Origin of the sequence: Thermococcus sp. P6 (assembly GCF_002214525.1) — an archaeon.
In the GTDB taxonomy this organism is placed as follows: domain Archaea; phylum Methanobacteriota_B; class Thermococci; order Thermococcales; family Thermococcaceae; genus Thermococcus.
Genome location: NZ_CP015104.1, coordinates 558,250 through 613,654, shown reverse-complemented (window position 1 = coordinate 613,654; position 55,405 = coordinate 558,250). Strand labels below are relative to the sequence as shown.

The window sequence follows — 55,405 nt, the reverse complement described above, 5'->3', positions numbered from 1 at the left end:
CTACGAGAGCAGGGAGAGGATGCTCTACATCGAGCCCGAATACGTCCTCGTAAGGGACGGAATAATAACGAAGGAGGAGGAGTGAAATGGGGCAGAAGTGGAAGCTCTACGAGGTTAAGGGTGGCAAGGTCAAGAGGAAGAACAGGTTCTGCCCGCGCTGTGGTCCCGGAGTGTTCATGGCGGACCACGGGGACCGCTGGAGCTGCGGAAGGTGCGGTTACACGGAGTGGAAAAGGTAACTCCCTTTGACTTTTCTAAACCCTTGACAAGAGGACCGTTAAATGCCCCTCTACTACGGCATAAAGCTGAAACTCCACCCGCAGGTTTACGAACCGGCGGAGGACACCTTTCTCCTTGCCGAGAACCTCGCGATGAAGAAAGGTGATCTTGCCCTCGACATGGGCACCGGAACGGGCCTCATAGCCCTTCTAATGGCCCGCGGTTTTCGCTTCGTCCTCGGCGTTGACGTGAATCCGCTCGCGGTGAAGCTCGCCGAAGAGAACGCGAGGTTAAACGGGATTAAAAACGTGGAGTTCGTCCTCAGCGACCTCTTTGAGAGGGTCTCCGGAAGGTTCGACGTTGTAACCTTCAACGCCCCCTATCTGCCCGGCAGGGTCGAGGAGCCCATAGACCTTGCACTGATCGGTGGTGAGACCGGGAGGGAGGTATTGGATAGGTTCATCAGGGAGGTTCCCGGATACTTAAAACCCGGCGGTGTGGTACAGATAGTCCAGAGTTCCATAACCGGCGTGGAGGAAACCCTGAAGGGCCTGAGAAGGGCCGGACTGGACGGAAAGGTCGTGGCGAGGAAGCACCTCTTCTTCGAGGACATAGTGCTGATAAACGGTTACGCCAGATGATTGCGCCTGACCTCGAAGAGGAATCTGACCTTAGGCCTGCCCTCGAACTCCTCAACTGGGTCGATTTCCATCCCATCAACGTTCAGGGATATGGGTTTTACCTTCTCGAACATAACGTGGGAAGGGCCTTCAGGCTTTTAAACCTTTCGCAGATTGCCGAAGTGTTCTTCGTAAAACATCGGAATGACCATCACCTTTTTAAAACGTCCCCCCGAAGTTAGCCCAGAGAGATTTTTAGGTGAGACTAATGAAGCTGACCTTTAAGTCCAATCCCAACATGCCGGAGGAGATAGCGGAGCTGTTCAGGAAGCAGCACTACGCCCTCGTGGGCAGGCACAGTTCGGTCAAGCTATGCCACTGGCTGAAGGAGAGCATAAAACATAACAGGTTCTGCTACAAGCAGAAGTTCTACGGCATACACTCCCATAGATGCCTTCAGATGACGCCCGTAACGGCGTGGTGCACCCACAACTGCATATTCTGCTGGCGCCCAATGGAGAGCTTCCTTGGAACGGAACTACCCGAACCGTGGGACGACCCGGCTTTCATAGTCGAGGAGAGCATAAAAGCCCAGAGAAAGCTCCTCGTCGGATACAAAGGCATGCCCGGTATAGACATGAAGAAGTTCGAGGAGGCGTGGAACCCGAAGCACGCGGCGATAAGCCTTTCCGGTGAGCCGATGCTCTACCCCTATATGGGTAACCTCGTGGAGGAGTTCCACAGGAGGGGCTTTACGACGTTCATAGTCACCAACGGCACGGTTCCCGAGAGGCTGGAGGAGATGATGAGGGAGGACAAACTGCCAACCCAGCTCTACCTCTCCCTGACCGCCCCGGACCTTCAGACTTACAACTCGGTCAACGTTCCCATGGTGCCCGATGGATGGGAGAGGATAAAGGAGACCCTGAGGCTCATGAAGGACGTGGAGGCGAGGACGGTAATCAGACTCACGCTCGTGAAGGGCGAGAACATGAGGAATCCAGAGGGCTACGCCCGGCTCATAAAAATCGCCAGCCCGATGTTCGTTGAGGCCAAAGCGTACATGTTCGTCGGTTACTCGAGGAGCAGGCTGACGATAAACAACATGCCGAGTCACGAGGAGATACGGACCTTTGCAGAGGAGCTCGTCAGGCACCTTCCGGGATACCACATTGAAGACGAATACGAGGCGAGCAGGGTAGTTCTGATAATGCGTGACGACGTCCACTCCGGGTCCGGTGAGGGGGGCAGGTTCATAAGGCACTGAGCCCGGTTTCCCCTGCTTTTTCTTTTTAATGAAAAAGTTTATTTATTTCCTTCTCTTATGTGGACGCAGGGGTGCGGGTAATGAAGAGACTTTTAGCTCTGGCAATTATGGTCCTTATGGTAATCCCTGTAGTGAGTGCCGGTACCGTGGACGGCTCGGTAAGGTTCCTTAAAGGTATGGCCGGTTCAACCCAGCAGACGAGGGAAATAAGCCTGATGATAATGGCCCTCTCAACTGCCGAAAATGAGAACCTGGACCTGAGCTCGGAGGTAGACGATCTCGTCAACAGGCTCATTGGTTATCAGAACCCGGATGGTGGATGGGGTTTCTACCCGGGTGAGGTAAGCAGCGTGGTCGACACCTCCTACGCAATCATAGCCCTCAGAAGGGCCTATCCCCACCTTCCCGCCCCGGAGGTTGGTGCGGTCCGATCGGCCATCGAGGAGGGTATATCCTACCTTCTCTCGGCCGAAAATGAAGCCGGCTGGGGCTACGTTCCGGGGACTCCTTCCTACTGCTATCCCACGCTGATGGCCGTATGGGCCCTCGGGGAGAATCGGTACAGCTACAACAGCCGGCCGGTCAGGGTGGCACTCAGGTATCTTGAAAACACTACCTGCGAGATACCGGATCACGAGGCGCTCGCCCTCAGGCTAATAGCCTACCACAGCGTGGGCTACGGGGTATCGAACGAAACACTGGAGAGGGTCAGAGAACTGCTCTTCAACGGCGAATTGAGCATGAAGGAAAGGGCCATGCTAACCTATGGGCTCCTTCTGAACGATCCGATGGATTTTGAAACCGCAAAGGCCGTTATGATGCTCGAATCCTACGCTCAGAGATCCGGCAATCTCGTTTACTGGACGAGCGAGCCGGTCTTCTTCTCCTCAACGGAGCCGATAGCAACGACGGCTTACGCCCTCATGGCGATTTCGACCAACGTTGAGATTCGACCGGTGGAAGAGGTGAAGAACCCCTACGAACTGCCCTGTGATGAACTCAAAAACCTGCAGAACCCGGACGGGGGATGGGGCCTCAAGCCCAACGATCCCTCCAGCGAGAAGGCCACCTACTACGCACTACTGAGCCTTGAGGCCTGCTATCCGGAGAAGGGTTCGGTGGAGAAGGCCCTCTCATGGGCGAGGGAGGCCTTCGAAAGGGATGCGGAGTGGATGAGGGAAAATCACAGGATGTCCGTGGGTTACTACTACGCCCTCAAAACGCTCCTTAAGTACGACAACCTTACTCCGGAGGAGATGAAGGAAGCGGAGGACCTTATACGGGAGGTCCAGCTCTACCACGGGCTCTGGGGTAGCAGGATTTTCGGACCCCAGCCTTACGACACCGCCCTTGCCGTAGATGCCCTTCTCGACCTCGGGGTTTCCCCGGAGGATCCGCTCGTCCAGAGGGCGAGGGACTGGCTCCTCGGCGTAAGCGACGGTGGATGGGGGACCATGATCACGAACCACTACTACTCCTACATGCTCGAACCGGACGTGCTGACGACCCTGACCGTCCTCGAGGTCCTCGGAAGGATCGCCACTGCTGAAGAGCTTAAACCCCACATCGAGTGGCTCGTTGGCCAGAGAGTCGACGGCGGCTGGCCCTACATGAAGACCATGGGTGAACCGAGGGTCGAGCTTACGGTCAGGGCGACCGATTTGTTGCTCAACTACGGCTACGACTACACCAACGAAACCCTGAAGTTCGTCATGGACGCCAGGGACGGTGGGAGTATAAAGGGAAAAACGATAGAGCTCGCCAGCGCGATAGAGTACCTCTCCCGGTACCGGTTCGTTCCTCCGGTGACCCTCTACGACGTGAGGACTCTGCTCGATGTCAAAATGTTCAGGGTAATTGGCCCGGGGATGGACAACGAGAGCCTCGAGGAAGTCGTGGAGGCCCTTAACAACCTCTTCAGCGGCGGTTTCGTGCGGGTAAACATCACTTCAATCGGCGAGGACAGCTACATAGTCATGGCGAACTTCGGGGAGTACGACGTCGGGGCCTACAATCCTTACGTAGGGTTCCACCTCGAGAATGGCACCGTCACAGTGGGCAACGTCACCGTGCCGACGAATGAATCCGTAATCCTCGTTCCGGGCAAAACCGCGGGAGGGGTTGTCCTCTTCGTGCTCTACGAACCCGAGAACGTTGAAATCGCCAGGGAAATCTTTACCTCAAGTTTCATCCGTTACATCAGGGGGAACGCGATGGTGTTCCGCATCGAAAGGGGAAGGGTGAAGGTAACAACGGTGGGGTGAGCAACAGGTGAGGGCCCTTATAGTGGGAATCGGCCAGTGCGGAACCAAGATAGCGGACCTGTTCGCGCTGGTGGACTTTGAGGCCATAGCCGTGAACACATCAAAGGGGGACCTCGAGTACCTCAAGCACGTTCCCTCCGAGAGGAGGGTACTTATAGGCGAGGGTCTCACCAACGGCAAAGGCGTCAACGCCAACCCGATACTGGGAAGGGAGGCCATGAAACGTGACCTTCCGGTTGTCATGCGTAAGATAGGGTCGATAATAGGCTACGAGGACGTTGACGTCTTCTTCCTCACCTTCGGATTCGGAGGTGGAACGGGGGCGGGTGGAACGCCCGTACTCGCTCAGGCCCTCAAGGAGGAGTACCCGGAGGCCCTCGTGGTGGCCATAGGAGCCCTTCCCCTCAGGGAGGAGGGCATAAGGCCAACCATAAACGCCGCCATAACCATAGACAAGCTATCCCGGGTGGCGGACTCGATAATAGCCATAGACAACAACAAGCTCAAGGAGGGAAACGACGACATAACGCGGGCCTACGAGAGGATAAACTACACCGTCGTGGAGAGGATAGCATCCCTTCTGGCGCTCGTTGACGTTCCCGGGGAACAGACCCTCGACGCGAGCGATCTGAAGTTCGTTCTGAAGGCCTTCGGAAGCTTCGCAACGGTTGGCTACGCAAAGGCCGAGGCGGGTAAGGTGAAGAACCTCTCCCGTCTGATCATGAGATCTTTCGAGAGCGAGGGGCTGTACCTCGACGCGAACATCGAGTCGGCCCTTTACGGACTCGTGGCCATCCACGGCCCGCCGGAAGTCCTCAAAGCTTCCGAGATCTTTGAGGCCCTCGACTACCTGACCGGAAAGATAAGGGGCAAGCAGATATTCAGGGGGTTCTACCCGGACCCGCGCGAGAGGGAGGTTGAGGTGGTTACGCTCCTGAGCGGGATATACGAGAGCAGCAGCATCGAGGAGATAATCATCACCGCAAAACAGTACGCTCGCTCGTTCATGGAGGTAAAGGAGGAGGCCGAAACGAGGAAAAAGGAGCTCCTAAGCGGTCTGCCCGACTTCGATGACGTTTACCCGGCGGGGATGGAGGAGAACTATCCGGGGAGCATAGAGGGAATCATCAAAAGGCTCAGGAGGCGGGAGGATGAGTGAACCCGTCAGGGACTCCGTCGAGGTTGCCCTCGAGCTGGACGAGAGCGAGCTTTACTCCCACGTGGCCCACGAGAGCGCCGAGGACATAACGAGGATCATCTCCTCTCTCGATGCTGAGCGGGCGAAACTCCACGGCGAGGTCATCTACTACCGGGACGACTGGGAGGACCTCATCAGGGAGAGGATATCGAAGGGAAAGCGCCACACGGCCTTTGACTTCTACAACCCCGCCCTTCTGGACCTGTGGGAGCGGAAGGTCAAGGAGATCAAGAAGACGAAGAGAAACGCAACCCTGCTCTACACCCTGATAGGCTTCCTCGCAGGGGCCACGGCCCTCGCCACAGCGATCTCCGGGGAACTTTACCTGATAATCGGACTTGCGATGCTCCCGGCTGCCCTCTTCGTCAGGGACTTCACGGGGGAAAAGCTCGACCTGATTTACTACGAACTGACCCAGTTCTTCATCGACGAACTTAAGGAGATCATCGAAAGGCACTCGCTGAAGAGCGACCGCTACAGGTTCAAGATATTCAGCGGGGATTACTTCGGTGTGAAGACCGTAAGAATAGGGAAAGGAATATTTGCCGTCGTAAAATCCGGGGGCAACGATTAAATAGAAGATGGACGAACCCACATGGGGGAGAGGTATGGAACTTAGAAAGCGCGGGCAGGTTTCACTCGAGTTCATGCTGGTCTTCGGTCTAATGCTCATCCTCCTGCTCTATTCCGTGAACAACGTGACCTTTAAAGAGGGCTCCGCCTCAACCGAGAACCTGAGGATCCAGATAAGCCTCGAAGAGAAGAACCTCGCCAACGTGATATCGAACACGGTGTCTCAGGTCTACTCTCAGGGGCCCGGCTCAAAGTCCACCGCCTACGTCAGGCTAACCTACCTCCGGGACAGGGATATGCTCCTCAAAGGTCTCGGAGTTGAGGACCCGAAGGTCTTCGTAACCTACGGGAACTACACCGATAGCGGTAACGGAACCTACGTCACGGTTACCGGGAAGGACTCCACCCCCGTCCTGAGCGGCGGGGACAAGAACGTCTTCTGGAGCAGGGCCCTTTATGGGGCCGTTCTCTACAACCGCTCCGACGTGTGGTCTCCAAGGGGCAGCTTAACCATCGGTGGAGTGCGGATCTACGGCCTTGAGCTGGATCCGGCCGACGTTCCGGCGATCCTCAGGGTGGTCGTGGAGTGGAACCCCGATAAGCCCGACCTCTGGACCTTCGATCAGGAAAGGGGCGAGCTCAGGATAAACATAAATCCCGGTGGGTGAGATGAAAAGGGGACAGATAAGCCTCGATTTCCTCTTCGCGGTTACGCTCATAGGCATCACGGCGCTTAACATAGTTTACATTGCGAGCAGCGAGAGGGTTCATTCGGAGACCTTCGACACGGTCTCAAAGCTGAAGGCCTTCTCAATAGACGTGAGGGATTCGGTCGTCAAGGTTTACTCCTCCGGAAATGGCTTCACCCTGAGGAAGGAGCTCCCGATGGAGCTGGGGACGGGTGATAGCGTGACCGTGAGCCTCGCACCCCCGGATAAGCTGCTCGTCAACGCCACCATAGGGGGAAGAAGGTACAGCGTCATCCAGAAGGTTCCCCTTTCACTGCACCGGAAGAGCTCCGTAGTCCTGACGTGGGAAAACAGGGCGTTCCTTATAAGGGCCCAACACAACGAAACGGGGGGGTGGATCGATGTTACACTCTCGCCGTAGGGCCCAGACCTCCCTTGAGGTGCTCTTCATCACGGCTCTGATCCTCACGGGAGTTCTGATCATCGTACCCCCCTACCTCCACGAGAACGTGGTCACCTCGGCGGTAACCTACGTAAGGAACTCCGCCTCAGATGCCTGCGCCTACCTGAACACGGGTGTTGTGGTTAACGAAAGCCTATATGAACCCCTGAACGAAATAATAGAGGCCGTTAATTACACCTACAGGGCTTTTCAGATCTCGGGGATTGAGACGGAGGAAACGGAAGGCAGGATTCGGGTGAAGGTCGGGATATCCTACACCGGGAGCGGAATGGATGAAGGAGCGATCGAGAGCGGGATAAGGGAGTACATCGAGGGGGACCTCACTTCGAGGACCAACGTCGTTGAAAAGAAGGGGAAGCTTTACCTCAACGGATACGAGATTGAGATAGAGGTTGACGTGGTGAGAACATGAGGAGGGGTCAGCTGTTTTCACTCGATGCGATGCTCGCCCTGATCGTTGTGATAATGATACTCGGCACTTTCACGTCCGCCTCCGAGGACATAAAGGCGGAGGTGACCTCCCTCCTCGGCTGGTACGAGAGGGCCAACATCGGGGATGGTATGATGGACCTGCTCGTTAAGAGCCCCGGCGATCCCGGGGACTGGGAGGATAACCCCTCAGATGTGAAGGTGGTTGGGCTGAGGGACGATAACTATTACTTCGCCCTTGATTACGGAAAGCTGCTTGCTTTGAACAGCTCAAAAGACCAGCTTAAGGACGCTTTGTACAGCATGGCGAGCGGGAAGGACTTCCTTCTGGAGGTCTACCTTTCGAGGTTTAAAGTCAATGTTGATGGTAGCTTCCCAAGGTACTACCTCTACAACCTCATCCTCCCGGGAAATGATCTGGGGAACGTTAAGATCTCTCTGGCGGGAAACGGCAATAAAGAGTTTCCAGTTTCCTACATCAGCCTAACCCGGGGAGGAACCACTTACGTGGGTAAGGAGGTATGCAGTTTAGCTCAGGGTGGGGGGAATAATGTATTCCTTGAACGAAACGATTATCTTGTGTTCGTGGCCACCCAAGAGATAGATGTTACCGTCCAAGGAAAGCAAAAATTTGAGGAGACCCTACCGCAGAACGTAAGGGTCGAGTTCAGGGTCCTTGATTCCACGAGCAGCTATCACATGAAAGTAGACGGATGCCCCCATAATGTGACCTCAATACACATAGGCGGCCAGGGTCAGGTTCAGATCCAGATCTCGGCCTATGATAACGCTTCCCCTCAGATCGTTTCAAACTTCACGAGTGCCCAGAACTTCGTCGAAATGGGCGAACCGGCCTACGGTTTCGCCCTGATCAACGGCTCGGTGGTGGAAGATGCGACGACGATAAACGAATCGATGGCACGCTCGCCGTGGATAGAGCCCGTGGACAGGTACATCATGGTCTCGACGTTCTTCTACAACCTTTCGGCAGGCCCATCGAAGGAAGAGCCCATCCTATACGGCGTGATGAGGTACAACCCTCCCCTCGAAACTTCCCTCAGGATAAGCGTTGGTTCCTCCTCTCAGGGCAACCTGACGCTCGTTTCCCTTCTTGGAACCGAAGTCAGAGGTCTTTTCGTTTACGGAAACCAAGGGGAGCTTAACGCAACGCTCGTCTACTACGAGAACGGTGAGGCACATACGAAGCACTACCGCGGTGTGAACGGCGTGATAACGGTGCCCTTCAAAGATCTTTTCGGGTCAGTGGATGCCACGGATAAGCCCATCGGTCTGTGGCTCTACTCTCTGGAAGGATGGCGCAGGGATGATGTGGGCCTTGAGATAACCCCGGGTATAAGGTTCCTTATGGGGCCGAGGTTCGATGGGGCCGTGATAAAACTCTTAGTGTGGGATGACTCATGAAAAGGCGAGGCTTTGTGTTCACGCTGGATGCCATACTCGGCCTCCTGCTCATAACCCTGTTCGTTGTTAGCATGGCCCAGATCAACCCGGACACTCAGGTTTATTCAACCTACATGCGCTCCCAGTCGAAGTACGTGGCGGAGGATACCCTCACCACCTTCAGGACGGTCCCGCTGAAGGATCTCGTTCCCCCGGAGAAGATCGAGGAATGGATGGATGACGGGACACTGAACACGACGCTCGTAAGCCCGGACATGTCTCCCCTCGATATAGTTGCAACGTACTGGGCCGCGGAGCCCGTGTATCCCTCCGCAGACCTCAGGCACAAGGCCGAGGTAATAATGGGATACCTGCTCAACAGCACGCTTAAGGATTACAACTACGAGCTTTTGATAAACAACTACACGAGCCCATACCTGAGGAAGGTCGGGGCGAACTATTCTTCGGCTGAAGATGTGAGCCCGGCAACCCTCATACTGAGCGGTTACGCCTACAACCAGACGCCGAGGGGCTACATGGCGAGGGCCTATCTGACGAAGGCGACCACTACACGGGAAGACCTTTTCGGGTGGTTCAGGGTTCTCGCCGGCGCCTACTACGGAGACAACACCCTGACGATCAGCAGGACCATAACCCTGCCCTCTGATGCGAAAGTGGTGGAAGCTGATGGTAAGTTCGTGGCTAGGTATGACGAGCGTATAGATCTATACATTAACAGTGAACCAGTCGATTTGGGATATGAGCAGATTAACAAGGACAACCTAACGAATTACCTTCATGGTGGCGACAACGCCGTCACGTTGGTTTTTAGTGAGCCAACAGGGAATGAAATAGGCTCCGCAAGCGGAACCACGATGTACGTTAAGTACAGGACGAACTCCACCTCGGTCGAAGATCCCGGGATTGTTAAGGTCTACGACGTTACATCCGAGTATACGGGGATAATGTACCTCCTCGAAACCTTCGTTCCCGGCAACATAACCTCGATCGACATGAGGTTCAAGGTGCATAACGTGGGAGAGGTGAGGCTTTACTACGGATTGGGTGGAAACTTGGCACTCCTCTTAACCAAAACGGCGAATTCAAACGGTGATGCCGTGGTTGAGTTCACCGACGACGAGATCAGATCCGCCCTGAGAGATATGGGGGTCACCTACGAGAACCTGAGCAAAATGGTCTTCGACTTCGTCCTTGGATTTGACGCTCTTTACTGGCAGGGAGACTGGTATTATGAGGGGCAGGATTACGGTCTTGAGAGAGAGCGTAGGATATACGGCTATCCGGAATCATACGTGAGGATTGGCTACATTCCAAAAACCGTGGTAACCCCGTACAGCATACCCCTTTCGATATTCAAGGACTACGATGATATCCAGTACAGGGATTGCCACTATGACGGGGATTACTGGGTGTGTTCCAGAATGAGTGTCTCGTATCCCCTTCCGCCCGGGAGCACGCCATGGTATGCGGATTATTGGGTTGGGTATGTATTTGATTATTCAACAGTTCAGGAGCTCTGGGAGAATGGCAGAATGTTCTACAGCGGTCCCCTTGGAATGTACGCCATTAGAGTTGCCTACACGCGCCTTTACGACTGGATGATGGTTCCCGGACAGGAGAACGAGTTTGAGATCGGAATGGAGAATGGAAATTCCTACGTCAGGAATGGTGAGACAAGAGGAATAATAAGATACTTCATAGAGGGTTACGCTGGGTATGGAGATGTTTTCCCCTACCTCCTTCAGGGCTATCCTGCCTACAAAGGCTACAACCTGACCTACTACTCGAGTATTAGTGGAGAGAAAACCATCCTCGTGGGGGACGAGCCTTACAGACGGATCCAGGTTGAGGAGCTGGATCCCGGCAGGTATGCTGTTGACGACGCCATCCTGAGGCTTTTGGATAAGCTCAACTTCAGAGATGACCAAAACCCCGAAGAATGGAAGGAAACTCCCTACGACGGCTCCCGGCAAAACCCGATAGACGTGGGACTTCCGGCCAGCGTTAGGATGGACTTCGCCTCAATGGGCAACGTGCCCGGCCTGTTCCAGCCAATAACGATAACCCTCAGGGTGTGGAGGGAGAGCTGATGAAAAGAAGGGCCTTCCTGATTAACTCAACCGTCGTGCTCCTGCTCATACCCCTCATGCTCCTGCTGGCAACCTACGAGGACGTTTCGTCCCAGATAGTGGGGGCTCAGAGCGAGAGAACTCAGGTTGAGAGAACCTACCGGGTAGTATCGTACGTTGAGATGGACTTTCAAAAGGCGCTGGAGATATCCGGAAAGAGGGCGGTGGTGGCGGCTATCGATTACGTCTCAACCACGGGTAATTTTCTGACTTACAGGCCGGCAAACGAAACGATAAAGGATCTGACTTTACGTGCTACATCTCCCCAGCTCTCCAGCTACGAGAACCTTCAGAGGATAATGCAGAACCAGAGCATAGAGAGATGGCTGGATCTCATCGGAGAAAAGCTCCGGGAACAGGGCTACAGGCTTTCCCCGGGTGCGGATGAGATAGCCAATAACATGAACATCACGGTGGCACCCCTCGATTCCTTCAGGATCGTCATAAAGGCGAGGATAACGAACATCACGATCTCCGACACCTCCGGGAGGGTGGTCTACACCGGCCCCATACCGAGGAGTGGATACGCTTACTCGATAGTTGACATAAGGGATCTTGAGGATCCAATCTTCTCGGCGATGACCGGGGGTAGGTATCAGAGGTCTATAAGAGCCTGCACTTATCCCTTCCCGGAGCTCATAGATAAGCCGGTAAAGGTCCTTTACGGAACTGGAAAGAGCAACGAGGGTCACGTGGTCGGGACCTACTCGAGCCAGCTCGATCCGAATGGAATTTTCATCGGGGAGACGTATCCCGATGATGAAGAAGCTAAAGCTTACGCCTATGTTCTCGAAGAGGGGAGCATAGATTCGGCCGACCGTATAATAGTCAACACGACTATGGAAGGCACTCCGGTAAATCCGGCTGAAATTTTCAAGGATGGAGATAGGGGGGTGCTCGTTTTTTCCGGTGCTTCGTCCGGGGGGGGCGAATGGTGTTCCTCCCTTGGACACAGGCTCAACATTACAGTTAGGAATAACCTAAATGTTGATCTGACTGATTATCAGATCCCCATACTCCTGAGCACGGCCAAAGGATTCACCCAAGACCAGCTGAATGAGATATTCGGCAATACCGCCACAGCCGGCAGTGATCCCTATGAAACGAACGCCTCCATAGCTATATACAACTCAAGCTGCAATCCAGTTCCATTCTGGATCGAGTACTGGGATTCAAACAACAAAGAGGCATTGATCTGGATAAGGGCCTCGATACCCGCGAACGGCAACCTCAGGATAGGGCTATATTTTGGAGACGAGCTCCCGCCGACGAAGGGAGATGGCAGTGAGGTCTTTGAGTACTTCAACGATTTCAAGGGAGAGTTCACCCTTAATGGGGGAGATGAGGTTGAGCATCCACTTGCTCAGGATTTGGACGTTTCCAAGGGCTTTGCCGTAAGGTTCAGGATGATGAGCAACCGGCAGAACCCTCGAGATTGGGATGGAGGAATAGGAATCGAGGATGATGATGGTAGGATGTTGCTGTTTACGGACGACAGCACAAGAGGTGGAGATGGGCTTGCGATCCACTACGCATGGTGGAACAATGAGTCGAACGTTGACGGAAGAAGTCCTGCCAACACTTACCACGTCTACGAGGCCCTCATGAAGCCTTACTCATCATCAAGCAAGGATTCAAGGTTCAAGGATATAACCGATGGCGGGGTAAACGATGACAGTTACTTCCGCTTTTGGAGTGAACCCCTGAGGAAGCTCTACCTCGTAACGGACAGTGAGAAAAATAAGAGAGAGACGATCTACGACTGGATAGCCATCAGGAAATATCCCGACGATAGTGACCGCCTTGAGGATCCCAACTTTAACGGTATCTCCTATCCGAATGTGAACCAGAATGATCCAGAAACAAAGCCCACTCCTTCCTCCTCAGCCGGCCCTTCGAGGGCCTACGACCTCCAGCCCTTCGTTGACTGCCTTATGGACCAGCGTTACTTCGGCACCTACGACGGCTGGTCCCTCTTCGAGAGGCTTGAGGGGAGCAGCAAAAATCATGACGAATACTTCGAACTGGCCAAGAGAATGCAGGATGAGCTGGGAGTTAAGTACGGGGACAGATATTATCCGATAGGCCTCGTCAGCTTCATGATACCCCACGCCAGCTACGACGAGAAGCTCTTCAACCTCTTCAACTCCCTCGGAATAGCCGTGGAGGAAGGACAGAGCAGTGTGGATTACTACTTCCTCAGCTATTACTTCAGAAGGGGGAGCAAGGTGGAAGGTTACCGCGTCTGGGGGATATCCTACGGTATTACTTCAACGGGAGATTTGAGCTCGATTCCTTTCTTCCTCGATGAAGAGACGGCAGAGGCCATATTTGGCGAAGTGGAAGCGGAAGATTTGCTCAAGAGGTGAAATCATGGACGTTGAGGAGTTCCTTTACAGGGTGGGCGAGCTTGTAGAATCGGGCATCGATCGGCTCCGGGATTTTTTCATGCCATCGCCATCGGAGCGTCCCCCCGACTTCAGGTACCTCCGCCGGCTCTTCAAAAAGCCCCTTACGGTTCACGAATACCTTAGTCTGAGGCTCCAGATGGCCTTCACAGGCTATCTAATCCTCAACTTCATCCTGCTCCTCATCAGGGCCGACCCGCTCTGGCTCGTGGGACTGGCGGTGGTTTACTTCCCCTTCCTGAGGTACACCCTTATCAAAAACCGGAACTTCTTCGTCGAGTATGAACCCTACAGGTTCTTCTACTACGGCATATCCGCCATTCTCCTGGGGGTTTTCCTCGGATACGCCCTGATACGCGGGAAGGCCCCGGAGGCCTACTACTATTACGCGTACCTGCTCTTTGTCCTCGTGGTCGTCCTCGTCTTCAGGTGGTACTTCAAGTCGAAGTACGGGAGGGATTACACCTACGGGATAGTCGAAGAGATCAAGGGCGATCTCGTCAGGATCTTCGTCCACGACGACATGGCGGCAAACGTCAAACCCGGCCACTACTGGGTGGACGCTGTTGGAGACCTCGAGGTGGGGAGGGTCGTGAAGCTCCTCGTGGAGGACAGGACGTTCAGGGGAGCCGTGCCCGTGAGGATAATCGAGGTCTACCTCACGGATCAGTCCTCCCAGAGCTCTACGGAGCCGAAGAAGGAGACCGAGTGAAGGATGAGGAGGTAAACCGAGTGACAGGGCTCGATGAGGTTCGTCTTGACCGAACCCTCTCCCTTCCACGGGATCTCGAGGGGTTCGACGAGCGGGCACTCCGGGAAGACGATTACAGACCCTGAACCTTCGCTGAAGCGGTAGCCGATACCCTCACAGACCCTCCTGAGGAATTTCCTGAACCCGGATCTCCTCTCTATTCTAGTACGGTAATAAAGAGTGTGCCCCAAACTATCACCAGATTAGGTAGTGGTTAAACTTTAAAAAATTTTCTAATTTGCAATTTTTAAACGTAAAAGAACGATGCTGGCAGCGGGAAAATCAAAGCTCCCCGCAGAGCCTTGCGAAGTTGCGGTAGATTTCACTCCCCTTCTCCGTGTGGGTGACCTCGGGATGGAACTGCACCCCGTAGATCGGAAGCCTCTCATGTCTCATGGCCTCCACCGGGCAGGTCTCGCTCCTCGCCAGAAGCCTGAAGCCCGCTGGAAGTTCCTTGACCTCATCCATGTGGCTCTCCCATACCCTGAGCCTCTCCGGAAGGCCCTCGAAGATTTCGTCCTTCTCGATTATCTCGATCTCCACAAGGCTGTATTCCGCTCTCTCGCCCCTCCCGACCTTCCCGCCGAAGTGCTTCGCTATGAGCTGGTGGCCGAGGCAGATGCCCAGTATGGGGACGTTGAACTCATCGTAACGCTCAAGGATTTTCCGGCAGTTGCCCGTTCTCTCGATGTCCGGGCCCCCGGAGAAGATTATGCCCTTCGGCCTCAGCGCCTTTATCTCCTCCAGAGGAGTTGTGTTGCGTATTACCTTTGAATCGACGCCCAGATAGCGCAGGGTTCTCCATATCCTGTGAACGTATTGACCGTGGTTGTCCATTATGACTATCATCCCCCTCACCTACTCAAACTCTATTGTTGCAGGAGGCTTGTTGGTTACGTCGTAGAGAACCCTTCCCACCTGAGGAACCTCGCTTGTTATCCTGAAGGCTATCCTCTGCAGCACTTCGAAGGGAACCTCCATGGCATTTGCGGTCATCCCGTCAAGGCTCTCAACAACCCTAACGGCTACTGTCTCCTTGTAGGCCCTTATATCTCCCTGAACTCCGACGGTTTTAACTCCCAAAAGGACTGCAAAGGCCTGCCACGGCTTTAGTTTGGCCCTCTCGATCTCCTCCTCCACTATGGCGTTGGCCTCCCTGACGATGGCTACTCTCTCTGGGGTGACCTCTCCGAGGACGCGGACGGCCAGACCCGGCCCCGGGAAGGGCATTCTATTGTAAATCTTCTCTGGAAGACCGAGCTCCCTCGCGAGCTCCCTGACCTCGTCCTTGTAGAGGTCCCTCAATGGTTCGATGAGCCTGAGGTTCAAACGCTCGGGTAAGCCACCGACGTTGTGGTGGCTCTTTATCTTCCCCTTGCTCTCTATCCAGTCCGGGGCTATCGTCCCCTGAATCAAAAAGCCGGCATCGATCTCGCGGGCGACCTCCTCAAAGACGTCTATGAAGGTTTTTCCTATTACCTTCCTCTTCTCCTCCGGATCCGTGACGCCCTTAAGGGCCTCAAAGAAGCGCTCCTGAGCGTCGACGTAGATAAGGTTCAGGCCAAGGTCGTCCTGGAAGGTTTTCACAACGAACTCCGGCTCGTTCTTCCTCATGAAACCGGTGTTGACGAAAACCGCGTGTAGCCTGTCGCCGATTGCCCTGTGGGCCAGAACAGCGGCCGTCGAGCTGTCCACCCCTCCGCTCAGGGCTATAATTGCCTTTCCATCGCCGACCGTCTTCCTTATCTCCTCGACCTTCTCACCTATGAACTCCTCCCACATGACCTTCACCTTCAACATAAAATTGTTAAATGTAATTTAAAAAACTTGTTATTTAAGCATAAAAATGTAAAGTCATCCCCCCGTCGGGTAGTTTGGTGCCTCGTTCGTGATGGAGATGTCGTGCGGGTGGCTCTCCCTGAGTCCGGCGTTCGTTATAACCACGAACTCGCCCTTCTCTTTGAGCTCCTGAATGTTCCTTGCTCCAACGTATCCCATTCCCGCCTTCAGGCCGCCAACGAGCTGGTAGATAACTTCTTTGACGGTGCCTTTGTATGGAACGACGCCCTCAACGCCCTCCGGAACGAACTTCCCCGTCTTCATGTGTCCTTTCTGGTGGTACCTCTCCGCTCCTCCTTTCATCATCGCACCGAGGCTCCCCATCCCTCTGTACTGCTTGTACCTCCTTCCGTTTATCGTGACCTCCCTTCCGGGGGCTTCTCTGGTTCCGGCAAGGAGGTTCCCGAGCATTACGGCATCGGCACCCGCTGCTATGGCCTTGACTATGTCCCCGGAGTACTTGATGCCTCCGTCTGCGATAACCTTGATTCCGTATTCCTCCGCTCTGTCTGCAACCGTCGATATGGCCGTTATCTGGGGCACGCCAACTCCGGCAACGATCCTCGTCGTGCATATGCTCCCAGGCCCGATGCCAACTTTCACCGCATCTGCAAAGGTCAGGTCATCGACGGCCTCCGGATTTGCTATGTTGCCCACTATCATCTCCGCGTCTATTCTGCTCCGAATCTCCTTCATCGCTTTTATGGCCTTCATGTTGTGAGCGTGGGCAGTGTCAACAACTATAACATCCACACCCGCCCTTTCCAGAGCAAGGGCCCGCCTGAGATCGTGGGGAGAAACCGCGGCCGCAACCATCAAACGGCCTTCCTCATCCCTCACCGCGTTTCGATGTTTTTTCCTCGTCAGAAGATCGCCCATGGTAACTATTCCCACCAGTCTTCCCCCATCGTTGACTATCGGGACCCTGTCTATCCCGTTCTCGACCATCAACCGCATTATCTCCTCAACGGTGGCGTTTTCGGGGGCGGTTATGGGATCCCGGGTCATAACTTCTCCAACGGTCCTTCCTTCCCTCGTGGTTATGTCGGTCTTCGTGATTATGCCAACGAGCTCCCCGTCTTCCACAACCGGAAGGCCGTCTATGGCCTCTTTCTCCATCAAGAAAAGCGCGTAATCTATGCTTTCCCCGGGGGAGACCGTGATGACCTCATCCACCGTTTCCTCCCGCTTCACCTTTCGCACCATCTCGACCTGCTCTTCTATGCTCATGTTTCTGTGGATTACTCCAAGTCCGCCCTCTCTGGCCATGGCAATGGCCATCTCCCATTCTGTCACCGTGTCCATAGCCGCACTGAGGATCGGGATGTTGAGCCTTATCCTTGGAGTAATCCGCGTGGAAACGTCCACATCCTTTGGCTCCACTTCGGTTTTCTGCGGGATCAAAAGCACGTCATCGAAGGTGTACCCTTTCATGGCATTAACAAGTTTTTGTGTAAATTTTCCCATTATTCCTTTCCTCCCTCTCCTTTTTAACATAAGAATGTACCGACTTTTTAAACTTTTTTCATTGCAAAACTCCACATATCGGGACCCATTTTGGCCAGGATTTTGTAAAAACATGTGGTGAAGGTTTTTCTTTACTCGTTGTGGAGGACTTTTATCGGGTTTGGGGTTCTGAAGGGGGTTCTTTTTCGATTCCGGAGTTTTTCAGGGGTCTGGAAGCCTTTAGTAACGAAAAGTTATCATCAAACGGAAAGTTATAAAATTTTAAGTTTTTGTAACGAAATTTTTTCGAAGTTCTGGGAGGAGGGCTTTCAGGGGAGCTTTTATGCATTCTCCCAGTGGAAATCGTATCTTTTTGATTTTCGAGGTTTTTAAGGGTTTTATTTTTGTTTTAGTTCTCCCGGAAAGCTTGGGAAGTCTCGTGGACGCTTTTGTTCATGGTGAAGTTCGGGTTTTTTGAAGGGTTCAAGGGTTCTGAAAAATTACAGAACGGCCCGAATTTGGGGCTTTTTAGGGAGTTTTTATTGACCCTTCACCGAAAGGCTTTTATAATTCGAGAGTTAACAGGGTATTGCTGGATAAACAGGACAAAATCCCCGCCTGTTCCAATAAGACTCCAGGAGAATTGAAAGTATGATAGGGTCCATTATCTTCAGCCAACTAACGCAACGTTCCAATAAGACTCCAGGAGAATTGAAAGGGATGATTGGGGGCTGAAGTTTTCGGAGAAGAATATGGTTCCAATAAGACTCCAGGAGAATTGAAAGCTGTTCGCCGTAGTCATTCCCCTGCTGGCCATGGTGGGTTCCAATAAGACTCCAGGAGAATTGAAAGAAAATATACATCGAGAAGGGCGGCCTGTCCGGGTATAAGTTCCAATAAGACTCCAGGAGAATTGAAAGTGTGGGGGGCGTGGCCCTGCTCACGTTCTATCTCAGGTTCCAATAAGACTCCAGGAGAATTGAAAGTTGGCTTGTTCTCCTCCGCTTTCTGCACTGAAACGTGGTTCCAATAAGACTCCAGGAGAATTGAAAGGAAGCCCGTGCGGGGGTGAGTAGTCCTGGACGAAAGCCCGTTCCAATAAGACTCCAGGAGAATTGAAAGCTCGTACCCTTTCGGTTGGGGAAACGGAGGATTAACAGTTCCAATAAGACTCCAGGAGAATTGAAAGTCCGGGGGAGAGGGTACACGGGGGATTAATGCCCCCGTTCCAATAAGACTCCAGGAGAATTGAAAGCTTCCTCTTCACAACCTCATCACCTCCATTAGCTCGGGTTCCAATAAGACTCCAGGAGAATTGAAAGGCAAAAGGAGTTAGGATATGCCCCAACAAAGAGGGCTAAGGTTCCAATAAGACTCCAGGAGAATTGAAAGAACCGTGGATGGATATTTCTAATCTTCTCTAAGTCTAGTTCCAATAAGACTCCAGGAGAATTGAAAGCTTCAATACATACCTGAGACATTCAGGAGTGGTTAAGTTCCAATAAGACTCCAGGAGAATTGAAAGCGGGGAGGCGCCGTCTTTAAGGAGTTTTGCCATCACGTTCCAATAAGACTCCAGGAGAATTGAAAGTGGGAATTTTTGCCTCGACCCGACCCGGTTGATAAAAGTTCCAATAAGACTCCAGGAGAATTGAAAGATATCTAAGTTTTGCTTATATTAGCCTCCCCCGAAAGTGTTCCAATAAGACTCCAGGAGAATTGAAAGCGAGCTTTCCAGGTGACGTTAATCTTCATCGTCCCCACCGTTCCAATAAGACTCCAGGAGAATTGAAAGTAAAGTGTGTGCTGATTATCACATATAGCGTGCTGAAAGTTCCAATAAGACTCCAGGAGAATTGAAAGCTGACGGCCGTGCTCATAATGATGGTCGCGTGGCTCATGTTCCAATAAGACTCCAGGAGAATTGAAAGGACAAAAGAAAATTAAAGAGTTACAAAAGCATAATAGGTTCCAATAAGACTCCAGGAGAATTGAAAGACGGACCGCCATCGCCGTGATTACATTAGTAGCCACGGTTCCAATAAGACTCCAGGAGAATTGAAAGATGAACATAGAGGACCCGGCCGGTCTTATCAAGGAAGTTCCAATAAGACTCCAGGAGAATTGAAAGCTTTCAAAAGAGAGGGGGGAGAGAAATAGTAGTGGGGTTCCAATAAGACTCCAGGAGAATTGAAAGCTTTCTTCAACACAACCTCAACCCTTTTCTCCATCTTGTTCCAATAAGACTCCAGGAGAATTGAAAGTCGAGGACAGATGGACAAGTTACGGCGGCGTCAGTATGTGTTCCAATAAGACTCCAAGAGAATTGAAAGTAAAGGTTCCGTCCCCGAATAACGCCATTTCCTCCATGTTCCAATAAGACTCCAAGAGAATTGAAAGGCCCTTAAAGCCTACAAAGAAATAAGAAGCTCAATGAGTTCCAATAAGACTCCAAGAGAATTGAAAGAGTGCGTCGGCTATGCTCTTTATGATGCTACCGAATACGTTCCAATAATCCTCAAGATAACATGAGAACCTTAAGGGGGGAAGTTAACCGGCATCCCCCCCAAGGAGACTCCAGGAGAATTAAAAGAGGATCTCGTTTAACCTGTCTTCCTCTATGGCCTCCCTTATCTCCCGGGCTATCCTCCTCCCCGTGCTCATGGGTTCGTCATACCTCAACCACGTGTATGGGGAACCGTGGATGAACGGATTCGTCCCCGCCACTATTCTGGCGGAGATTTCGAAGACTACGAACTCCATCTCCTCGGTTATGACCCCCTCAAGACAGAAGGGTCCCCAGAGTCCGCCCATCAACCTGCCGGCGGTTTCTACGATTCTCTCGCCGGCCTCTATGACCTCCATGAGGAGGCTCTCCCTTAGAACTAGGGGAATGTTTCCCACGACGGTGTAGCTGGGCTCTATTCCGATTTTTAGCTGCTGCCCGGCATCTATCCGCCCTATCGCATCCGCGTTGCTTTCGTACCTTTTATCAACGCTCATGAGCTCGAGTTCTTCGTTGAGCTTCGAGTAGAAGAAGTGGGGATAAACCGGAACCCCTACGACGTACTCCTGTATCTGAACTTTCCCAAGGTCCTCCTTGGCATTAATTCCAAGGCCCTTTGCCTTCTCCCAGAACTCCTCCGGGGTTCTTGCGATGAAGTAACCTCTGCCTCCTCCGGCTCCGTGGGGCTTGACTATAACCGGTACGTCTATGTCATCCGGGTCCTCGATGACCCCGGGGGTTTTTATCTTCGCCTCCTCGAGCCACTTTCTCTCGAGCGATCTGTCGCTTTCCCATCTTAGAACTTTTTTGTTTCCGTAATACAAGGCTTTCATGCTCTCAACCCGCTCAACGCCGAGGTGAGCCACGAACGAGCCGGTGGGGATGACTATTGCGTTTTTCTCGATCAGCTCCTCCTCGGGGTATTCGCCGGGAACGAACTCGTCCGCAAGGGGAAAGTACTTGGTGTAGAGCGGTTTCACCCGCTCCCTTCCAAAGACAAGTGTTTTAAACCCCTCGAGTTTCGCCCCGTGGAGGATCTGAAGCGCTGAATGGGAAGCATAGGTTGCTATTCTAAACTCCATTCTATCACCATAAAAGTGTAAAAATTAGTAATTTTTAAGGTTTATTTTTACAGAAAAATGTAAAAAATGGGGCGGGGGTTCAGGAGGGGTATAAAGAACAAAAATTGGATCCTTCCCTCTTCCCGGCTCACTCCCCGAGAAGCTCTGGAAATGACTCGTAGAGCTCCCCGGCCTTTTTTAGGTCTATGGAAACCTCCTCGAAGTTTCTGAAAACGAGCCTTTTGCCTCCGACCCTTCCAATGACGGCAAACTCCCCAAAGAGTTCCCCGATCTCCTTGAGGTTTTCCTCCTCAAAGGTTATCAGGAACCGCCCATGGCTCTCTGAAAAGAGTACCTCCAGCGGGTCCATCTTCCCCTCCGTCGGGATTCTGGCTATCTCGACCTCGAACCCGAGGTTCCCGCTTACCGCCATCTCCGTCAGTGCCACTGCAATTCCACCCCTGCTAACGTCGTGAACGGCCTTCACCAGCCCGAGCTCTATGGCCTTTAAAATGCCCCCGGCTTTTTCCCTTTCCCTCTCCGGGTCAACCCTCGGAGCTATGCCCCTTTCAACCCCCAGAACCCTGTAAAGCTCGCTCCCTCCAAGTTCCCTTCTCGTTAGTCCGACGATGCCTATCAGATCTCCCTCTTCCTTGAAGTCCATGGTCATGATGCGCTCGAGCCTCACCTTTCCAAGGCCCGCAACGACGGGAGTGGGTTTTATGGGTCTGCCGTTGATCTCGTTGTAGAAACTCACGTTTCCGCTCACGTAAGCCAGTCCAAAAACCCTCGCGGCATCCCTAAGACCTTTAACCGTCTCCGTAAAGCTCCAGTAAACATGGGGCCTTTCTGGAGACGCGAAGTTGAGGTTGTCCACCAGCGCCAGAGGTCTCGCCCCAACGCTGACGAGGTTTCTAACGACTTCAGCAACCGTCCCCATCGCTCCATGGTAGGGGTTAAGGTGGCTGTAGGAGGGATTGCTGTCGCTCACAACCGCCAGTCCGTATTCGTCGTTTATTTTAAGCACCGCCGCGTCGAGGCCGGGCTTTAACACCGTTCTCCCCTGAACCTCGTGGTCGTACTGCTCCCAGATCCAGCGCTTGCTAATTACGTTCGGACTTGAGAGCACCTTAAGGAGGGCTTCCTCGATGCTTACGTCCGGAGTTTTTACGTCCCTTTCGAGGGTGTAAGGCTCGGCCTCCCATTCTATCGTGGGAACCTCCACCAGAAGTTCTACCGGCAGGTCCGCAACCCTCTCGTCGCCCCAGTAAACGACGAAGCGTGGCTCCTCTGTTATTTCACCCACCACGGCCCATTCGAGCCCGTACTTCTCAAAGATCTTCGCTATCTCTTCCAGATCCTCCTCCCTGACTGCAAAGAGCATCCTCTCCTGACTCTCCGAGATCATGACCTCCACGGCGTTCATGCTGGGCTCTCTTTGGGGAACCCTATCAGCATAAATTATAGCCCCAAAGCCCTTCTTTCCAGCCATCTCCGAGGAAGCGCAGGTCAAACCGCCGCCGCCGAGGTCCTTTAGAGCCTTAATCTTTCCGGTCTTGAGCGCTTCAAGGGTTGCCTCAATTAAAAGCTTCTCCGTGAAGGGGTCCGGAATCTGCACCGCGGAGCGGTCCTCTTCGTTTTCGCTCAGCTCCTCGCTCGCGAACGTAACCCCATGGATTCCGTCCCTTCCCGTCCTGTTGCCGACGAGGACCAGCTTGAGCCCGGCCTCAGTAACGTAGCTGTGGACGAGGTCTTCGGGCTTCATCAGTCCAACGCACGCCACGTTCACGAGCGTGTAACCCTCAAGGCTCTCATCGAACTCCGCTTCCCCCCCAACCGTCGGGACGCCTATTCTGTTCCCGTAGTCGGATATGCCCTTCACAACCCCCTCGAGCAGGTACCTGTTGCGCTCCCCGTCAATCGGCCCGAAGCGTATCGAATCCAGTAACGCTACTGGACGAGCGCCCATGCAGAGGATGTCCCTCACTATTCCGCCCACGCCCGTTGCGGCCCCACCGTAGGGCTCCACGGCCGAAGGGTGGTTGTGGCTCTCTATTCCGACCACTATAGCGGTGTTCTCGTCGAACCTCACAACACCGGCATCCTCACCCGGACCTAGGATTACGTGCTCGTTTTTTGTTGGAAGGAGCTTTAACCAGCGCCTGCTCGACTTGTAGGAGGCGTGCTCGCTCCACATAACCTCGAGCATGGCTTTTTCAATCCCGTTGGGCTCCCTTCCGAGCCTTTCCCTGATGATCCTCTCCTCATGAGGAAACACGTGCTCACCTCCTTGCAAACTCCACCATGCTTCTAAAGAGCCTCAGGCCGTCCTCACTTCCGAGGAAGCGATCGCTCGCCCTCTCCGGGTGGGGCATAATTCCAAGAACGTTGCCGCGCCCGTTGGCTATTCCAGCTATGTTGAAAACCGATCCGTTCGGATTCGCCTCTTCGGTAACCCTTCCATCGCCGTCGCTGTAGCGGAAGACGACCCTTACACCGGGATCTTCCGTATAATAATTCCCTTCGGCGTGGGCTATGGGCATTCTTATGACCTCTCCAGGTTCGTAGAGCGATGTAAAGGCCGTCCCAACGTCCTCAACGCGCAGGTGCACCCATCTGCAGATGAACCTCGGGGTTTTGTTGGGCCTTAAGGCTCCGGGTAAGAGTTTTGACTCGGTTAGGATCTGAAAGCCGTTGCATATTCCGAGAACGGGCTTCCCATCTCTGGCCAGCTCCTTAACTTCCTCCATGATCTCCTGCCTCGCGGCTATTGCTCCGGCGCGGAGATAATCGGCGTAGCTGAATCCCCCGGGCAGAACGACGCCGTCGAAGTCCTTGAGTTTGCCTTTGTACCACACCCTCTCCGCTTCCCCTCCGGCTCTTCTAATCGCCTCAACCGTCTCGAAGTCGCAGTTCGTTCCGGGGAACACCACAACGGCGAACTTGGGCATATCACTCACCGGCCGGCTCTATCTCGTATTCGTAGGTATGTATCAGGGGATTGGCGAGGAGCTTTATGCACATCTCTTCAACGTCCTTCTCCGGGTTCTGGCTTTCGAGCTCGAACTCGAAGCACTTTGGAACCTTGAAGTCCTTAACTTCGTAGCCGAGGTTTTTGAGCGCCTTTCCGATGACCCTCCCCTCCGGGTCGTTGAGGCCCTCCTTGAGACGAACCACCACCATTACCTTCCATCTCATTGGAATCACCTCAGGTGACTACCTTCTCGAGCTCGTCCAGCTCGATCGCACGCTTTATCTCGAGGGCCACCCTCCGGCCGGTGCTCATCTCCTTCCTCCAGAGGGAGTTACCGTAGGGATGGCCCATAGCCATGTGTATGTTCGTTCCACCCCCAGTTCTCGGGGCCACGTCGTAGATGTAGAAGTTCAGGTCCTTGTCAACTGTAGTCTGCAATGTGAAGGGCCCGATTATTCCGGGTGGATAATACTTCTGAGTGGCCTCGACGTAACGCTCGGCCATGCCAAAGACCTTCTCGAGCAGGGATTCCCTCAAAGTCGAGCTCGCATGGCCGCAGACGGTGTATTCTGGCTCGAACTGGTGCTCCGGAAGGGTGAGCTGCTGGCTCGCGGGAAGTCTTACATGACCATCCAGACTCGTCTCGAAGCGCCAGTCTATCCCCAGAAGCTCTATTTCTTCATCTATCGGCGAGTAGAAGAAATCGAAGTTGAAGACCGGGCCTATTATGTAGCGCTCGATTCTGGCCCTTTCCAGGTCTTCTTCGGTGATCACGTTGAGTTTGATAAGCCTCTCTGCCTTCTCGCGGAACTCTTTATAGGAAGCGGCCGTGAAGAAACCCCGCTCAAGTCTCTTCTTCGCGTGGGGGAGTTTAACTATGACCAGACCGACGTCATCGATCTCCTCCGGCTTCACTTCCTCCGGATAGGGAAGACCCGCCCTCTCGAGGAGCCAGTAGTAGCTCTTCTCCTCGCTTCTTTCCTCGCTCCTCAGCAGGTTTCTGCTCCCGAAGAGGGGAACCTTAAAGTCGTTCTCGACCCTGTCGATGCCCGTGTAGACCACGAAGGAGCGGTTGGGGACGAAGATAACGTTTCTCCTTCTCAGCTCCTCCTGAACGTCCATTATCCCGGCGAACCTCTCAAGGACCATCACCTCGTCTATGAAGCCCTTGGTAAGGCCGTCCCTCGTTTTCCTCAGCCTGAAGTACCTCTCGTAGGTCCTGTGCCTGCCCCTCTGGGCGACGACGAGGACCGGAAGGCCCTCAGCCTTTGCGCCGTCGGCTATGTCGAGGGCCGAGTGGCTCCCTATGACGCCCACGGTTATCCTTTCCGGGTCATACTCCTCAAGCACGCCTATGATCTCTTCACGACCTATCATCTTACCACCTCAGCACGAGTACCTTACATCCCTTCCAAATTCCTTCGCCAGATTTATCCTCCTCTCCACGCTCTCCCGTGTCCCCACGTCTTTGCGGTAGAAGATTTCACCTTCAACGTGCTTTATTCCCCGGGAAGCTATTTCCTCAGCCTCCTCAAGGGTATCCGCTATTCCAACAATCGCCAGTGCCCTCGAGCCAAGCATTGTGAGGTTCTCATCAACCGAAGCGTAGTAAACCCCTGCCCCCTCTTCCCTGATTTTATCCTCCCTGATTTGAACTTTAACTCCCCTGATTGGATCAGTGGGATATCCTCTGGGCGCTATATACTTCACAACGGTTGCCTTTTCCTCGAACTCTGCACTTCCGAGGTTACCGTCGACTATTCCTTCGGCTATCTCGAGCAGGCTCGTCCGTAGGATTGGCAGGACGTTCATTGCTTCGGGGTCTCCAAAGCGGGCGTTGTATTCGATTACAACCGGGCCTTCCCTTGCGAGCATGAACTGGCCGTAGAGGATGCCTTTGTAGGGTGTTCCCTCCTTTTTCATGGCCCTCACGGTGGCTTTCAGCGTCTCAAGGGCTTTCTCGTAGTCCTCCTCCGTTATGAAGGGAAGTCTGTGGTTTTTACACGAGTAGCTCCCCATTCCTCCCGTAATCGGCCCGGTGTCGCCCTCAAAGGCGTGGGGATAATCCTGAGCGAGGGGCATTGGAATTACCCTTTTTCCGTCCGTGAAAACCTGAAAGGTGAACTCAACGCCGTCGGTTCTCTCCTCGATCAGGACCCTTCCGTCCCTCTCGATGAGCTCCCGGGCGTAGGCCTTCGCCTCCTCGTTGTCCCTGAGGTGGTAACCGACGACCTTAACCCCCTTGCCTCCCGTCAATCCAAGGGGCTTTACAACCACCGGTCTTCCGAAGTCGTCTATCCACGAGCGCATTTCCGAAACGTCATCGAAAACCCTGAAGAGCTTCCTCCCGGGGATCCTGTGTTTCTCCATGAGGTAGCGGGCGAAGGATTTGTCCGTCTCAATTCTGGCGGCATCTCTTACCGGCCCGACGGTCGGGATTCCGTTCTCCTCGAGCAGGTCGACGATTCCCCTCTCGAGGGGGGCCTCGGGTCCGATAAAGGCTAAATCAACGTTCCATTTCAGGGCTAACTCCAGAACCTTTTGAACGTCCGTCTCTTTGCTGAGGCCGTATTCCTTCGCAATCCTCCTGATTCCGGGGTTCGGGTGTTTTGAAACCGCGTAAAGCTCGGCCCCGCCTTTTACGAGGGCCTCACCTATGGCGTGCTCCCTTCCCCCGCCTCCGACGAGCAGAACCTTCATGAGCTTCACCATAAATTTGTTAAAAGTTTTAGTTTTTAAGCTTTGTTTTAACATAAAACAGGCAAAACAGTTATAAGGCTTGAAGTGAACCTCAGCCGGTGAAGGCCATGAGGGTGCTCGTGGTTATGGGAAGCAAAAGCGATTCGAAAATAGCCGAAAAAGTAACTGAAGTCCTCGATGAATTCGGGGTTGATTATGACGTCGAGGTTGCCTCGGCTCACAGAAACCCGAAGAAGGTTGAGGAACTCGCCAAAAGAGATTACGACGTTTTCATAGCGATAGCGGGCCTAAGCGCGGCTTTACCGGGGGTTGTGGGGGCCCATACCACCAGACCGGTAATAGGCGTTCCCGTCTCGGCGAAGCTCGGCGGTCTGGATGCCCTTCTAAGCATAGCCCAGATGCCACCCGGAATACCCGTTGCTACCGTGGGGATAGACAACGGAAAGAACGCTGCACTGCTCGCCATCGAGATCCTTGCTTTAAAGGATGAAAGCCTGAAGAAAAAGCTCGAGGAGTACAGGGAAAGGATGCGGGCGTGAACCCCCATCGTCAGCTTTCTTATTCCATCCCCCCTTATTCAAGGGACGCCTTATTAAACCACTCCCCGTAACATTTGATCCCTTTTAAATCCTCCGTTCTTCTACCGAACTGTAACATTATGTTAAAAGATGTTTCCTTTTCTCGTAGTCCTGACCCTGCCATTCCCCTCTCCTCGTCCTGAGCTCCACCTTATGGGCAACCTCCTCTGCCCTTCTCTTCGCCCTCTCCACTTCTTTATCCCACGCCAGCGCAACGCCGAGCCTTCTTCCCCTGTAAGCTTCCGGCTTTCCGAAGAGCCGTATCGTGGCGTTTGGAACGCTAAGGGCCCTGAATAGCCCCCTGAACCTCGGGGCGTAACCCTCCTGATTGGCCTTGATAACGTGGGTCGCCGCCGGTGTGAGGATCGGGAAGAGGCGGTATCCATCGACCCACTCCCCGGGGATGGGAAGTCCAAGAACGGCCCTGAGGTGCAGCCCGAACTCTGAAAAGCCCGCCGGGTGAGAGGCCAGGGTAACCATGCCCGTGTCGTGGGGCCGCGGTGAGACCTCGTTGGCCCAGACCTCGTCGCCCTTCACGAACATCTCCACACCGAAGATTCCGAGGCCTCCGAGAACGTCTGTTATCTTCTTCGCAATCTCGTAAACCCTTCTCTCGGCTTTCTCGCTTATCTCCGCGGGCTGCCAGCTCGCGTGGTAATCCCCGTCGATCTGGTAGTGGCCGACGGGCTTCGGGAATGTCGTGACAATTTCGCCGTTCTCGTCGTAGTGCCTTACCGCGAGCTCGGTTATCTCAACGTCGAAGTCTATGTGCTCCTCGACGATTATTTTGTCGGCACTGCCGCGGGCCTTCTTCTTGGCCACCTCCCACGCCTTTGGAACGTCCTCAGGTTCCCTCACGAAGTAGGAGCCCTTCCCGGAGGAGCTCATTATGGCCTTCGTGTGGCAGGGATAACCCACCTTTTCGCAGGCATCGTAGAGCTCGTCGAGGGTTGTAGCGTAGGCGTAGCGGGACGTCGGAACTCCGGCCTCTCTAACAAGGGTCTCCCTCGTCCTCTCGCGGTGCATGGCGATCCACGTTGCCCTCGCGTTCGGAACAACGAAGTAACCGTCCTTCTCAAGCTCGAAGAGGGCCTCGAGGTTTATGGCCTCCACCTCGGGGATTATAGCATCTGGTTCCTCGCGCTCGACGACGCTCCAGAGGAAATCCCCGTCCTTCATGTTCCCCACGTAGCTTCTGTGTGCCACCTGCATCGCCGGGGCGTTTGCGTACCTGTCCACGGCAACAACCTCAACGCCGAGCCTCTGGGCCTCGATCGCTATCTCCTTTCCGAGCTCCCCGCTTCCGAGGAGCATTATCTTCACGGCCGAATCCGTAAGGGGGGTTCCGAGCTCATCCCGGGGTTCGATCATGGATACCACCTCAATTATTGACGTTTAAATGTTAAAAATCTACAATATTTAAGCTTTTTTAAGCATTAAAATGGCAAAACTTTTTTAAGGCCCGGGTTCAACTCCAGGTGGTGAAGCAGATGCTCACTTATGCTCAGGCCGGTGTGGATGATGAAAAGACCTCGAGGGCCCTAAAAGGGATCGTAAAAATGGCGCAGGCGACCTTCGAATTCAGGAGGGGGAAGCCCGGCGAACCGAGGGAGGATATAGGCCACTACGCCGCCTTGATGGATTTCGGGGAGTTTTACCTCGCCATGACGACGGATGGCGTCGGGACGAAGACACTCATCGCCGAGGCCGTTGGGAAGTTCGACACGATAGGAATAGACATGGTGGCGATGAACGTGAACGACCTGCTGTGCGTCGGGGCCGAGCCTGTGGCTCTGGTGGATTATCTGGCGGTTAGAGAGCCCGACGAGAGGGTCTTCGAGGAGATAGGAAAGGGGCTCTACGCTGGAGCGAGGCAGGCTGGAATCGCCGTAGTCGGTGGCGAGACGGCCGTCATGCCCGACCTGATGAAGGGCTTCGATCTCGCGGGAACCGCCCTCGGCGTTGTCGGGAAGGACAAAACGATAACCGGAGGAAAGATAAGCCCGGGGGATGCCGTTATAGGGATCGCCAGCTCTGGGATACACTCCAACGGCCTCACGCTGGCAAGAAAACTCCTTATCCCGAGGTACGGGCTCGATTACGAGTACGAGGGGAGGGAGCTTTGGGAGTGGCTGCTGGAACCCACAAGGATATACGTAAAGCCGGTTCTGGAGCTTCTGGAAAGCGTGGAAGTTCACGGGCTGGCCCACATAACGGGTGGCGGCCTCAACAACCTGAAGCGCCTCACTAACTACGGCTTTTCCCTCGAGATGCCGCCGGTTGAAGGGATCTTCAGGCTGATCCACGAAAACGGCGTCCCCCTCGAGGAGATGTTCAGGGTCTTCAACATGGGCGTTGGCATGGTCGTCGTGGTGCCGCGGGAAGAAAGGGAGGAAGCCCTCAGCGTGCTCAACAAACATGTGGAGAGCTTCGAGCTCGGAACCGTCAGAAGGGAACCCGGGATAACCTTGGAGAACTACGGGATAAAGCTTTAAGCTCCTCCCCAACTTTTTTCGGTGATCCCATGGAGCTCACGATAAGGAGAAAGGCCTTCCTTGAGGACCTGCCGGGGCTTGTGGAAAGGGCCGTAAGAGATTACGGGATAGGGCTGAGGAAGATAGTGATAGAAGAAGATGAAAAGGGCTGTTATACGGTTTTCATAACCTACGGTGTCTCCAAAAGCCGGCCGTATAGCTCTCCGTAGGCTTCAATCAAATCGCCCTTATCGAAGCGGAAGACGTCCTTGTCGAGGCTTCTCTTTGTCTCCGCATCCCAGAAGCGGCACGTGTCCGGGCTTATCTCGTCGCCGAGGACTATCTCGCCCTTCCCGTTCCTGCCGAACTCAAGCTTGAAATCCACCAGAATAATACCCCTTCTTTTGAAGTAGTCCCGGAGGATGGAGTTCACCCTGAGGGCCGTTCTTTCGATTTCCTCTATCTCATCCTCGCTTATTCCGAGAACCTTTGCGTGGTGGCGGTTGATCATGGGGTCCCCGAGGCCATCGTCCTTGTAGTAGAGCTCCACCACCGGCTCCGGAAGTTCCGTTCCCTCCTCGAGCGGAAGGCGCCTCTTCAGGCTTCCGGCGACGACGTTCCTCACCACAACCTCAAGCGGGTACATCTTCAGGCGCTCGACGATGAGCCTGTTGTCGCCGGCAACCCCTATGAAGTGGGTCTTTACACCATTCTCCTCGAGAACCCTGAAGAGGAGCGCACTTATCCGGGCGTTCAGGGTGCCCTTGCCCATCAGACTTGCCTTCTTCTTTCCGTTAAAGGCGGTTGCATCGTCTTTGAACTCCATAATAACCTTCGTCTCATCGAGCGGGATAATCCTCTTGGCCTTACCCTCATAGACCTCCATAGCCTTCACCATAAAAATGTTAAAATTTTCTATTTATAAGGCTTTTCTTAACAAAATTTTGTTAATCGGAGGGCAAAGTTTTTAAGCAGAAGTCTGTAAAGTTCCAGTGGAAATTAAGCTCTCCTTTACATTAAAATGTTAAAACGGTGATCGCATGAGGGAGAAGTGCGGGATCTTCGCTGCAAAGACAGAAAATGCAGTTCAGAAGGCCTATTACGCCCTCATGGCACTCCAGCACCGCGGACAGGAGAGTGCCGGGATAAGCGCGTGGAACCGGGGGATAAGGACCCTCTCTGGAAGGGGACTTGTGTCGGAAGTCTTCAGGGACGGGGGGCTCTCGGGGCTTAAATCGAACACCGTCATTGCCCACGTCCGCTATTCGACCTCGGGCTCACTCACCGAGACCCAGCCGCTGGAAACCTCCTGCTGCGGAAAGAGCATCGCCGTGGCCCACAACGGAACCCTCACCAACTTCTTTCCCCTGAGGAGGCACTATCGGAAACTTGGGTTTAGGTTCGGGCACTCGGTGGATTCCGAGCTGCTCGGGGTTTCCTTTCTCCGGCACCTCACCGAAACCGGAGACGAGTTCGAGGCCATGAGAGGCCTTTTTGAGGAGGTCCGGGGGGCTTACTCCGTTGCATTTCTCTTTGATGGGAAGATAATCGTGGCGAGGGACCCCCTCGGCTTCAGACCCCTGAGTTACGGCGTCGGCGATGGGCACTACTTCGCCTCCGAAGACCCGGCCCTGAGGCTCTTCACGGATGAAACGAGGGACGTTAAACCCGGGGAGGTCTTCCTGATATCGGACGGGGACGTTGAAAGCCGGGTTCTGGTTAAAAAAAGCCACCACCACTGCGTTTTTGAGTACATCTACTTCGCCCGTCCCGACAGCACGATAGACGGCCTCAACGTGTACGCCTCGAGGGTCAGAATGGGACGGGAGCTGGCCCGGGAGAGTCCGGCCGAGGGGGACATCGTCATAGCCGTGCCCGATTCGGGAAGGGCCGCGGCACTCGGCTTCTCTCAGGAGAGTGGCGTGCCTTACGCCGAGGGACTGATAAAGAACCGCTACATCGGGAGGACCTTCATAACGCCCGGGCAGTTCAACCGCGAGCTTAAGGTGAGGTTAAAGCTCTCCCCTGTGGGGGAAGTGGTGAGGGGAAGAAGGGTCGTTCTCGTTGACGACTCCATAGTCAGGGGGACGACGATGAGGCACATAGTGGAGATGCTGAGGAGGGCCGGGGCGAGGGAGGTTCACGTGAGGATAGCATCGCCTCCCATCAGATACCCCTGCTACATGGGGATAGACATCCCAACGAGGCACGAGCTCATAGCGGCCTTCGGCGGGGTTGAGCGGGTCAGGAAGCGTATAGGGGCCGACAGTCTGGCCTACCTCAGCGTTGAGGGTCTTAAGAAAGTCCTTGGAAAGGAGGATCTCTGTATGGCCTGCCTCACCGGGGAGTATCCGGAATGGGCCTTCGACTTTAAAGTTTAAAAGAAAAGGAGGGACTAAAGGGCTTTCTCGAGGAAGTACTCGTGAACCCTCGCGTCCTCCGTAAGCTCGGGATGGAACTCGAGGCCGATGATGTTTTTCTGCTCCACCCCAACGGGCCTGTCTCCGAGCCACGCTATGGGCTCCGCTCTCTCGCTCAAAAGCCCGAGGATCCTCGGGGCGCGGATGAAGACGCCCGGGAAGGGTTCTTCGCTGAAGGAAAGCTTTACAGGCGCCTCGAAGCTGTCCACCTGCCTGCCGTAGGCGTTTCTGGAAACCCTCACATCCAGAAGATTGAGGAACCTCTGCCCCGGGGTGGCCCCGATAACCTCCTTTGAGAGCATTATGAGGCCCGCGCAGGTTCCCATTATCGGCAGGCCATCCTCTCCGAGCTTCCTTACCGGCTCCAGAAGGCCGTTTCTCTCCATCAGCCTCGATATGGTAGTGCTCTCGCCGCCGGGGATTATCAGGGCTGAAACGTCCTCGAGCTGTTCCTTCCTCCTCAGCCAGATGACCTCGCCGGAGACCCCGAGGTTCTTCAGGGTCCTCTTAGTTGCGTCTATGTGCTCACTCACGTCACCCTGAAGGCCTATGACTCCTACTTTCACCATCGAGGCCACCTCGATTCAGACTCCCCTCTCCTCGAGGCGAACCTCGAGCTCCTCTATATCACTGCCCTTCATGGGTTCTCCTATTTCCCTGCTTATCTCCGCAACTACCTCCGGCTCGTCATAGTGGTTAACCGCCTCAACTATTGCCCTCGCCATCTTCTCCGGGTCGGAACTCTTGAAGATCCCGCTTCCAACGAAAACGCCGTCCATTCCCATCTGCATCATTAGGGCAGCATCCGCCGGAGTCGCCACACCACCGGCGGCGAAGTTAACCACCGGTAACCTCTGCAGTTTCTTAATTTCGAGAAGAATCCTGTAGAGGCCGTCCACTATCTCCCCATAGGTGTATTCCTCGTAAATCGGTTCGTTCTCTAAAACTCTGGGCTCCAGACCGCTTATCTGTTTAACTTCCAAGGCCAGCCTCAGGTAAGGTTCCGCAAACTTTTTGGCCACCCCGTAAATCTGCTCGTCTGTTAACCTTTTCAGAAGCCTGATGTTCTCATTGACCAGCCTTACATGCCTTACGGCCTCAACTATGTTCCCGGTTCCGGCTTCGCCCTTGGTTCTGATCATTGCCGAACCTTCCCAGATTCTCCTCACGGCTTCCCCGAGGTTCCTTGCACCGCAAACAAATGGCACTTTGAATTTCCTCTTGTCCACGTGGAAGAACGGGTCAGAGGGCGTTAGTACCTCGCTCTCGTCGATCATGTCAACGCCTAAAGCTTCCAGTATCCTCGCTTCGGCGTAATGCCCTATCCTGATCTTTGCCATGACGGGAATCGTGACCGCATCCATTATCTCCTGAATCTTCTCAATCGGTGCCATCCTCGCCACTCCGCCGGCCTTCCTGATGTCGGCAGGGACTTTGTGGAGTGCCATAACGGAAACAGCTCCAGCTTCTTCAGCTATTCGGGCCTGCTCGGCGTTTGTAACGTCCATTATAACGCCGCCTTTGACCATCCTGGCAAAACCGCGCTTCAAACGTTCGGTCCCCTTCTGCTCGATAACCTCAAGCTTCCCCATACCGATCACCTCAAGTCAAACTCTTCAATTATATTCAAGAAAAAACTTGAATATAAAATTTACGGCTAATGAGAGAAAGCAAAACTTACGGGGATCGTTTATTTCTTAAGCTTCTCGAGTATCTCCATCGCGGCCTTCCTTCCGCTCAGGAACATTCCCCCGAATATCGGTCCCATCCTCGGGGAGCCTTTCAGTGCGTTAGCCGCCATTCCGGTAACGTAGAGCCCGGGGTAGACCTCCCCGGTGTTCTCGACCGTCAGTTTTTCTCCCATCTCGGCCCACATCGCACCCTCGCCTGGGATCCCCTCCATCAACCCCCTACGCACGAGGAACTGGCTTACCATTGCTCCATGTCCCGTGGAGTCGATCACGAACTTGGCTTCAACCGTTAGCGGATCAACGTGGAGGTTCGTCATCTTAACTGGTGTCCAGTTGATAACAACTCCGGCCACGCGGTTGTTTTTAACGACCAGATCCTCGACCTCAACCATGTTGAAGATCTTCACTCCGGCCTTCACGGTTCTGCTCGCCATCGTCGCTGCCACCTCAACGGCATCTGCAACGTAGTAACCCTTCTCGAATTCCTTGTAGGAGATTCCGAACTCGTCCAGAATGGATTTCGCCTCCTCCTGAACGACCACTTTGTTAAAGCCCATTGCACCGCCCCAGATTCCTCCACCTGTGCTGAGCTTCTTCTCGAAGATCGCCACCTTTGCGCCGCCTTTGGCGAGGTGATAAGCGGCAACCATTCCCGATGGGCCGGCCCCAACCACGGCAACGTCGAGCTGGAGGTTCTCGATAAGGTCGTTGAAGTAGGCCTCAACTATAGCTTTGCTTATCTCGACGTCCCTCATCTTCACCACCCAAAACCTTTAAGTTGCGTTAAAAACTAAGTTTTGGAATTTAAAAACTTTGTTATAAACAGGTTTTAAAATCGAGTTAAAATACGAGAAGAGATAAAAACAGAAGCGAAAACACCCGACTGCTCAACTTGTAAGGCCCCCACCATTAGTCGGGCAGTAGCCGGTGTGCGGATCGCAGGGTGGAGTGTACCCTGAGCTTCCCGGGATGAAGATATCACCAAACATGCCAGTGAGAGGATAGTTTTTACCCTTATACTCAAGCCTGGTTTTGCTGGAGTAAATTGTAAGACGTACATTAGTATCTTTGTACTCTTCTTTTAATGCCAATGAAACAGTTACTAAGGATGAAGTTCTTGTTTCGCTAGTTAATCCCACCCCAATCGCCAAGGTAAATGGTGTAATTTTTGTGTTTTCATATCCAATGATTCCCAATACGGGCGCTGATGCAGAAAACAGTGGGAGTGTATTTACTCTCTGGCTAAAGTAGTAGGTGCTAGTAAGAATTCCACCTGTACTCTCTATGTTGTCTTTAATGTTCCAGTATCTGTGCACAAACCACATAGTTCTACTCATTGGCCCGCCATTATTTTTCGGCTCTCCTAGTTCTACGAATTTCTTTAGGCGCATATCCCTTTCGTCAGGTTTTCCAAGGATAACGTAGGCGTATGTGTCAAGAGGTTTTTTGTTCCAGACCTCACCGTTGATGTAATCAACCCTGTAGAGTCTGTACTTAGTGAACACGGCACTCCCCTTAATTCCGGCTCCAATAACAGAAGGGGACGTTAACTCTGAGCCCCATATCTTGATCGTTGACTCTGGAATCCTAAGTGAGCGCCTATCTATTGTATACGAATATCCAAGTATCTTTCCTTCCACTGAACCGCTGACACTGCCTTTCTCAATGGCTCCCACCGCAGAAAAAGCCAGCTCTGCGTTATTGTCTGATACTGCATCATAATTTAGAGAAATAAAGACATTGTTCACTTTGCTTGTATCGCCAGTCACCTGAAAAGCGGCCACTGGAATAATGCTGGCCCTCCCCAATGTCTTCTCGTGGAACCACTCAAAGCAGTACCACGTCCGATCACCGCCTTCATAAAAGACTGGTGAGCATGAGGATTCCAGAAGTGAATCCTGGGCGGCTACACCTGCGGTTTTACTGGCTTTGCCTAGGGGAAGTCCCTCAGTTTCATGCAGGAGTTTCATTACTTCTTTTTTGCCGTAGATTCTGCCTATAGAGTCACTGTCGAGCTGAACCTTGACTCTTGTTCCAGAGACAATTCTATTAATGCTCAGGGGGATAGTTTTCATGAAGTAGTTCAGATTGCCGTCTTTGTCAACCGTAGTCCCCAGCAGAAGAAGTGAAGGTTTAACGCTCTCGGGATTAATGCCTTCTGACCTCAGGTATCTATTCCATTCGTGCATGGCGTAGAGTACCCTGTGGAAGTCTATTGAGATTTTGCCCTTGCCGGAGTACACTCCGAGATCAATAACGGAACCGTTGGGCATGAGCATTGAGACTGTAACGGTCGCTGGATCGCTGGTGAGTAGCTTGATCTCGAAGGATGGACCAAGAAAAGTGCTCCTGTAGTACTCAACCTTAGCCCCAGCGTACTCTATAGAGTTAACCGGAATATGCAACGCTGCCGATGCTGTTGTTAATATTAAGGCAAAACTAACTAGGATTGCTATCATGAGTCTTCTCATTGAAACACCTCAGGATATTTATACCAATTACTTACTTAAAAAGTTTTTTGTAATCATCAAAAACCTTTTAAGGCTCGCTAAAAACTGAGTTTTGAAATCTAAAAACTATGTTATACATGGTGGTGGCAATGACCCAGCTTGAGGAAGCTAGGCGTGGGGTAATTACGGAGGAAATGAAGTTCATAGCCGAGAGGGAGGGAATAGACGCCGAGAAGCTGAGGAGAAGCGTCGCCAAGGGCTACACCGTCATCTTCCACAACGTTCGCCACGACTGGGTTAAGCCGGTTGCCGTTGGCGCAGGCGTCAGGGTCAAGGTGAACGCAAACATAGGCACCTCGCGCGACATCGTTGACGTTAAGGCCGAGATAGAGAAGGCCAAAGTGGCGGTAAAGTACGGCGCCGACACGATAATGGACTTATCAACGGGCGGCGACCTCGACGAGATAAGGAAGGCCATAATGCACGCCGTTGATGTGCCCGTTGGCACCGTTCCAATCTATCAGGCCGCCGAAGAGATGCTCGCCAGAGGCAGGGCCATAATAGACATGGACGAGGATGACATGTGGAAGGCCGTGGAGAAGCACTTTAAGGACGGCGTCGACTTTGCAACGATTCACGCCGGAGTTACGAGGGAAGTCGTGGAAAAGATGAAGAGGACAAAAAGGGTCGTGGGCATGGTCTCGAGGGGAGGAACCTTTATTGCAGCATGGATAGACCACTGGGACCGGGAAAACCCGTTTTACGAGAACTACGACTACCTGCTGGAGCTTGCAGGGGAGTATGATGTCGTTCTGAGCCTCGGCGATGGGCTCAGGCCCGGCGGTCTGCCGGATGCGGGCGATGAGCTTCAGATGAGCGAGCTCTTCACCCTCGGACGCCTCGTCAGGAGGGCCAGAAGCTCTGGAGTGCAGACGATGGTTGAGGGCCCCGGCCACGTGCCCATAGACCAGATAGCCATGCAGGTGAAGATCGCCAAGGTTGCCACCGATAACGCCCCCTTCTACGTGCTGGGCCCACTCGTCACGGACGTCTTCCCGGGCTACGACCACATAACCGCTGCCATCGGCGGTGCTATAGCCGCTTTGAACGGCGCCGACTTCCTCTGCTACGTAACCCCGGCGGAGCACCTCGGGCTGCCGGAGGGGGAGCACGTGCGCCTCGGGGTGATAGCTTCGAAGATAGCGGCACACGCCGTGAATTTAACGCGCTTCGAGAGGGACTACAGGCTCGACCGCGAGATGAGCAGGGCGAGGGGCGAGCTCAACTGGAAAAGGCAGTTTGAAATGGCAATGGATAAGGAGCGCTTTGTCGAGATACGGAAGGAGAGGCCGACCTCCACGGAGGCCTGCTCGATGTGCGGTGACCTCTGCGCCATAAAGATAGTCAGGGATATGATGAGGGGTTAAGGATGGAGCCGGCTTACAGGGGAAAGACGAAGGACGTCTACGACGAAGGCCCTTACCTCGTCTTCCACTTCAAGGACAGCGTTCTCGGGGCCGATGGAAGGGAAGATACGGGCGGGAACGAGGTGATAGGAGAGAGAAGGGGCAAGGGAAGCGCCATCCTGAAGCAGACGGAATTCTTCTTTAAACTCCTCGAAAGGGAGGGCATAAAAACGCACTTCGTGGAGAGGATGGACGAAAGGCGGGCGAGGTTCCTGAAGACGGAACGCATCCCTCTGGAGATCATCTACCGTTTCAGGGCATACGGGAGCTTTCTGAGGAGATACGGGCGATTTGTAAGGCCTCTGGAGGAGCTCAACATCGTCGAGTTCACCCTGAAGGACGACGCCCTCGGGGATCCTCCGATCTGCGAGGAAGCCATAGAAAAGCTGGGAATCGCCAGCGGGGAGGAGATAGCCCTGATGAAGGACCTCACCCGACGGGTGGCCCTCATTCTTCATGAATTCTTCGAGGAGAAGGGTTTGGGGATTATTGACTTCAAGGTCGAGTTCGGGCGGAAGGACGGGGAGCTTCTGGTTATAGACGAGGTCAGCGGGGACACCATGAGGGTGATGAAGGATGGAAGAATACTGAAGAGCGAGGAGCTTCTGGGGGTGATAGGGTGATCCTCTCGACGATAGCATCTCACTCAGCCTTGCAGATAGTTACAGGGGCAAAGAGGGAGGGCTTTAAAACCCGGCTCTACGTTTCGCCGAAAAGGAAGGCCTTCTACTCCTCGCTTCCCGTGGTGGACGAGCTCAGGGTAACCCGTGAGATGGGGGAGATACTGAAGGATGAAGGCGTGGTGATACCCCACGGCTCCTTCGTGGCCTACCTCGGGATTGATGCGATAGAGAAGAGCAAAACGAGGTTCTTTGGGAACAGGCGTTTTCTGAAGTGGGAAACCCGGTTCGAGCTCGTGGACAGGGCTCTAAAGAAGGCCGGGATTCCGGGGGTGGAGGTCTTCGATGTCGACGAGGTCAGGGACGACGAGCTCTACTTCGTCAGGATGGAGGGGCCCAGAGGGGGGAGCGGACACTTCATAGCCCGTGGAAGGGAACTTCCGGAGAAGCTTGCGGGGGTTAAAGAGCCCTACAGGATCGAGCGCTTTGTAGATGGGGTCTTCATCTACGTGCACTTCTTCTACTCCCCCCTGCTCGAAAGGCTGGAGCTCTTTGGGGTCGACGAGAGGCTGGTTATAGCGGACGCAAACGGCAGGAGGCCCTTTAAGGCCCTGCCCTACACCATAGCCGGCAACAGGAGCGTGGCCCTGAGGGAATCCCTCCTGCCGCAGCTCTATGACTACGGTCTGGCCTTCGTCGAGGCCATGGAGAAGCTCGAGCCTCCCGGAGTCATAGGACCCTTCGCCCTTCACTTTGCCTACGACACCTCTTTCAGGTGCGTGGGCTTCGCCTCGCGCATAGACGGCGGAAGCAACGCCAAACACTGGTATTCCTCCATCTACTGGGGCGAGGAGCTGATGATGGGCCAGAGGATAGCCCGGGAGATAAGGATGGCCATGGATGAGGGCCGCCTCGAGGAGGTGGTAACGTGAGGTACACCGGAAGGATGCTGGGTCTCGGGCTGAGGAAGGGCAGGCCCTTCGCCTTCTACCGTCTGAGCTCGAGGTCCTTCCCGAGGAGAAGGGCGGAACTGAGGGGAGACGGGGTGGTTGTGATCAACCTGACGGAGACGTCCAACCCCTACGTGAGCTATACCGCCGTTAAGCTCGCCGGGGATTACGCCGTAATCGGCAACGGCACCCATACGACCTTCGTAGCCCAGTCTCTGGAGTGGGAAAGCCCGAAAAAGGCCCTGATCCACGTTCTGGATGCCATGGACTACGAGAGGGATAGCCTTAACACCCCGAGGATAGCGGGAATAATAGAACGGGGAAGCGGGGACGGTTTTCTGGGCTTTGCGGGAAGGGACCACCTCTGGGTGAAGAGGGTTGAGCTCGAGGAGGGAAGGGCCTTCTTCACGGCCACCTACAACGTTGAGGGCATCGAAACCCTTGGTCTGGAGTTCGAGGACGAAGATGAGCTGGCGGAGAGGGCTCTGGGACTCGACTTCCCCCATCCTGTCCTGGCCATCGGGGTTTTCGATGCCGGAGATGGATTCAGGATAGGGATAAAGAACAAAAATTAAACCCCTCTCAGTTTTTTCTTAGGTTTGCCATCTCAAGGGTGGCCATAGCGTATTCAAAGCCTCTGTTTGACTTTACGCCTGCCCTGTTGAGTCCTTGGAGCTCGTCTTCAACCGTTATAACACCGAATACCACGGGGGTTTCGTAGTTCAGGTTTACCTGAGCGATCCCTTTGGCGACCTCGCTGGCAACCAGATCGAAGTGGTACGTTTCTCCCTTAACAACGGCCCCAAGCGTCAGGATTGCATCGTATTTCCCCTTCTTTGCCAGTTCCTTGACGACGAATGGGATCTCAAAAGCCCCCGGGACCCTGAAGACCTCCAGCTCTTCAACCTCGTGTCTTCTGAAGCAGTCCAGCGCACCCTTCAAAAGCTCCTCCGTTAGCAGATCGTTAAACCTGCTCACCACTATGCCTATTTTCAGACCTTTTCCGGAGTATCCCCCTTCGTAGATCATTCCCCTCCCTCCAAAAGCGGTTTTAGGTTGTGTCCGAGCTTGAGCATTTTAACCTCCAAATAGGGTCTATTAATCTCGTTAACCTCTCCAAAAATAGGAATAACCTCGACAACTTCCATTCCAAGCTCTTTAAGGCTTTTGACCTTATCGGGATTGTTCGTCAGAAGCCGGATCCTTGAGACGCCCAGCGCCCTGAGCATCTGAAACGCAACGCTGAAATCCCTTTCGTCCTCTCTAAAGCCCAGAGCCCTGTTGGCCTCAACCGTGTCGAGACCTTTATCCTGAAGTTCGTAGGCCTTGATTTTGTTCTTCAGACCGATGCCCCTCCCCTCCTGCCTCAGGTAGAGGAGAATCCCTCCTTCCTTGGCTATAATCCTCAGGGAGTTCGCCAGCTGGCTCCCGCAATCGCACCTTAAAGAACCCAGCGTATCACCTGTTAAGCATTCCGAATGGATCCTCACCAGGGGAACGTCGTAAGGTTCGGAAACAATGGCCACGTGGTCCTTGAAGTCAAGCTGGTTCTCGAAGGATACTATCTCGAGGTTTCCGTATTTGGTGGGGAGTTTTGCCCGTGCTGAGACCCTGATAAAGCTCTTCCTTCTTAGGACTTCTTTGTAAACTTCCCGGACCGTAACCACAGGTAGATCGTGCTTTTCCGCAAAATCCTGCACGAACTCAAAGTTGTGGGAGTCCCCCTCTTCGTCCAGAAGCTCTATTATCAACGCGTACCTCTTGAATCCAAGCATTTCAACCAGTTCAAGGGATGCTTCGGTGTGCCCCTTTCTCCTGTTTATCCCGATTCCCCCCAGTACGTGCAGATGTCCGGGATAACGAAAGTGCTCGATGCCGAGCCCTTCGGCGATCTTTTTAGCTGTTAAAGCCCTCTCTTCCGCACTGATACCGGTACGGGTCTCCCTGTAGTCCAGGCTTATCAGGAAGTTCGTCTCGGCGCCTTTTGAGGGGATCTTAAAGAACCCCCTTCTAAGGGCTTCCCCCTCATCCATGGCAAGGCAGAGCATCCCCTTGGCCAGAAGCATGAAGTTCAACGTCCGGGCGGTTATCATCTCGGCCGGATATACGAGATCTGCCTCGACCTCCCTGTCCTCATCGATCAGGACTACGGGCTTACCCCGGATAACGCTTTCTCTGAGCTCCTCCGTATTCATACCCATCACCCAGAAGGTCCCTTAGATACCTGGCAACGATATCCACCTCGTAGTTGACCTCGTCCCCCACCTTCAGGAACCTCAGGTTGCTGTTCTCCCAGGTGTAGGGGATCACCTGGACCCAGAAGCGGTCCTTTTCAACCCGGGCGATCGTTAAACTCACCCCGTTTAGGGCTATGCTTCCCTTTTCCACAATCCCAAAGCCTACATCGGGCATTTCAAAGGCCATCCAGTGTGTGTTGCCCTTCCCGAGGACTTTCTTCAGCTTCAGGGTTCCATCAACGTGCCCGGTGACGAGATGTCCGTTGATCCTTTCCCCGAACCTCAGCGCCCTCTCGAGGTTGACGAGCTTTGCCCTTTTGAGGTTCGTCCTCTTAAGTGTCTCCTCGCCCACTTCAAAGACCATCCAGCGGTCCTTAACTTGAGTTACGGTCAAACACGCCCCGTTAACGGCAACGCTGTCCCCCGGATCCACATCAAGAACCTTCTCAACGTACAGTTTTTCTCCTGAATAAGTGGCCCTTGCAACCCTCTCCACTATTCCCGAGAACACGGGATCGCCTCCACGTAAAAGCTGTCCCCAAAGTTTTCGAACCCACGAAAATCGACCCTAAACGCATCTTCCACCCTATCGACGTTTAGGCATTCGAATGGTGAGATTCCCTTTCCAAAGAGTTTGTTACCGTAGAACAGGTGCAGTCTGTCCGCGAAGGGAAGGAACTGGCAGGCTGCTCTCCCCCCTTCTATCAAAACGCTGTCGATTCCCTTTTCTCCGAGGATCTTGAGTATCTTCCCGGGATCCGTTTCCCTGATGACCTCTCCCTTGTTCCATTCCTTCTCGCTCTCCGTGAAAACCAATACTCTGCCCTCTTTAAAGGCTCTAAAGTTCCCGCCGGCGGTCAATCCGTGCCTGTCGAGGATCACCTTCACCTTATCGGTGCACCCACTTATCCTGCAGGTCAGTTCCGGATCGTCCCTTAGAATAGTGTTGGCCCCCACCATTACCGCCATGTACCTCCTCCTGAGCTCCTGCACCTTCATCCTTGCCCTTTCCCCCGTGATCCACTTCGAGGAGAAACTTCTGGTTGCGATGAAGCCGTCAAGGGTTAAGGCGAGCTTTACGGCGACGAAGGGCACTCTCGTGGTTATGTATTTGATGAAAACCTCGTTCAGCTCCCTCGCTTCCCTTTCGAGAACCCCAACCCTGACCTCAACTCCGGCGCTTTTGAGTTTCCTGATTCCCCTTCCGTTAACCAGTGGATTGGGATCCTCCATAGCAACCACGACCCGCGATATACCTTCCCTTATTATCCTGTCAGCGCAGGGTGGCTGCTTACCCCGGTGGGAGCAGGGCTCCATGGTGACGTACATCGTTGCCCCTTTGGGTGAATTACCCCTTTTCTTTGCGTCTTCTATGGCGTTGACCTCCGCGTGCTTGTCACCAAAACGTTCGTGGTAGCCCATCCCAATGATCCTGCCATCCTTCACGATAACGGCCCCGACCATCGGGTTTGGGTTTACCCTCCCCTCGCCCTTTTTGGCCAGTTCCAGTGCCAGCCTCATAAAGCCTTCATCTTCCATGACCATCGGTGGGGGAATGGTGTTCCAAATTTAAAAAATTTTGTTCTAAAAATGGAACAATCTCTGAGGGTAGGCTCTTCGTCAACATCAAACCTGAGATCGAAACGACCCGGCCTTTCCATGAGGGTTACCCGGCCGGAGTCTTAATCCGCTGGTGTTCAGAGGTCTCCAAACGGAAAACAAAAGAGGGTTTATAGTCTCTCAACTATTTCAAGGCTCACGTCGAAGTTCCTCACGCTGTGCGTCAGGTAGCCGAGGCTTATAACGTCAACGTCGAGCCCTGCGTACTCCCCTATGTTTTCTGGAGTTACCCCTCCGCTTACCTCGATCTTAACGGCCTCCCTTAACCCCTCGCGCCTCAAAGCCTCGAGAACCGCCTCAATCTGTTCCGGCGTCATGTTGTCGAGCATCACCACGTCCGCCCCGGCTCTGGCGGCCTTTAGGGCATCTTCCACCCTTTCTACCTCGACCTCAACAACTTTGTAAACGCTGAACTCCCTCGCCCTTCTTACCGCTTCTTCAAGCGGGACCAGAGCGAGGTGGTTGTCCTTTATGAGTACCGCGTCGCTCAGCGAGAAGCGGTGCATCTCGCCACCGCCTATGAGAATGGCCCTCTTGTCGATGGGTTTTAGAAGGGTCTTCCTCGTTCCGGCAACGCGCACCTTCGGGTTAACCGCCCTAACCTTCTTTACAAGGTTCCTTACCTCTGTGGCGATGCCGCTCATCCGCCCCATCACGTTCAGAGCGGTCCTCTCGACGAGCAGTATCTTTCTTGCATCCCCGCGGAGCTCGAGGATAACGTCGCCCTTCTCCACCTCCTCGCCGTCGCGCTTTTTAGCATCTACGTTAACCCCGAAGTGCTCGAAAAGGGCCTTCGCCTCCTCGATACCCGCTATAACCCCGCTCTGTCTGGCTATTACGACCGCTCTGGCTTTAGTTCCCTCCGGGATTACCGCCTCGCTCGTGACGTCCCCGAAGGGTGCGTCCTCCTCGATGAAGCGCAGGAGATAGTTAAGGGAAACCATTGCCATCACCCCTAAAACCTCAACCGCTCATCTCCAGCATCCTCTCTATGGCCCTTCTGGCCTTCCCGGCGATTTCCCCGGGAACTTCAACCCTGTGCTTCATATCTCTAAGAGACTCGTAGAGGTGCCTGAGCGTTATGGCCTTCATTCCTATGCAGAAGGCATCTTCCCTCGCCGGGTGGAACTTCTTGCCCGGATAGAGCTTCTGCAGGCGGTAGCACATTTCCCTCTCCGTGAAGACGACCCATTCGTCGTGCTGGCACGCGTTTCTGACCATTCCTCCGGTGGAGACTATCAGGTCCGCCTCCTCCTGCACCTCCGGCTCACATTCGGGGTGAACCATGAGCTTTGCCTTTGGGTAAAGCCTTCTGGCCCTCTCAACATCCTCAAGGGTGAACTTCCTGTGAACGTAGCAGTGCCCTCCTTCCGGGATCGGGATGATCCTCTTTCCGGTCCTCTTTGCCACGTAGTAGGCCAGATTGTTATCGGGCCCGAAGATGACCGTGTCGGCATCGAGCTTCTCCACGATCTCTGCGGCGTTGGCAGACGTAACCGTGACGTCGGCGTGAGCTTTGGCTTCGGCCGTCGTGTTCACGTAGAGAACCACGGGGGCGTTCGGATAGCGCTTCCTTGCCTCGAGGATGTGCTCGACCTTCAGCATGTTGGCCATCGCGCACGTGGCCCCTCTAACGGGCAGGAGAACGGTTTTGTCCGGGTTGAGGATCTTAGCGGTTTCGGCCATGAAGTCAACGCCCGCGAAGACTATCACGTCGGCGTCCACCCTGGTGGCCTTCCTCGCGAGTTCGAGGCTGTCCCCGAGGAAATCCGCCACGTCCTGAACCTCCGGCAGCTGGTAGTTGTGGGCTAGGATTATCGCGTTTCTCTCTTCCTTTAACCTCTCGATCTCCCTCACGAGTTCTTCCATGCCTCATCCACCCATGAGACACTATCCGGAGGACTATAAAAACCTTCATATAATCAGCTGAAGTCACGCGCATGCAAAATTAAAAATCAGAGGTGGCATCTCCCGTCAAAGAAGCTCGGTCTCAGGAAGGTTTTCCTCATGAGGGGGAAGTCCTCCCTGTAGTGGGCGCCCCTGCTCTCCTCTCTGGCGAGGGCGCACTCGAGAACCCCTCTGGCGAGCAACTTCAACCTTGGATCCGCCTCGACCGAACTGAGCCTTTTCAGGCCCTCCCTAAGGGTCCGGGCGTTCCTCACGATGCCAGCGTGCTCCCAGAGGATCTCCCGTATGGACTCAACGTCCCCGGGAGAATCGAAGCTATAGGGAACGTCTGGTTTCTCATCCAGTCTCGGTTTCTCCCGGAGTATCGTCCTCGAAACCTCGAGCCCGCTAACAACGCACTCGAGAAGGGAGTTGCTGGCGAGCCTGTTGGCGCCGTGAAAACCGTTGCTCATGGCCTCTCCAACCACGTACAGGTTCCTCACCCGGGTTCTGTACCAGCCGTCAACGGCCGTTCCCCCCATCGTGTAGTGGGCGATGGGCGATATGGGTATGGGATCTCTGACAGGATCGATTCCTTCCTTCCTCAGAAAGGCGTATATCTGGGGGAACCTGCTTTTGAAGTCCTCTATGCCCGTTGCGTCAAGGAAGACCCTTTCGCCGGCCTTTATCTTTTCGTAGATGGCCCTCGCCACGATGTCCCTCGTGGAGAGCTCGTTGACGAAGCGATCCCCCCTTTCCGTTACGAGCTTTGCCCCCGCACCCCTGACCGCCTCGCTGACGAGGAAGACGCCCTTTTTACCGACGTAGCCGGTGGGGTGGAACTGGACGAACTCCAGATCCCTCGCGGGGGCGCCCTTCAACACCGCGTCCCCTATGAGCAGTCCGAGGTTGGACGGAGAGCCGGCGGTGTATTTGAAGAGACCTGAAAACCCGCCCGTGGCTATTACTGTAGCATCGAACTTCAGGAGCTCTCCTTCGACGAAGACGCCGTAGGCTTTGCCTTCTTTTACTGCCAGCTCCTCGGAGAAGCCCCTGACGAAGTGGACGCCCTCCTCCCTTGCGGCGAGGCTTAAGACCTTCATCAGGTGTTTCCCCGTCTCGCTCCTTATCGTGAAGACCCGGCTGAAGGAATGACCGCCCTCGGTGTGGATGGCCTCGAACTCAAGCCCTATCGAACGGAGAAAGCCGTAGGCCTCGCTCGCCTTTGAGATCACGCTCCAGACGATCTCCTCGTCGTTGAGGTAGCTCCCGGCCCTTATGGTGTCGAGAACGTGGGCCCTTACGGAATCGCCGTCGAGGATGGGAAGGGCTATACCCGCCTGAGCAAGGTAGGAGTTGCTCTCCTTTACGCCCGGCCCGATGACGGTTACGTCAAAGCCCATCCTCGCGAGGCTTACCGCAGCAGTCAACCCTGCCGCACCGCTCCCAACTATTCCAACGTTCGTCATCCTTACCCCCGTCGGAGTTGGGGAGGGACTTATAAATCTTTTAACCTGCCTGTCAGTTCCTTTGACGTTCGTTCAAAATTCCCCTCCGATTCCCTCACCGGCCGGCAGATTGACGAAAAAACGCCCGAAACACTAAAATACGATGCCCTCCTCCCGTAACCCGGTGACGCCAATGGAAGCGGTATCGATAAAGGCAAGGGGGGAGGGTCAAACCCTCCGCTGGATTGGAGTTTGAGGACGTGCTCTACGGGATTCTGAAGGAAGGTCTGTTCTGGGCCGCTCTCGGCCGGCCGTCGGAGGTCATGCCCTTTTTGAGGGGGAAGCTTTTGAGCAACGGGGTTTCGGGTGCCCGGGTGGAGTACCTGAGCTACCTGCTCGACGATCTGGAGGGCTTCTACAGGAGGGTCTCGTGGAAGGGAAGCGTTGAGGAAAGGGACTGGAAGGCTCTCAGGTCCTTCCACAGGGACATCCTTCTGGCCATCCGATGACATAACTTTTTAACCTCTCTTCTCCATTCATTGTGGGATGATGAGGGAAGTTTCGCCCGAAGGATGAGGAAACTCGCATGGGCTGACCACCCTCAACCTTTTAAAAGACCGTTTCTCTTTCGCCAACGGGGGCAAAAATGGACGAAAAACTGAGGGAATTCATAGATCGCCTGAAGAAGCTCGTCGAGATGGAGAGGGAAGCCGAGATAGAATCCATGAGGGCCGAGATGAGGAGGCTCTCCGGAAGGGAGAGGGAAAAGGTTGGAAGGGCCATTCTCGGCCTCAACGGGAAGGTCGTGGGTGAGGAATTCGGCTATAAACTCGTAAGTTACGGGCGTGGTGGTGAGATAAAAACAGGGATAAGCGTCGGCGACCTCGTGGTGGTGAGCCGGGGAAACCCGCTGAAGAGCGACCTCGTGGGAACCGTCGTTGAGAAGGGGAAGCGGTTTCTAACGGTTGCGCTGGAAAACGTTCCGGGGTGGGCCCTGAAGGGCGTTCGGGTGGACCTCTACGCCAACGACGTGACCTTCAGGAGGTGGATGGAGAACCTTGAAAACCCCGGCGAGACCGGGTTGAAGGCGCTCGAGCTCTACCTCGGGCTCAGGGAACCTGAGGAGGGCTCTGCGATCGAACTAAGGCCCCGCGACCGGAACCTGAACGAGAGCCAGAGGCGGGCGATCTCAAAGGCGCTGGGCAGTCCGGATTTCTTCCTCATCCACGGGCCCTTCGGAACCGGGAAGACCAGAACCCTCGCGGAGCTCATAGTGGAGGAGGTCGAGAGGGGAAGCAGGGTTCTGGCAACCGCGGAGAGCAACGTGGCGGTGGACAACCTCGTGGAGAGGCTCTTTTCGTCGGGCGTTAACGTCGTACGCGTCGGACACCCGAGCAGGGTATCGAGGGGCCTGCAGGAGACCACTCTGGCCTATCTGATGACCCGGCACGAGCTGTACGGGGAGCTGAGGGAACTCAGGGAGAACCTCCAGAAGCTGAAGGAGAGGAGGGATTCTTTCACCAGACCCGCCCCGAGGTACAGGAGGGGTCTGAGCGACGACCAGATCCTGAAGCTCGCCTCCAGAGGGATTGGAATAAGGGGAATCCCGGCCAGAACCGTCCGGGAGATGGCGGAATGGATCAGGCTCAACGAACTGGTTAGAAAGACCTTTGACGATGCCCTGAAGCTCGAGGAGAGGATAGCGAGGGATATAATAGAGGGGGCGGACGTTGTTCTGACGACCAATTCCTCGGCCGCTCTGGAGGTCGTGGGCGCATCCTACGACGTTGCGGTGGTGGACGAGGCAACGCAGGCGACCATCCCGAGCGTTCTGATTCCCATAAACCGGGCGAAGAGGTTCGTTCTGGCGGGGGACCACAGACAGCTGCCCCCGACCATACTCAGCGAGGGGGCGAGGGAGCTCTCCAGAACCCTTTTCGAGGGGCTCATCGAGAGGTACCCGTGGAAGAGCGAGATGCTGGAGGTCCAGTACAGGATGAACGAAAGGCTCATGGAGTTCCCGAGCCGGGAGTTCTACGGAGGAAAGGTGAAGGCGGACGCGAGCGTCAGGGACATAACCCTCACCGACCTCGGGATCAAGGAACCCGAAGGCCAATGGGTGGAGGTTCTGAAGCCGGAGAACGTGCTGGTCTTCATCGACACTTCAGGGATGGAGAACCGCTTCGAGAGGAGGAGAAGGGGCAGCGATAGCAGGGAGAACCCGCTGGAAGCCGGGATCGTGAAGGAAACCGTTGAGCAGCTGCTAAAACTCGGGGCTGATCCGGGCTGGATTGGCGTCATAACGCCCTACGATGACCAGCGCGACCTTCTGGAGTCCCTCCTTCCCGAGGAGATCGAGGTGAAGACGGTCGACGGCTACCAGGGGAGGGAGAAGGAGGCCATCGTTCTTTCCTTCGTAAGGTCCAATTCCCGCGGGGAGCTTGGTTTCCTGAAGGACCTCAGGAGGCTAAACGTCTCGCTGACCAGAGCCAAAAGGAAGCTCGTAATGGTGGGGGATTCGGCAACCCTGAGCGCGCATCCCACCTACAGGCGACTGCTGGATTTCGTGAGGGAGAGAGGAACCTTCGTCGGTGCCGATTTGATTACGTCCACATAGCGGTTGAGCACGCGGGCTTTGGTGAAGGGGGTGTGAGGCGTGTTGCTCTACACGGAGAACTTTGAGGAGCAGAAAAGGAAGGCCATGCAAAGCTTAAGGGAGGCACTGGAGCGGGGGGAGGTGGACGGGGACATTGTGGGTCTCCTCGAGCGGATCAACTCGCTGGATAACTACTTCACGACCTCCTCCTGCTCCGGAAGGATCTCGGTTATGGAGATGCCCTACTTCGGCGACAAGGTGAACTCGGTCTGGCTCGGCAAGTGGCACCGCGAGGTTACCACTGATGAAGTGTTTGAAGCCATTGAAAAGCACCGGAGGGGCCAGCTGTGGTTCTTAGTGAGGAGTCCAATTCTGCACGTCGCTGCGAGGAGCATGGAGGATGCCGTTAGGCTGCTCAACCTGTCCATAGGCCTCGGCTTCAAGTACTCGAACATAAAGAGCGTCAGCCACAGAAAACTCCTCGTTGAGATACGCTCCACGGAGAGGATGGACGTTCCCCTCGGGGAAAAGGGAAAACTCTGGGTGGATGGAGCCTACATCGAGAGAATAGTCGGAATCGCCAACTCCCAGGTAAGGCGCTTTAAGGGGAAGCTCAGGAAGCTGGAGGAGGCGATGGCCGGGCTGACCCCTCAGAAACCCTGAAGACGACCCCTGCGGGAGAAAAAACGTCAAAGGGAGAAGAAATCAGAGGTTCACTCAAAATCGCTTCCGAAGTTCTCGCTTCCTCCCCTGCCCCCTTCATTCTCCTTCTCGGGCTTGCTGGCGGCTATTACGTCGTCGATTCTGAGGATCATTATTGCTGCTTCGCTGGCGCTCTTGATGGCCTGCTTGGGAACCCTGAGGGGTGCTATGACGCCGCGCTCCATCATGTCGGCCGGCTCGCCCTCGAACACGTCAATGCCAACGTTCGGCCCCTTCTCCTTGTGCTCGCTCACCACCTTAACGAGCACTTCTATCGGGTCAAGCCCTGCATTCTCTGCCAGCGTCTTCGGGATAACCTTGATTGCCTCTGCAAAGGCTTCGATGGCGAGGGCTTCCTTGCCGCCGACTTCCTTCGCGTACTCGTCGAGTCTAATGGCGAGCTCAATCTCGCTCGCACCGCCCGCCGGGAGGATGGCACCGTCCTCCATGACGTCCTTCGTGACCTTTATGGCATCCTCGAGGGCCCTCTCAACCTCGTCAATAACGTGCTCCGTTCCGCCCCTGATGAGTATGGTGACGGCCTTCGGGTTCTTGCAGCCCTCAACGAAGATCATGTTTTCTCCAGCAACCTTGCGCTCTTCGACAAGCTCGGCCTCACCGAGGTCGTCGCTGGTGAGGTCGCGGACGTTCGTAACTATCTTTGCCCCGGTTGCCTTAGCGAGCTTCTCCATGTCGCTCTTCTTAACGCGCCTTACTGCAAGGATGCCGTACTTGGCGAGGTAGTGCTGGGCGAGGTCATCAATACCCTTCTGGACGAAGAGGACGTTCGCCCCAGCATCCTTGATCTTCTCAACCATCTCCCTCAGCATGCGCTCCTCCTGCTCAAGGAACGCCTGAAGCTGGTCCGGACTTGTGATCCTTATCTCTGCGTCCGTTTCGGTCTCCTTGACCTCGAGGGCCTCGTTTATGAGGGCAATCCGGGCGTTCTTAACTCTCTTGGGCATTCCCGGGTGGACCACTTCCTTGTCTACGACGACACCGCGGATGAGCTTGGTGTCCCTGATGCTTCCGCCCTCTTTCTTCTCGAGTTTGATGTTGTCGATGTCCACCCTGTAAGTTTCACCGTCCTTCTCCGCAACCTGCTTAACGGCCTCAACGGCAATTTTTGCAAGGTACTCCTTTTCCTCCTCAGCGGTCTTGCCGGTGATTGCGGTCATGGCTATGTTCTTCAGGGTTTTCTCGTCGTCGGGGGTTACCTTCTTGGCCATGTTGTCGAGTATTTTTTGGGCTTTCTCGGCGGCCATTGTGTAACCTTTGATGATTATGCTTGGGTGGATGTTCTGGTCGAGTAGTTCTTCGGCCTTTTTCAAAAGTTCGCCGGCTATGACGACGGCTGTTGTGGTTCCGTCGCCGGCTTCTTTGTCCTGGGTTTTGGCGATTTCAACCATCATTTTTGCAGCCGGGTGCTGGATGTCCATTTCGTCGAGGATTGTGGCGCCGTCGTTGGTGATTACGATGTCTCCGAGGCTGTCTACGAGCATTTTGTCCATTCCTTTGGGTCCGAGGGTTGTTCTGACGGTTTCGGCTATTATTCTTGCCGCGAGGATGTTCAGCCTCTGGGCGTCCTTTCCAACGTACCTCTGGGTCCCCTCAGGCAGAATAACAACCGGCTGTCCCGCGAGCTGGGCCATCTCCCCTCACCCCCTCCGTTTTTTGGTTTACCCTAAGGAGGGCTTTTAGTTACCATCGGTATGCTCGATTTATCATTCCTTTAGACTATTTATAAATTTTTCGGTAACCATTTAACCCCCTTCGCGAAGTCGGAGTGGTGATGGTGATGAGCGATGCTGGAACCCTCTGGAAGGAGGCCTTAAACGAGAAGGACTGTGAGAAGCTCCTCGAACTGTTCGACGATTACATCGAGGGCATCGAGGACGAGGAAGAACTCAGAAAGGAGCTTGAGAGACTCGAAGGGGTGCTCGTTGAGTGTGATGACCCCTACGATTTGGCGCACGAGGTGGCCCACGTTTACGACCACCTCGGTGATACGGAGAGGGGAATAGGGCTCTACAAACGCATAGCCGATGGGAAGAAGAGCGATCCCGAGGAATACGCTACAGCCCTCTACTATCTGGCGGATGCCTACGAGCACTTCGGTATGCCGGAGAAGGCTCTTGAGACCTACGAGGAACTGCTAAAGCTCGAGGAAGAGGTCCTGAAGAACGAAAGGGAGATCGGGCTGACGCTCGCCAACATGGCGGTGAACTACGACGAGCTGGGGGAGACGGAGAGGGCCGTTGAGCTCATGAACCGGGCAAGGGAGATCTTTGAGAGGCTCAACGACACGAGGAACGGCATGATAAGCCTCCTTGATCTGGCGCACTTTCACTACGAGCTCGGGGATTACGATACCGCAGAGAAGCTCATAGGGGAGGTCCTCAGGAACCCGAGGGACGACGAGGTGGAGGTCAACGCGAGGCTCGTGGAGGCCGAGATATTCGCGGGAAGGGAGGATTACAAAAAGGCTTTCAGATCCATCCGCGATGCCCTTCTGAAGGCCATAAACCTTGGGGATGACGTTTTCGACCTCGTCTTCAACACGCTCCTCGAGTTCATTGAAGGACTCTTCAACGAGGGAAGCTACGAAACGGTGGCAGAAAATATGGAGGCCTTTGCGGAGCTCTTTGAGGACGATACGGCCTACTTCTTCAGGGCCCTCGGGGAACTTGCCAGATGGAAGGCCGGGGATGAGAAAGCCCGGGAGCGTCTCGAGGGGCTTTATTCAATGGTGGAGAACGAGGAACTCCGCTCGATTCTCGACGACTGGAAAAGGCCGAAGCTCACTCTGGAGCTTTGATCTTTCTTTTTACCTTGATAAAAAGAAGAGGAAGTCAGATCCTTGAAACGGTCTCGACTTCCGCACTCTCAACGTTCTCAACTTTCCTGAAAAGTTCGGCGACCTCGTCGTAGGAGTAGCCCTCTTCGTCCCTTCCGAGGACGTAGAACTTAAGGGCAACGAGTCCAAAGGCTATGGGTTCCCTCTCGACCTTGGCGAGGCCGAACTTTTCGGGGATAACGGCCTTGAGCTTCTCCTCAAGCTCATCGAGGTTTACGTCCGGGTCGGTGGGCATTACCTTTATAACGCCAACGAGATTGAAGTCAGCCATTCATTTCACCTCCCGTTTAAGGCCCCTCCCAGCCACACTTGGGGCATTTGTAGGGGACTGCTAATACCCTGCAGGATTCGCAACGCCAGATTATCTCCTCGCCGCAGTTCGGGCAGACGAAATGGGTGGCGTGCTCCCTCGGGGTTATCTCCTTCCCACATGATGTGCACACGGGTACCTTGAATTCGGGTTCCACTGCCAACACCTCCGAGAAAGGTGGTTTTTTAACCACGATGGGTTGAGGGGGTCGGTTTATAAAGCTTTCTCCGGGTCCTGGCCATACTGTCAGGATAACCGGGGCATCTCCTCCTGAAGCCATTCAGCGACATCACCAGGTGGTCGACTTGAGGGCACTAACAAAAATTATACCAGAAAGCAAACAGAAAAACAAACCTGTGAACCTTCCGCCACCCCTGAAATTATTCCAGCTTGCTCCTTAACAGTCCTGAACCAGCCTCCGCTTCTGCGAGTTTTTGAACCTTTCAGTGTTGTGTGGCTGATTTCCAGTATTCTTCCGGCTTGCCTGTAACTGAGGCCTCGCAAGTATAATTGCCCTGATTTTCTTTTCTACCGGGATTTTGTTCCTACGAAAAGGTTTTAAGGCTGAAATTATCCAGTAAATAATGGTTTTAGCCTTCATGTTCTCCCTCTTTTTCTGAAGTATTGTTAGAAACTTAAACCTAACGCCCTACTGCTTATCCTGACAGTATGCCCGGGAGAATCCCAATTTTTAAATACTTTGAAGTAGTTCTCTCTCCCGATGGGATATGTTGAAGTGTCAGATTTGCAATGCGACCTATCCGGATGTTTTCCGCCTGAAGTGCGATTGCGGGGGAATCCTTGATGTCATCCACGAATTCGAAGAACCTTTCGAGAGTCTCCTGAAGAAAGAGCATGTGGATATCAGAAGATATCTAAACCTTCTGGCAATGAAAGAGGAGTTTGCACCCTCCCTTACCCCTCCAATAACGCCCATTACAGAAAGGACATTCAAATGGGTCAGGGTCGCCTTCAAGCTTGAATACCTGATGCCCAGCGGTTCATTCAAGGACAGGGGGACCTACGTAACCATCGCAAAGCTGAAGGAGGAGGGGATAAAGGAGGTCAGCCTCGACTCATCCGGAAATGCTGCAATAAGCCTTGCCCTCTTTGGAAGAAGCGAAGGAATCAAAGTGCACGTCTTCATACCCAAGAGCACGAGTGAAGGTAAAAAGAAACTCCTGAGGCTCTTGAAAGCGGAGATCCATGAAGTGGATGGTTCCAGAATGGAGGCACATGAGAGGGCTAAGGAATTCAGGGAAGGGGTTTACGTGTCTCACTGGTACAACCCGTATTTTCTGGATGGAACCAAAACCTTTGCATATGAGGCATTTGAAGAAGGCGGGGAATTCGATTATGCGATTATCCCTGCGGGAAGTGGCACTTTGCTTTTGGGCGCACACAAGGGGTTTAGAGAACTTCAGAGGCTTGGGAAATTAAAGAGAATCCCGAAGCTTATAGCAGTTCAGGCAGAAGGTTTTGAAAGTTTAATGGAAAGGGGCAATGAGAAGAACACGCTTGCGGAAGGAATTGCCATTCCAGAACCTCCAAGGAAGGTGCAGATGAAGAGGGCGATCAGGGAGACGAGAGGCACCGTGGTATCGGTGAACGAGAGGGAGACCAGAGATGCATGGGAGGAACTGCTTTCAATGGGCTTTTTGGTGGAATCAACTTCCGCAGTGGCATTTGCTGCATTTAAAAAGCTTTTAAAGAAAGGGTTTTTTGAGGAGGAAGCCCGGGTGCTCATGCCCCTAACGGGCTCGGGATTTAAAAATGTTGACATAATGATGAAAATTTTTTCATGAATGTGCTGAAGATTGAACAAGGGGCTGGTGGGCCCGCGGGGCTTCGAACCCCGGACCTCCCGCTTATCAGGCGGGCGCTCTGACCAGGCTGAGCCACGGGCCCTTAAGAATTGGTGCCCCGGCCGGGATTTGAACCCGGGTCGCGGGATCGAGAGTCCCGCATGATTGACCGGGCTACACCACCGGGGCGCGTCCGAGATTAGAGAGCCTGGAGGGTTTAAAAAGTTTTTGGTGCCTCCTCAAACGCTTTTCAGGAGCTCCCTGAGGGTTCTCCTCACGGCTTCGTAGCTGTTCATCCTCGGCCTCCAGCCGGTTTCTTTTGCCTTCTCTATGCTT

At 54.2% G+C, this 55,405-nt stretch carries 55 protein-coding genes, 2 tRNA genes, 1 pseudogene and 1 CRISPR repeat array (2 of these 59 running past the window's edge); of the genes and pseudogenes, 27 read left to right on the top strand and 31 right to left on the bottom strand.

The window, feature by feature from the left end; all coding sequences use genetic code 11:
- The 3 genes in view from A3L12_RS03260 to A3L12_RS03250 are tightly spaced (at most 42 nt apart) and all read left to right on the top strand, a layout consistent with a single transcriptional unit that may run on beyond the window.
- A protein-coding gene (locus tag A3L12_RS03260; RefSeq protein WP_088882285.1) for a 30S ribosomal protein S24e crosses the window boundary here: on the top strand, window positions 1–85 show its final stretch. Its footprint begins 212 nt before the window's first position; the window shows 85 of its 297 coding nt (coding positions 213–297); the start codon falls outside the window, past its left edge; it ends in the stop codon at window positions 83–85.
- Window position 86: 1 nt separating this feature from the next.
- Window positions 87–239 (top strand): 30S ribosomal protein S27ae, encoded by a 153-nt coding sequence (locus A3L12_RS03255; RefSeq protein WP_088882284.1) that lies wholly within the window; start codon window positions 87–89, stop codon window positions 237–239.
- A 42-nt stretch (window positions 240–281) separates the two neighbouring features.
- Window positions 282–860: a HemK2/MTQ2 family protein methyltransferase gene (locus tag A3L12_RS03250; protein WP_088882283.1), complete on the top strand. Its 579-nt coding sequence runs from the start codon at window positions 282–284 to the stop codon at window positions 858–860.
- Here A3L12_RS03250 and A3L12_RS08450 read toward each other — a convergent pair.
- Window positions 848–973, bottom strand: coding sequence for a hypothetical protein (locus tag A3L12_RS08450; RefSeq protein ID WP_257788809.1), 126 nt, complete (start codon window positions 971–973; stop codon window positions 848–850). The genes A3L12_RS03250 and A3L12_RS08450 overlap by 13 nt on opposite strands.
- 134 nt (window positions 974–1,107) lie before the next feature.
- Between A3L12_RS08450 and twy1 the strand changes: the two genes are divergently transcribed.
- The 11 genes from twy1 to A3L12_RS03195 all read left to right on the top strand — a co-directional run bounded on the left by twy1 (window position 1,108) and on the right by A3L12_RS03195 (window position 14,393).
- Entirely contained in the window at window positions 1,108–2,106 is a 999-nt protein-coding gene (gene twy1 / locus A3L12_RS03245; RefSeq protein WP_088882282.1) for a 4-demethylwyosine synthase TYW1, read from the top strand.
- A gap of 80 nt (window positions 2,107–2,186) precedes the next feature.
- Window positions 2,187–4,370 carry a prenyltransferase/squalene oxidase repeat-containing protein gene (locus A3L12_RS03240; RefSeq protein WP_088882281.1) on the top strand — a complete coding sequence of 728 codons (2,184 nt, stop codon included), beginning with the start codon at window positions 2,187–2,189 and terminating at the stop codon, window positions 4,368–4,370.
- 7 nt (window positions 4,371–4,377) lie between these two features.
- Entirely contained in the window at window positions 4,378–5,529 is a 1,152-nt protein-coding gene (locus A3L12_RS03235) for a cell division protein FtsZ (protein WP_088882280.1), read from the top strand.
- A complete protein-coding gene (locus tag A3L12_RS03230) occupies window positions 5,522–6,142 on the top strand; it encodes a hypothetical protein (RefSeq protein WP_088882279.1) in 621 nt (206 codons plus the stop codon). Before A3L12_RS03235 ends, A3L12_RS03230 begins: the two co-directional genes overlap by 8 nt.
- Window positions 6,143–6,176: 34 nt before the next feature.
- Window positions 6,177–6,809, top strand: coding sequence for a class III signal peptide-containing protein (locus A3L12_RS03225; RefSeq protein ID WP_088882278.1), 633 nt, complete (start codon window positions 6,177–6,179; stop codon window positions 6,807–6,809).
- A gap of 1 nt (window position 6,810) precedes the next feature.
- Entirely contained in the window at window positions 6,811–7,251 is a 441-nt protein-coding gene (locus tag A3L12_RS03220) for a hypothetical protein (protein WP_088882277.1), read from the top strand.
- Window positions 7,232–7,705, top strand: coding sequence for a hypothetical protein (locus tag A3L12_RS03215; RefSeq protein ID WP_088882276.1), 474 nt, complete (start codon window positions 7,232–7,234; stop codon window positions 7,703–7,705). The genes A3L12_RS03220 and A3L12_RS03215 overlap by 20 nt, the downstream gene beginning before the upstream one ends.
- Window positions 7,702–9,144 carry a hypothetical protein gene (locus A3L12_RS03210; protein ID WP_088882275.1) on the top strand — a complete coding sequence of 481 codons (1,443 nt, stop codon included), beginning with the start codon at window positions 7,702–7,704 and terminating at the stop codon, window positions 9,142–9,144. The genes A3L12_RS03215 and A3L12_RS03210 overlap by 4 nt, the downstream gene beginning before the upstream one ends.
- Entirely contained in the window at window positions 9,141–11,234 is a 2,094-nt protein-coding gene (locus A3L12_RS03205; protein ID WP_088882274.1) for a hypothetical protein, read from the top strand. Before A3L12_RS03210 ends, A3L12_RS03205 begins: the two co-directional genes overlap by 4 nt.
- Window positions 11,234–13,642, top strand: a complete 2,409-nt coding sequence (locus A3L12_RS03200) for a DUF2341 domain-containing protein (protein WP_088882273.1) — start codon at window positions 11,234–11,236, stop codon at window positions 13,640–13,642. Before A3L12_RS03205 ends, A3L12_RS03200 begins: the two co-directional genes overlap by 1 nt.
- Window positions 13,643–13,646: 4 nt before the next feature.
- A complete protein-coding gene (locus A3L12_RS03195; RefSeq protein WP_088882272.1) occupies window positions 13,647–14,393 on the top strand; it encodes a DUF2101 family protein in 747 nt (248 codons plus the stop codon).
- On the opposite strand, the gene A3L12_RS03190 is transcribed toward A3L12_RS03195, so the two are convergent.
- The 10 genes from A3L12_RS03190 to purD all read right to left on the bottom strand — a co-directional run bounded on the left by A3L12_RS03190 (window position 14,348) and on the right by purD (window position 26,958).
- Window positions 14,348–14,623 carry a TonB-dependent receptor gene (locus A3L12_RS03190; protein WP_088882271.1) on the bottom strand — a complete coding sequence of 92 codons (276 nt, stop codon included), beginning with the start codon at window positions 14,621–14,623 and terminating at the stop codon, window positions 14,348–14,350. The genes A3L12_RS03195 and A3L12_RS03190 overlap by 46 nt on opposite strands.
- Before the next feature lie 91 nt (window positions 14,624–14,714).
- On the bottom strand, window positions 14,715–15,281 hold the full coding sequence (locus A3L12_RS03185) for a GMP synthase subunit A (protein ID WP_088882270.1): 567 nt from the start codon (window positions 15,279–15,281) through the stop codon (window positions 14,715–14,717).
- A 9-nt stretch (window positions 15,282–15,290) separates the two neighbouring features.
- On the bottom strand, window positions 15,291–16,214 hold the full coding sequence (gene guaA / locus A3L12_RS03180; RefSeq protein WP_088882269.1) for a glutamine-hydrolyzing GMP synthase: 924 nt from the start codon (window positions 16,212–16,214) through the stop codon (window positions 15,291–15,293).
- 72 nt (window positions 16,215–16,286) lie between these two features.
- The gene (guaB, locus tag A3L12_RS03175) at window positions 16,287–17,738 is read right to left on the bottom strand and encodes an IMP dehydrogenase (protein WP_088882268.1); all 1,452 of its coding nucleotides are present in this window, start codon (window positions 17,736–17,738) and stop codon (window positions 16,287–16,289) included.
- A gap of 599 nt (window positions 17,739–18,337) precedes the next feature.
- Window positions 18,338–20,252: direct repeats of the CRISPR family, unit length 30 nt; unit sequence GTTCCAATAAGACTCCAGGAGAATTGAAAG.
- 51 nt (window positions 20,253–20,303) lie between these two features.
- Window positions 20,304–21,305 carry a formate--phosphoribosylaminoimidazolecarboxamide ligase gene (locus tag A3L12_RS03170; protein ID WP_088882267.1) on the bottom strand — a complete coding sequence of 334 codons (1,002 nt, stop codon included), beginning with the start codon at window positions 21,303–21,305 and terminating at the stop codon, window positions 20,304–20,306.
- A 127-nt stretch (window positions 21,306–21,432) separates the two neighbouring features.
- Complete coding sequence (gene purL / locus A3L12_RS03165) at window positions 21,433–23,562, bottom strand: phosphoribosylformylglycinamidine synthase subunit PurL (protein WP_088882266.1); 2,130 nt, start codon at window positions 23,560–23,562, stop codon at window positions 21,433–21,435.
- A 4-nt stretch (window positions 23,563–23,566) separates the two neighbouring features.
- Window positions 23,567–24,235, bottom strand: coding sequence for a phosphoribosylformylglycinamidine synthase I (purQ, locus tag A3L12_RS03160; RefSeq protein ID WP_088882265.1), 669 nt, complete (start codon window positions 24,233–24,235; stop codon window positions 23,567–23,569).
- Between the two features lies 1 nt (window position 24,236).
- Complete coding sequence (gene purS, locus A3L12_RS03155; protein ID WP_088882264.1) at window positions 24,237–24,482, bottom strand: phosphoribosylformylglycinamidine synthase subunit PurS; 246 nt, start codon at window positions 24,480–24,482, stop codon at window positions 24,237–24,239.
- A 10-nt stretch (window positions 24,483–24,492) separates the two neighbouring features.
- Complete coding sequence (locus A3L12_RS03150) at window positions 24,493–25,635, bottom strand: formate--phosphoribosylaminoimidazolecarboxamide ligase family protein (RefSeq protein ID WP_088882263.1); 1,143 nt, start codon at window positions 25,633–25,635, stop codon at window positions 24,493–24,495.
- Window positions 25,636–25,644: 9 nt separating this feature from the next.
- Window positions 25,645–26,958 (bottom strand): phosphoribosylamine--glycine ligase, encoded by a 1,314-nt coding sequence (gene purD, locus A3L12_RS03145; RefSeq protein WP_088882262.1) that lies wholly within the window; start codon window positions 26,956–26,958, stop codon window positions 25,645–25,647.
- 107 nt (window positions 26,959–27,065) lie between these two features.
- Here purD and purE point away from each other — a divergent pair, with 107 nt between their 5' ends.
- Entirely contained in the window at window positions 27,066–27,497 is a 432-nt protein-coding gene (gene purE, locus A3L12_RS03140; protein WP_088882261.1) for a 5-(carboxyamino)imidazole ribonucleotide mutase, read from the top strand.
- 117 nt (window positions 27,498–27,614) lie between these two features.
- Here the strand turns inward: purE and purT are convergent, their stop codons facing one another.
- Window positions 27,615–28,907 carry a phosphoribosylglycinamide formyltransferase 2 gene (gene purT, locus A3L12_RS03135; protein WP_088882260.1) on the bottom strand — a complete coding sequence of 431 codons (1,293 nt, stop codon included), beginning with the start codon at window positions 28,905–28,907 and terminating at the stop codon, window positions 27,615–27,617.
- A 119-nt stretch (window positions 28,908–29,026) separates the two neighbouring features.
- Here purT and purM point away from each other — a divergent pair, with 119 nt between their 5' ends.
- Together purM and A3L12_RS03125 are read left to right on the top strand one after the other, a co-directional pair.
- Entirely contained in the window at window positions 29,027–30,031 is a 1,005-nt protein-coding gene (gene purM / locus A3L12_RS03130; RefSeq protein ID WP_088882259.1) for a phosphoribosylformylglycinamidine cyclo-ligase, read from the top strand.
- 29 nt (window positions 30,032–30,060) lie between these two features.
- Window positions 30,061–30,240 (top strand): hypothetical protein, encoded by a 180-nt coding sequence (locus tag A3L12_RS03125; protein ID WP_088882258.1) that lies wholly within the window; start codon window positions 30,061–30,063, stop codon window positions 30,238–30,240.
- Here A3L12_RS03125 and purC read toward each other — a convergent pair.
- On the bottom strand, window positions 30,201–30,896 hold the full coding sequence (purC, locus tag A3L12_RS03120) for a phosphoribosylaminoimidazolesuccinocarboxamide synthase (protein WP_088882257.1): 696 nt from the start codon (window positions 30,894–30,896) through the stop codon (window positions 30,201–30,203). The two genes, A3L12_RS03125 and purC, sit on opposite strands and share 40 nt — an antisense overlap.
- A 154-nt stretch (window positions 30,897–31,050) precedes the next feature.
- On the opposite strand from purC, the gene purF reads away from it, so the two are divergent.
- Window positions 31,051–32,391, top strand: a complete 1,341-nt coding sequence (gene purF, locus A3L12_RS03115) for an amidophosphoribosyltransferase (RefSeq protein WP_088882256.1) — start codon at window positions 31,051–31,053, stop codon at window positions 32,389–32,391.
- 14 nt (window positions 32,392–32,405) lie between these two features.
- On the opposite strand, the gene pdxT is transcribed toward purF, so the two are convergent.
- The 4 genes from pdxT to A3L12_RS03095 all read right to left on the bottom strand — a co-directional run bounded on the left by pdxT (window position 32,406) and on the right by A3L12_RS03095 (window position 36,592).
- Window positions 32,406–32,999 (bottom strand): pyridoxal 5'-phosphate synthase glutaminase subunit PdxT, encoded by a 594-nt coding sequence (gene pdxT / locus A3L12_RS03110; protein ID WP_088882255.1) that lies wholly within the window; start codon window positions 32,997–32,999, stop codon window positions 32,406–32,408.
- Between the two features lie 15 nt (window positions 33,000–33,014).
- Complete coding sequence (gene pdxS / locus A3L12_RS03105; RefSeq protein WP_088882254.1) at window positions 33,015–34,022, bottom strand: pyridoxal 5'-phosphate synthase lyase subunit PdxS; 1,008 nt, start codon at window positions 34,020–34,022, stop codon at window positions 33,015–33,017.
- A 98-nt stretch (window positions 34,023–34,120) separates the two neighbouring features.
- Complete coding sequence (locus A3L12_RS03100) at window positions 34,121–34,876, bottom strand: sulfide-dependent adenosine diphosphate thiazole synthase (protein WP_088882253.1); 756 nt, start codon at window positions 34,874–34,876, stop codon at window positions 34,121–34,123.
- Window positions 34,877–35,008: 132 nt separating this feature from the next.
- Window positions 35,009–36,592, bottom strand: a complete 1,584-nt coding sequence (locus A3L12_RS03095; protein WP_088882252.1) for a hypothetical protein — start codon at window positions 36,590–36,592, stop codon at window positions 35,009–35,011.
- A 128-nt stretch (window positions 36,593–36,720) separates the two neighbouring features.
- Here A3L12_RS03095 and thiC point away from each other — a divergent pair, with 128 nt between their 5' ends.
- The 4 genes from thiC to A3L12_RS03075 are packed head-to-tail and all read left to right on the top strand — an operon-like array spanning window position 36,721 to window position 40,182.
- Window positions 36,721–37,998, top strand: a complete 1,278-nt coding sequence (gene thiC, locus A3L12_RS03090) for a phosphomethylpyrimidine synthase ThiC (protein WP_088882251.1) — start codon at window positions 36,721–36,723, stop codon at window positions 37,996–37,998.
- Window positions 37,999–38,000: 2 nt separating this feature from the next.
- The gene (locus A3L12_RS03085) at window positions 38,001–38,660 is read left to right on the top strand and encodes a phosphoribosylaminoimidazolesuccinocarboxamide synthase (protein WP_088882250.1); all 660 of its coding nucleotides are present in this window, start codon (window positions 38,001–38,003) and stop codon (window positions 38,658–38,660) included.
- Entirely contained in the window at window positions 38,657–39,589 is a 933-nt protein-coding gene (locus A3L12_RS03080) for a formate--phosphoribosylaminoimidazolecarboxamide ligase (protein WP_088882249.1), read from the top strand. Before A3L12_RS03085 ends, A3L12_RS03080 begins: the two co-directional genes overlap by 4 nt.
- The gene (locus A3L12_RS03075; protein WP_088882248.1) at window positions 39,586–40,182 is read left to right on the top strand and encodes an IMP cyclohydrolase; all 597 of its coding nucleotides are present in this window, start codon (window positions 39,586–39,588) and stop codon (window positions 40,180–40,182) included. Before A3L12_RS03080 ends, A3L12_RS03075 begins: the two co-directional genes overlap by 4 nt.
- Before the next feature lie 7 nt (window positions 40,183–40,189).
- On the opposite strand, the gene ribH is transcribed toward A3L12_RS03075, so the two are convergent.
- The 7 genes from ribH to A3L12_RS03040 form a co-directional block, all read right to left on the bottom strand.
- A complete protein-coding gene (gene ribH / locus A3L12_RS03070; protein WP_088882247.1) occupies window positions 40,190–40,636 on the bottom strand; it encodes a 6,7-dimethyl-8-ribityllumazine synthase in 447 nt (148 codons plus the stop codon).
- Window positions 40,633–41,802 carry a bifunctional 3,4-dihydroxy-2-butanone-4-phosphate synthase/GTP cyclohydrolase II gene (locus tag A3L12_RS03065; protein WP_088882246.1) on the bottom strand — a complete coding sequence of 390 codons (1,170 nt, stop codon included), beginning with the start codon at window positions 41,800–41,802 and terminating at the stop codon, window positions 40,633–40,635. The genes ribH and A3L12_RS03065 overlap by 4 nt, the downstream gene beginning before the upstream one ends.
- A complete protein-coding gene (locus tag A3L12_RS03060) occupies window positions 41,762–42,355 on the bottom strand; it encodes a riboflavin synthase (RefSeq protein ID WP_088882245.1) in 594 nt (197 codons plus the stop codon). The genes A3L12_RS03065 and A3L12_RS03060 overlap by 41 nt, the downstream gene beginning before the upstream one ends.
- Window positions 42,340–43,383: a bifunctional diaminohydroxyphosphoribosylaminopyrimidine deaminase/5-amino-6-(5-phosphoribosylamino)uracil reductase RibD gene (gene ribD, locus A3L12_RS03055; RefSeq protein WP_088882244.1), complete on the bottom strand. Its 1,044-nt coding sequence runs from the start codon at window positions 43,381–43,383 to the stop codon at window positions 42,340–42,342. The genes A3L12_RS03060 and ribD overlap by 16 nt, the downstream gene beginning before the upstream one ends.
- A gap of 191 nt (window positions 43,384–43,574) precedes the next feature.
- A complete protein-coding gene (gene nadC / locus A3L12_RS03050; RefSeq protein ID WP_088882243.1) occupies window positions 43,575–44,408 on the bottom strand; it encodes a carboxylating nicotinate-nucleotide diphosphorylase in 834 nt (277 codons plus the stop codon).
- A 19-nt stretch (window positions 44,409–44,427) separates the two neighbouring features.
- On the bottom strand, window positions 44,428–45,333 hold the full coding sequence (nadA, locus tag A3L12_RS03045; protein ID WP_088882242.1) for a quinolinate synthase NadA: 906 nt from the start codon (window positions 45,331–45,333) through the stop codon (window positions 44,428–44,430).
- A gap of 86 nt (window positions 45,334–45,419) precedes the next feature.
- The gene (locus A3L12_RS03040; protein WP_088882241.1) at window positions 45,420–46,820 is read right to left on the bottom strand and encodes an L-aspartate oxidase; all 1,401 of its coding nucleotides are present in this window, start codon (window positions 46,818–46,820) and stop codon (window positions 45,420–45,422) included.
- A gap of 224 nt (window positions 46,821–47,044) precedes the next feature.
- Here A3L12_RS03040 and A3L12_RS03035 point away from each other — a divergent pair, with 224 nt between their 5' ends.
- From A3L12_RS03035 to A3L12_RS03025, 3 genes are all read left to right on the top strand, one after another.
- The gene (locus tag A3L12_RS03035) at window positions 47,045–47,308 is read left to right on the top strand and encodes a hypothetical protein (protein WP_232462905.1); all 264 of its coding nucleotides are present in this window, start codon (window positions 47,045–47,047) and stop codon (window positions 47,306–47,308) included.
- Between the two features lie 137 nt (window positions 47,309–47,445).
- A complete protein-coding gene (locus A3L12_RS03030) occupies window positions 47,446–49,416 on the top strand; it encodes an IGHMBP2 family helicase (protein ID WP_088882240.1) in 1,971 nt (656 codons plus the stop codon).
- A gap of 39 nt (window positions 49,417–49,455) precedes the next feature.
- A complete protein-coding gene (locus A3L12_RS03025; protein WP_088882239.1) occupies window positions 49,456–50,058 on the top strand; it encodes a hypothetical protein in 603 nt (200 codons plus the stop codon).
- 50 nt (window positions 50,059–50,108) lie between these two features.
- Here A3L12_RS03025 and thsB read toward each other — a convergent pair whose 3' ends face one another.
- Complete coding sequence (gene thsB, locus A3L12_RS03020) at window positions 50,109–51,749, bottom strand: thermosome subunit beta (protein ID WP_088882238.1); 1,641 nt, start codon at window positions 51,747–51,749, stop codon at window positions 50,109–50,111.
- A gap of 146 nt (window positions 51,750–51,895) precedes the next feature.
- Between thsB and A3L12_RS03015 the strand changes: the two genes are divergently transcribed.
- Complete coding sequence (locus A3L12_RS03015; protein ID WP_088882237.1) at window positions 51,896–52,915, top strand: lipopolysaccharide assembly protein LapB; 1,020 nt, start codon at window positions 51,896–51,898, stop codon at window positions 52,913–52,915.
- Window positions 52,916–52,949: 34 nt separating this feature from the next.
- On the opposite strand, the gene A3L12_RS03010 is transcribed toward A3L12_RS03015, so the two are convergent.
- From A3L12_RS03010 to A3L12_RS08265, 3 genes and pseudogenes are all read right to left on the bottom strand, one after another.
- Entirely contained in the window at window positions 52,950–53,225 is a 276-nt protein-coding gene (locus A3L12_RS03010) for an elongation factor 1-beta (protein ID WP_088882236.1), read from the bottom strand.
- 16 nt (window positions 53,226–53,241) lie between these two features.
- The gene (locus A3L12_RS03005; protein WP_394335082.1) at window positions 53,242–53,430 is read right to left on the bottom strand and encodes a zinc finger domain-containing protein; all 189 of its coding nucleotides are present in this window, start codon (window positions 53,428–53,430) and stop codon (window positions 53,242–53,244) included.
- 80 nt (window positions 53,431–53,510) lie between these two features.
- Window positions 53,511–53,865 (bottom strand): annotated as a pseudogene (locus A3L12_RS08265) (hypothetical protein).
- Window positions 53,866–53,992: 127 nt separating this feature from the next.
- Here A3L12_RS08265 and A3L12_RS02995 point away from each other — a divergent pair.
- Window positions 53,993–55,069, top strand: coding sequence for a pyridoxal-phosphate dependent enzyme (locus A3L12_RS02995; protein ID WP_088882235.1), 1,077 nt, complete (start codon window positions 53,993–53,995; stop codon window positions 55,067–55,069).
- 25 nt (window positions 55,070–55,094) lie between these two features.
- Here A3L12_RS02995 and A3L12_RS02990 read toward each other — a convergent pair.
- The 3 genes from A3L12_RS02990 to A3L12_RS02980 form a co-directional block, all read right to left on the bottom strand.
- Window positions 55,095–55,172: transfer RNA gene (locus A3L12_RS02990), tRNA-Ile, on the bottom strand.
- 8 nt (window positions 55,173–55,180) lie between these two features.
- Window positions 55,181–55,258: transfer RNA gene (locus tag A3L12_RS02985), tRNA-Glu, on the bottom strand.
- Window positions 55,259–55,308: 50 nt separating this feature from the next.
- Window positions 55,309–55,405: the 3' end of an NAD-dependent epimerase/dehydratase family protein gene (locus A3L12_RS02980; protein WP_088882234.1), read on the bottom strand. Its footprint extends 857 nt past the window's final position; 97 of the gene's 954 nt are visible here — the last part of the coding sequence; its start codon lies off the right edge, out of view; its stop codon occupies window positions 55,309–55,311.

Excerpts from the sequence above, each read along its gene's own strand:
- A3L12_RS03255 (WP_088882284.1), top strand. The coding sequence starts at position 87 with ATGGGGCAGAAGTGGAAGCTCTACGAGGTTAAGGGTGGCAAGGTCAAG.
- A3L12_RS03250 (WP_088882283.1), top strand. The coding sequence starts at position 282 with ATGCCCCTCTACTACGGCATAAAGCTGAAACTCCACCCGCAGGTTTAC.
- A3L12_RS08450 (WP_257788809.1), bottom strand. The coding sequence starts at position 973 with ATGTTCGAGAAGGTAAAACCCATATCCCTGAACGTTGATGGGATGGAA.
- twy1 (WP_088882282.1), top strand. The coding sequence starts at position 1,108 with ATGAAGCTGACCTTTAAGTCCAATCCCAACATGCCGGAGGAGATAGCG.
- A3L12_RS03240 (WP_088882281.1), top strand. The coding sequence starts at position 2,187 with ATGAAGAGACTTTTAGCTCTGGCAATTATGGTCCTTATGGTAATCCCT.
- A3L12_RS03230 (WP_088882279.1), top strand. The coding sequence starts at position 5,522 with ATGAGTGAACCCGTCAGGGACTCCGTCGAGGTTGCCCTCGAGCTGGAC.
- A3L12_RS03225 (WP_088882278.1), top strand. The coding sequence starts at position 6,177 with ATGGAACTTAGAAAGCGCGGGCAGGTTTCACTCGAGTTCATGCTGGTC.
- A3L12_RS03220 (WP_088882277.1), top strand. The coding sequence starts at position 6,811 with ATGAAAAGGGGACAGATAAGCCTCGATTTCCTCTTCGCGGTTACGCTC.
- A3L12_RS03215 (WP_088882276.1), top strand. The coding sequence starts at position 7,232 with ATGTTACACTCTCGCCGTAGGGCCCAGACCTCCCTTGAGGTGCTCTTC.
- A3L12_RS03210 (WP_088882275.1), top strand. The coding sequence starts at position 7,702 with ATGAGGAGGGGTCAGCTGTTTTCACTCGATGCGATGCTCGCCCTGATC.
- A3L12_RS03205 (WP_088882274.1), top strand. The coding sequence starts at position 9,141 with ATGAAAAGGCGAGGCTTTGTGTTCACGCTGGATGCCATACTCGGCCTC.
- A3L12_RS03200 (WP_088882273.1), top strand. The coding sequence starts at position 11,234 with ATGAAAAGAAGGGCCTTCCTGATTAACTCAACCGTCGTGCTCCTGCTC.
- A3L12_RS03195 (WP_088882272.1), top strand. The coding sequence starts at position 13,647 with ATGGACGTTGAGGAGTTCCTTTACAGGGTGGGCGAGCTTGTAGAATCG.
- A3L12_RS03185 (WP_088882270.1), bottom strand. The coding sequence starts at position 15,281 with ATGATAGTCATAATGGACAACCACGGTCAATACGTTCACAGGATATGG.
- guaA (WP_088882269.1), bottom strand. The coding sequence starts at position 16,214 with ATGTGGGAGGAGTTCATAGGTGAGAAGGTCGAGGAGATAAGGAAGACG.
- guaB (WP_088882268.1), bottom strand. The coding sequence starts at position 17,738 with ATGGGAAAATTTACACAAAAACTTGTTAATGCCATGAAAGGGTACACC.
- A3L12_RS03170 (WP_088882267.1), bottom strand. The coding sequence starts at position 21,305 with ATGGAGTTTAGAATAGCAACCTATGCTTCCCATTCAGCGCTTCAGATC.
- purQ (WP_088882265.1), bottom strand. The coding sequence starts at position 24,235 with ATGCCCAAGTTCGCCGTTGTGGTGTTCCCCGGAACGAACTGCGACTTC.
- purS (WP_088882264.1), bottom strand. The coding sequence starts at position 24,482 with ATGAGATGGAAGGTAATGGTGGTGGTTCGTCTCAAGGAGGGCCTCAAC.
- A3L12_RS03150 (WP_088882263.1), bottom strand. The coding sequence starts at position 25,635 with ATGATAGGTCGTGAAGAGATCATAGGCGTGCTTGAGGAGTATGACCCG.
- purD (WP_088882262.1), bottom strand. The coding sequence starts at position 26,958 with ATGAAGGTTCTGCTCGTCGGAGGCGGGGGAAGGGAGCACGCCATAGGT.
- purE (WP_088882261.1), top strand. The coding sequence starts at position 27,066 with ATGAGGGTGCTCGTGGTTATGGGAAGCAAAAGCGATTCGAAAATAGCC.
- purT (WP_088882260.1), bottom strand. The coding sequence starts at position 28,907 with ATGATCGAACCCCGGGATGAGCTCGGAACCCCCCTTACGGATTCGGCC.
- purM (WP_088882259.1), top strand. The coding sequence starts at position 29,027 with ATGCTCACTTATGCTCAGGCCGGTGTGGATGATGAAAAGACCTCGAGG.
- A3L12_RS03125 (WP_088882258.1), top strand. The coding sequence starts at position 30,061 with ATGGAGCTCACGATAAGGAGAAAGGCCTTCCTTGAGGACCTGCCGGGG.
- purC (WP_088882257.1), bottom strand. The coding sequence starts at position 30,896 with ATGGAGGTCTATGAGGGTAAGGCCAAGAGGATTATCCCGCTCGATGAG.
- purF (WP_088882256.1), top strand. The coding sequence starts at position 31,051 with ATGAGGGAGAAGTGCGGGATCTTCGCTGCAAAGACAGAAAATGCAGTT.
- pdxT (WP_088882255.1), bottom strand. The coding sequence starts at position 32,999 with ATGGTGAAAGTAGGAGTCATAGGCCTTCAGGGTGACGTGAGTGAGCAC.
- pdxS (WP_088882254.1), bottom strand. The coding sequence starts at position 34,022 with ATGGGGAAGCTTGAGGTTATCGAGCAGAAGGGGACCGAACGTTTGAAG.
- A3L12_RS03100 (WP_088882253.1), bottom strand. The coding sequence starts at position 34,876 with ATGAGGGACGTCGAGATAAGCAAAGCTATAGTTGAGGCCTACTTCAAC.
- A3L12_RS03095 (WP_088882252.1), bottom strand. The coding sequence starts at position 36,592 with ATGAGAAGACTCATGATAGCAATCCTAGTTAGTTTTGCCTTAATATTA.
- thiC (WP_088882251.1), top strand. The coding sequence starts at position 36,721 with ATGACCCAGCTTGAGGAAGCTAGGCGTGGGGTAATTACGGAGGAAATG.
- A3L12_RS03085 (WP_088882250.1), top strand. The coding sequence starts at position 38,001 with ATGGAGCCGGCTTACAGGGGAAAGACGAAGGACGTCTACGACGAAGGC.
- ribH (WP_088882247.1), bottom strand. The coding sequence starts at position 40,636 with ATGATCTACGAAGGGGGATACTCCGGAAAAGGTCTGAAAATAGGCATA.
- A3L12_RS03065 (WP_088882246.1), bottom strand. The coding sequence starts at position 41,802 with ATGAATACGGAGGAGCTCAGAGAAAGCGTTATCCGGGGTAAGCCCGTA.
- ribD (WP_088882244.1), bottom strand. The coding sequence starts at position 43,383 with ATGGAAGATGAAGGCTTTATGAGGCTGGCACTGGAACTGGCCAAAAAG.
- nadC (WP_088882243.1), bottom strand. The coding sequence starts at position 44,408 with ATGGTTTCCCTTAACTATCTCCTGCGCTTCATCGAGGAGGACGCACCC.
- nadA (WP_088882242.1), bottom strand. The coding sequence starts at position 45,333 with ATGGAAGAACTCGTGAGGGAGATCGAGAGGTTAAAGGAAGAGAGAAAC.
- A3L12_RS03040 (WP_088882241.1), bottom strand. The coding sequence starts at position 46,820 with ATGACGAACGTTGGAATAGTTGGGAGCGGTGCGGCAGGGTTGACTGCT.
- A3L12_RS03030 (WP_088882240.1), top strand. The coding sequence starts at position 47,446 with ATGGACGAAAAACTGAGGGAATTCATAGATCGCCTGAAGAAGCTCGTC.
- thsB (WP_088882238.1), bottom strand. The coding sequence starts at position 51,749 with ATGGCCCAGCTCGCGGGACAGCCGGTTGTTATTCTGCCTGAGGGGACC.
- A3L12_RS03015 (WP_088882237.1), top strand. The coding sequence starts at position 51,896 with ATGAGCGATGCTGGAACCCTCTGGAAGGAGGCCTTAAACGAGAAGGAC.
- A3L12_RS03010 (WP_088882236.1), bottom strand. The coding sequence starts at position 53,225 with ATGGCTGACTTCAATCTCGTTGGCGTTATAAAGGTAATGCCCACCGAC.
- A3L12_RS02995 (WP_088882235.1), top strand. The coding sequence starts at position 53,993 with ATGTTGAAGTGTCAGATTTGCAATGCGACCTATCCGGATGTTTTCCGC.